Here is a 57257-nt window from a genome sequence, read left to right on the forward strand (position 1 = left end):
AGCGCACGGGCGAGCGTAACGCGTCTTCCTGCGTGTAAGCCATGTTTCCCACCATTGCCGTCCCTGTGCGGCGAGGGGCGCTGCTTCACCTGCGCAATCTCCTGCTGTTGAGGCTTTTCCGTCTGGCATAGTCGGCGCCGTCGGGACAGATACCACAAATCCGGCCGGCATTGGCCACCGATCAATTCGGCCCGTTGACCCGGATCAATGCTCTTCGACGGATCAAGGCGCAGACTACGCGGCGAACCGTTCGACGGCTGGCGCACTTCCAGATGGCGCCGTTGAAGGTTGAAGCAATGCGAACACTCGACGATAGAAACTCCGCTTCGCATGGTTCCGCCGTAGCGGCAACCTTCGCGGAGTTGCGGCGAACGCCGCTTCTCGCGCTCGTCGTCTTCGTACCGATCGTCATTCTGCTGGAGCGGGTATCGCCGCAGGCACATACTTGGCTGTTCCTCCTGTCGGTCGCGGCGATTGTCCCGCTCGCGGCTCTTCTGAGCCGCGCGACGGAATCGGTGGCGGCGAAGACCGGGGATGCGGTCGGAGGCCTGCTCAACGCCACACTCGGAAACCTGACCGAGCTCGTGATCTCGCTCGCGGCGCTTCAGGCCGGGCAATATCTTCTGGTCAAGGCCTCGATCGCGGGCGCGATCGTCACCAATACACTTTTCATGCTGGGCGGCGCCTTTCTCCTTGGCGGACTGAAGCATCACCTGCAGGAATTCAACAGGGTGAACGCACGGTTTCAGGCGAGCCTCCTGTTTCTGGCGACGATCGCCATCCTGGTCCCGTCGCTCATCAGCGAGGTGGACCGTGCGCCGGCAGCCGCTTTTTCCCGCCAACTGAGCCTGGGCCTGGCGATCCTGCTCATCGCCGTCTACGGGCTCGGCATGTTGTTTTCGCTGAAAACCCACAAGGAGCTGTTTGCAAGCGTCGGCCATGCCGAAGAGGAAGAGAAACCGTGGCCGCTTCCGGTCGGAATTGTCGTGCTCGTTATTGTCACGCTCTTCGTCGCGATGGTCAGCGAGATCTTCGTCGGCTCGGTGCAAGTCGCGGCGCAACATCTCGGGATGACGCCGGCTTTCGTAGGCTTCATTGTCGTTGCTCTGGTCGGCGGAGCCGCAGAAATGACGACGGCGTTCTCCGCGGCGCGCGCAAATCGCCTCGACCTCAGCGTCGGCATCGCATTGGGCAGTGCCGCGCAGATAGCGCTCTTCGTTGCCCCCGTCCTCGTGCTCGTCAGCTATTTTGTCGGTCCCGAGCCGATGTCCCTGCAATTCTGGCCGGGGGCTGTGGCAATGATGCTGATCGCAACGATGGCCGCGACGCTTCTGTCCAATGGCGGGCACGCGGCATGGTATGCGGGTGTGATGGCACTGGCAGTTTACGCCGTCTTCGGGCTCACGCTGTTTTTGTTGCCGCCACCGGCGTGAATTACACAGGCCCTTTCATTCACCGTGTGCTCCTGGCCGTGCCTCATTGTCGGCGCGAAAATAGAGGCGCTGGATCACCGCCATCATCAGAGCCGTTGCCCAGCCGAAGATGATCCAGCCATTGACCGCCTCGAAGGTGGCGACCTGACGCCAGTCCTTGCCGAGAACGATGTCGCCATAACCGACAGTGGTAAAGGTGACGGTCGAGAAGTAGAGCGCATCCTCAAGGCTCGGGAGCGCCTGCGAAAAGTAGTAGAAAGCCGCCCACAGACCGACATCGACGATGATCGGGATGATCAGATAGATGACCCAGGCCACGGTGACGAATGTCGGGTAGCGGATCAACACGTCTTCACGCCGCTTTTCCGCCTGCCGGAAGGCGCTGAGGCCAGCGGACATGAAAAACGCCTGGATGGCGACTGTTGCCGCAATGAGGCCGCAGGCGAGAGCAAGCCGAACGATCACCGACACCTCCACCGGATTGCGGGCCGATCGGAAAGCGCTTCTGTCCCCTCCCGTCAGCTTGCGGTTGTCAGTGTAGCAAAGGCCTTGCTGTCGGGGAACATGGGTCAGCGGGCGGTTCAGGTCGGACGATCTATAGCGTAGTCGCGGCGCGGGCCGATTGTTCGTAGGCGCCGGAGAGGAAGCGCAGCACGGCGGCGATCTCCGAAAGGGTCTCCTCCGCGGGACGGGCCCTGGCGGTCGAGGCGACGAGCAGGCGCTCGCGGATCTGGGCGTAACGGGCACAGGCCCCGGCGCCCTTCTCGGTGATGTGGATCGTCTTCTCCTTGCCCTGCCGGCCGGTCGTCACAAGGCCCGCACCCTCGAGCTTGCGGATCGCATAGGTCGCCACATGAGTGTCCTCGATGTCGAGAACGAGGCAGATGTCGGCGAGCCTCTTGCCACGGTCGCGATGGCGGATCGTATGCAGGATCATGATTTCCATCGCCGAGAGGCCGGGAACGCCGGCGGCGGCCATACAACGCACCATCCAGCGCTGGAAGGCATGCGAGGCGAGGATCAGGCCGTACTCCATTTCGGAAAGCCCGGGCGAACCGCCTTCGGCAAGGTGAGCCGACGACACGATCGGGCCGATAGCGGAGACGGGTTCCGGGTGGTCGGGCGGGGCGGCACCAGCCCGCTTTTCGCGCGCCCGCTTCTTGGTCATCGGCACACTCCTGATCTGCTCGACGACAACATTTTATCGACAAATTGTCAATAAAATGCTTTTTGTTGCACTCACCCGGAACGGGTATTCCAGCGAGGAGAGACGACGATGGCTGCCAGGTGGGACTTCTGGGTGGATCGCGGCGGCACCTTTACCGACGTGATCGGCCGCGACCCGGAAGGCCGGCTGCATGCGCTGAAGGTGCTTTCGGAGAATCCCGGCGCCTATCGCGACGCCGCCGTCCACGGCATCCGCCTTCATCTCGGCCTTTCCGCCAGCGAGCCGGTGCCGGCCGGGCTGATCGGCGAAGTGAGGATGGGAACGACCGTCGCCACCAATGCGCTCCTGGAGCGCAAGGGGGAACGGCTGGCGCTCGTCACGACGCGCGGCTTTCGCGATGCGCTGCGGATCGGCTATCAGGAGCGCAAGAAGATCTTCGCGACCGAGATCATCAAGCCGGAAGCGCTCTATTCCGAGGTCGTCGAGCTCGACGAGCGCGTGCTCGCCGACGGGACGGTTGAAAAGGGGCTCAACGAGGCGGTCGCTCGGCGGGAACTGGAAGCGCTGAAGGCGAATGGCTACCGGGCGGTCGCCATCGTCTTCATGCATGCCTACCGCTTTCCCGAGCATGAGGCCGCAGTCGCCCGCATCGCCCGGGAACTCGGCTTCGAGCAGGTGTCGGTCAGCCACGAGGTCTCGCCGCTCGTCAAATATGTCGGCCGCGGCGACACGACCGTGATCGACGCCTATCTCTCGCCGGTGCTTGGCCGCTATGTCGCGCAGGTGTCGGAGGAACTGGATGTCGCCCGGTCCGGCGCCCGGCTGATGTTCATGATGTCGTCCGGCGGGTTGACGGCGGCGGACCTGTTCCAGGGCAAGGACGCAATTCTTTCCGGGCCCGCCGGCGGCGTTGTCGGGCTTGCCAGGACGGGCGAGGCGGCGGGCTTCGGTCGGGTTATCGGCTTCGACATGGGCGGCACCTCGACCGACGTCGCCCATTTCGACGGCGAATACGAACGCGCCTTCGAGACGGAAGTCGCCGGCGTCCGTGTCCGGGCGCCGATGATGCTGATCCACACAGTCGCCGCCGGCGGCGGTTCGGTCCTCCATTTCGACGGCGAGCGCTTCCGCGTCGGGCCGGATTCGGCCGGCGCCAATCCCGGCCCGGCCTGCTACCGCAACGGCGGGCCGCTTGCCGTCACCGATGCCAATGTCATGCTCGGCAAGCTGATGCCGGAATTTTTTCCGGCGCTGTTCGGGCCTCAGCAGAACCTGCCGCTCGATGTCGAAACGGTGCATGCGCGTTTCGCGGCGCTTGCGGCCGAGATCGGTGACGGCCGCAGCCCCGAGGAGGTCGCCGACGGCTTCATCCGCATTGCCGTCGCCAACATGGTCGAGGCGATCAAGAAGATTTCCGTGCAGCGCGGCTATGACGTGACGCGTTATGCGCTGAACTGCTTCGGCGGCGCCGGCGGCCAGCATGCCTGCCTCGTCGCCGACGCGCTCGGCATGACGCGCATTCTGCTGCATCCGATGTCGGGTCTCTTGTCCGCCTACGGTATGGGTCTTGCCGATATCCGCTCGACGCGGCAGAAGGCGCTCGGCGTGGCGCACGACGATGCCGCGCCGCAGGCGCTGGCCGGGCTCGGGGCGGACCTGCAGGCCGAATGCCTGGCGGAACTCGACGCGCAGGCGGTTGGCCGCGACCGCATCCGCACGCATCTTCGCGCCCATGTCCGCTACGCAGGCACTGATACTGTGCTCGCCGTTGAGGCGCCCTTCCCGAAAATTGACGATGCGACGCGGCTCCGCGCCGAATTCGAGACGCTGCACAGGCGCCGCTTCGGCTTCGTCGCCGAGAACAAGCCGCTGGTGATCGATGCCGTCGAGGTCGAGACGGTCGGCGGCGGGGCGGCGCAGATGGAAACGGACGGTCTGGTGACGGCTTCGGGCGAAGCAGCCGTTAGCCGGCGAACCCGCTTCTATTCGCAGGGCGCGTTTCACGACGCACCGGTGGCGCTGCGCGCGGAAATCAAGCCGGGCGAGACGCTGACGGGCCCGGCCGTCGTCGTCGAAGCCAACCAGACGATCGTCATCGAGGACGGCTGGCAGGCGGAGCTGACCGCCAGGGACCATATCGTGCTCACGCGCATCAAGCCGCTGCCTGCGCGCACGGCGATCGGCACCAAGGCCGACCCGGTGATGCTGGAGATCTTCAACAATCTCTTTATGTCGATCGCCGAGCAGATGGGCGTGACGCTGCAGAACACCGCCTATTCGGTGAACATCAAGGAGCGTCTCGATTTTTCCTGCGCCGTCTTCGACAACCGCGGCAACCTCGTCGCCAATGCGCCGCACATGCCGGTGCATCTCGGCTCTATGGATGCGTCCGTCGCCACCGCGATCCGTGAGAACCCGGTCATCCACCCGGGCGACGTGTTCCTGATCAACGCGCCCTATAATGGCGGCACCCATCTGCCGGATCTGACGGTCTGCACGCCAGTCTTCGACGACGCGGGCCGCGCGATCCGCTTCTGGGTGGCAAGCCGCGGCCACCATGCCGATGTCGGCGGTATTTCGCCGGGCTCGATGTCGCCGCTCGCTACCAATATCGAGGAAGAAGGTGTCTATATCGACAATTTCAAGCTGATCGACCGGGGCCGCTTCTCAGAAGCGGAACTGGAAAGGCTACTTACCGGCGCGCGCTATCCGGTGCGCAACATCCTTCAGAACGTCAACGATCTGAAGGCGCAGGTGGCCGCCAACGCGAAAGGCGTGGCGGAGCTCAAGAAGATGATCGCCCAATTCGGCGACGACGTCGTCGAGGCCTATATGGGCCATGTGCAGGACAATGCCGCCGAAAGCGTCCGCCGCGTTCTCGACCAGCTCCGCGACGGTGAATTCTCCTACGAGATGGACCAGGGCTGCCGGATCGTCGCGAAGATCACCATCGATCGGGAAAGGCGCGAGGCGACGGTCGATTTCACCGGCACGTCGGCACAGCGTGCCGACAACTTCAACGCGCCGGAGCCGGTGACGCGGGCGGCGGTGCTCTATGTCTTCCGGGTGCTGGTCGAGGCGGACATCCCGATGAATGCCGGCTGCCTGAGGCCGATCCGCATCGTTATCCCGGAAGGCACGATGCTTTCGCCGCGCTATCCGGCGGCCGTCGTGGCCGGCAATGTCGAGGTCAGCCAGGCGGTGACCAATTGCCTGTTTGGCGCCGTCGAAGCCCAGGCCGCGGCGCAAGGGACGATGAACAACCTGACCTTCGGCAATGCCGACTACCAATATTACGAGACGATCTGCTCCGGCGCGCCGGCGGGGCCAGGCTACAACGGCGCCGACGCGGTCCACACCCACATGACCAATTCGCGCCTCACCGACCCGGAGATCCTCGAGACGCGCTTTCCGGTGGTGCTCGAGGATTTCCATATCCGCAAGGGTTCCGGCGGCCGCGGCAAATGGTCGGCCGGCGACGGCACGCAAAGGACGATCCGAGCCCGCGAGCGGCTGGATTTCGCCATCCTGTCCGGCCACCGCCGCATCCGTCCCTTCGGGCTGAAGGGCGGCGAACCGGGCGAACTCGGCCGCAATCATGTCCGGCGCAATGACGGCCGGATCGAAGAATTCGCCGGCTCTGCGCATACCGTGCTCGAGACGGGCGAGGCCTTCACGGTGGTGACGCCGACCGGTGGCGGTTACGGGAAGGCTTGAAACGGCGGGTTCGGGTAGCAGATGCCACCACCGGCAACGGACCACTTGCGCCAACAGCAGTCGCACGGCGAGACACCGATCAGCGGCCAGGATCGACCTCAGCGGACTTCGGTTAGAAAATCACTCACGGTTTCGGCGATGAAAGTCGTGATCCAAGTCTTTCCAGACGTAGAAGCCATTCCAGACACCGCGCCAAATCGACAATAGTCCGAGCGACTCGGTGTTTATGATCTGAGAAGTTGAACTCTTACCATGTGAGGGATCGCTTCTTTCCACCAAAAGACCGATGAGGGCCCCAACCCACCAGGCGATAATGAAGATAGCCGCAATGTTCCAGTAATACACGACTGCTGCGAGACAAATCATCAAACACGATCTGTAGATATTGAGCTTCAAAATGCGACTCTCTTTAGACGAGTGGCTAACCTATCTAGATATTTGCTCGGATTGACAATTGCGAAAAGGGCCGACACACATAAAAACATACTCGCCATCGAAACACTCGACAGGTCTCCTTCCCACCACGGCAACCTCAGCATCCAAAGGGCCGAGGTCCGCTTCGGGCCGACAGGAGACGGAAAACCCCTCGACCGCGATGCGCCAACAGCGGATGAACCACGAAGTGACTAGGCGCACCGAAACAATACAATCAGGAGATATGGGTGACATGGTTTGCCTGCCGATATAATGGTGCGCAAGCGAACCGACGGATAGAGGGGCCTTCATGTCTCCGCAGATCAAGACCAACGTGCGCGACGACGCCTTTGCGGTGCGGCGCACTGTCTTTATAGACGAGCAGGGCTATGAGAATGAGTTCGACGGCATCGACGACCACCCTTCCTGCGTACACGTGACGCTTTATATCGATGGCGAGCTGGCCGGGTGCTCACGCCTGTTCCCCGAGCTACTGGAGCGCGCACTTGCGCCTGAGAGTCCTCAGTCGCCCACATGCATGTTCGACGAGGGCGTGACGGCAGGGGAGAAGTACCTGCTGGGCCGCGTAGCCGTGATGCCGGCGTTTCGCCGCCGGGGTTTGGCGAGTGTGATCATTGCCGCGAGCGACGAGGCCGCGCGCGAGGCCGGCGCCAAACTGGTGAAGTTGCATGCCCAGGAATATGCGCACGATCTGTACGCCAAGCAGGGCTATACGCAGATCAGCGATGTTGACTGCGAGGACGAGGGCCAGCCGCACCTTTGGATGGCCAAGCGACTGTGATCTCGAGAGCAGCAGATCAGACATTACGTGTCCCCCACTCCTCCGTGTCCACCGTAGGCAACTTCAACAGAGGCGAGCGGGCGCGCAGGTGACGCATAGGGCCGAACGCCGACATTCGACTTAATGAGCGCAAACTCCAAAAGCCTGCGTACTCCAACCAGCACGATCTCGAGCATGCAATGTCGGAATCTCGTTTAGCCAATCGTCTTCAAGACGGACAAGCTATGGAGAACAACAATGGCCATCACCATTACCGCCTTTGAACGCTCGCCCGATCGCGGCAAGGGTCTGGCGCGTGACATGCGCGTTCGCTGGGCGCTCGAGGAAGTGGGCGAACCTTACGAGGTACGGCTGCTTTCGTTCAAGGCGATGAAGGAACCCGCGCATCGCGCGCTTCAGCCTTTCGGGCAGATTCCGACCTATGAAGAAAGCGACCTCGCTTTGTTCGAGTCGGGGGCGATCGTGTTCCATATCGCCGAGCGCCATGCCGGCCTGCTGCCGGATGGCGCGAACGCCCGGGCGCGCGCGATCGCCTGGATGTTCGCCGCGCTCAACACGGTCGAGCCGCCGATCTTCGACCGTGCCCTCGCCACGATCCTCGAGCGCGACGAGCCTTGGTACGAGGGGCGCCTGCGTCTCCTCGAGGACAGCATCCGCAAGCGGCTAGGCGACCTTTCCAGGCACCTTGGCGAGGCCGACTGGCTCGACGGTGGGTTCAGCGCCGGTGACCTCTTGATGGTGACGGTGCTGCTCAGGTTGAAAGGATCGGGAATACTGGAGGAATACCCGAACCTCTCCGCCTATGTCGCCCGCGGCGAGGCGCGGCGCGCATACAAGCGGGCTTTCGCCGCTCAGTTGGCGGTTTTCAACGCATCGTCCGGCTAACAAAGGCCCGCTCTCGTAACGCCCGAGAATCCGCTAGGAAGAGGGCGGGTTGGAGGGACAGGCGGCGGAACGCACTGCCATCGGCAGGCTTTGGGCTTTCGAAGCGTACGGCTCCCGGCAAGGGGTCTGCATGCGCTTCCCTGCAGTTCTTTCGATTGGTCTCGCCATCGCTTTGGCGGGGTGCGCTCAGGTAGCGGAGAAGGCGGAGAAAGCCGCCAACCGCTCTTTCACCAGCTATGCGCTCGGCAAGCCTTATGCCGAATCGCCAATCTCGGCCAATCGCCAATGGCGCGGCTTTCCGGCTCGGATGCGACCTTCGGGCCCCTGATCGGTGAGACGCGGCTTGCGGACGGCATGACGATCTACCGGCATATGGCGCCCAGCGCCGAGACCCAGACGGGCACGAATTTCGCCGGCCTGGTCGGCAGCTCCACGCTTTCGCAGAACAATCGGCTTTCCTACTTCCTGGTCGGCACCGACGGCATCGTCAAGGACTGGGCGACAGGTTCGGTTCAGGGCCGCGCCAGCGACTGCGTGCAATATATCGGCGGCATCATCAACGGCTGCAACGACATGCGGCAGCTGCAGGCCTCGCGTGAGCTCTACGACATGCGGGTGACGACCAAGGCCGGCCAGCCCTTTTCCAGCTGGGGCGAAGCGGCCGCGCCTGTTGTGAACTGATCGCGCCTGCAGACGCCGCGTGATTCCACCCGGCGTCAATATGCGCTAGCTCCGCTCCGCCCAGACCTTCGCCAGTTCGACGATCGTCTTTACCGCCCGTTCCATGTCCTGGCGGCTCACCCATTCGAGCGGCGAGTGGAAGGCGTGGCCGCCGGCGAAGAGGTTGGCGGAAGGCAGGCCCATGAAGGACAGGCGCGATCCGTCCGTGCCGCCGCGGATGCTGCCGCGCACCGGGGTCATGCCGGCGCGGCGGATCGCTTCCAGCGCATGCTCGACGATCTCCGGGTGGCGGTCGAGGATCGTCTTCATGTTGCGATATTGCTCCTTGACCTCGAAGCTATAGCCGGAGCCCGGATAGTCCTCGAGGACGCGCCGGACCAGCTGGTCGAGCATCGCTTCCTTGGCGGCGAGGCCGGCCTCTTCGAAGTCCCGGACGATGAAGCTCAAGGTTGCCCTTTCCATCGAGCCGGTGAGCCCGGTCGGATGGACGAAGCCCTCGCGGCCGGCAGTCGTCTCCGGCGCCATGTCCTTCGGCAGCCCCGCGACGATCGCCGACGCGATCTTGATGGCGTTTTCCATTTTACCCTTGGCGAAGCCCGGATGGATGGCGACGCCGTGGATGGTGATGTCGACGCTGTCGGCCGAAAAGGTCTCGTCCTCGATATGGCCGGCGGTCTCGCCGTCGACCGTATAGGCGAACTCGGCACCGAGTGTTTCAAGGTTGACCTTGTCGACGCCGCGGCCGATCTCCTCGTCGGTCGTGAACAGCAGCTTGATCGTTCCGTGGCGGATGTCCGGATTGTCGATGAGCTGCTGGGCGGCGGTGACGATCTCGGCGAGGCCGGCCTTGTCGTCAGCGCCGAGCAGCGTCGTGCCGTCGGTGGTGATGATGTCATTGCCGATCTGGTCGGCGAGCGTCGGATTGTTGATGACGCGGATCACCTGCTGCGGATCGCCCGGAAGCCTGATATCGCCGCCGGCATAGTTTTGGACGATCTGCGGCTTGACGTTCGTGCCAGTGAAATCCGGCGCCGTATCCATGTGCGAGCAGAAGCAGATCACCGGCACCGCCTTGTCGACGTTGGACGGAATGGTCGCGTAGACATAGCCGTGCTCGTCGAGATGGGCGTCGGCAAGCCCGATCTCCAGCAATTCCTCGACCAGCAGGCGGCCGAGCGTTTTCTGTTTTTCGGTGGAGGGCTGCGCCGGCGACTTCGGGTCCGACTGGGTATCGATGACGACGTAGCGCAGGAAACGGTCGGTGACGGTGTCGGCCATGGCGAGCTCCAGGAATGCATCGATCGCCGATCGCTATAGCCTGCGCGGCCGCCGGGGTGAATTGATTTTCGTCTTGCCGGTGCGTTTGCCGGACCGGTCGACCGGAGGTTACGAGCTTTTGCTGGCGGCCGGGGCACAACGGGGGCATGATCGTCAAGGTAGCGGCGACGCAGGCCGCTCCGCACGACCATGCCAAGATGCAAGAACGGAAAACCCCCTTGAGGAGGATACGGTGAGCGGACACGTCTACAAGAAAGTCGAACTGATCGGAAGTTCCCCGAACTCGATCGACGAAGCCATCGAAACGGCGATTTCGCGGGCTTCTAAAACCATGCGGAACCTCGACTGGTTCGAGGTGGATCAGGTTCGTGGACAGATCGTCAATGGCGAAGTCGCCCACTATCAGGTGGTGATGAAGGTCGGCTTCCGCATCGACGACTGAAGGGCGCGGGAGAGGGAAGTTTGCCGGTGGGCCGTCCATTTCGTTCGGCCCACCGGCGTTCTGACGGTAAGGCTCAAGCGGCCTGCGGGGCGGCGGTAGAACGCCGATCCAGTGCCCCGCTCCAAAGCGTCAGCAGCAAGGCGACGGATACGAGTACGGCACCGACCCAGGGCGTTGCGCCAAGCCCGAGGGCGGAATCGACCACCCGCCCGCCGAGCCAGGCGCCGAGGGCGATGCCGAGGTTGAAGGCGGCGATGTTGAGCGCCGAGGCGACCTCCACGGCGCCGGGGCGGTGCTCCTTGGCCAGCTGGACGACATAGAGCTGCAGCCCCGGAACATTGGCGAAGGAGAGGAAGCCGAGCGCAGCCAGCGTAACGAGCGTCGGCACCGGCGAAGTCGCCGTGAAGGAGAAGGTGAGGAGCACCAAAGCCTGGAGGAGAAAGAGGCCGGCAAGCGCCTTCACCGGATTGGCATTGGCGACCCGACCTCCGGCGATGTTGCCGACGGCGATGGCGACGCCGTAGAGCACCAGGATCAGGCTGACGCTTTCGGCCGAGAAGCCGGTGATCTGCTCAAGGATCGGCGCCAGATAAGTGAAAGCGACGAAGGTGCCGCCATAACCGAGCGCGGTCATGGCGAAGACGATCAGCAGGCGGCCGGAGGAAAGCACGCGGAGCTGATCGACGAGCCTTGCCGGGGCGGTCCTGGAAAGCGTCCTCGGCAACAGCGCCGCCACGGCGAGAAAGGCGATGACGCCGAGCGCCACAACCGCCCAGAAAGTGGTGCGCCAGCCGAAGATCTGACCGATATGGGTGCCGATCGGCACGCCGGTGACGATCGCCACGGTCAACCCCATGAACATCATGGCGATCGCCGAGGCGCGGCGGTTTTCCGCCACGAGATCGGCGGCAATCGTCGAGCCGACCGAGAAGAACACGCCATGCGCGAAGGCCGAAAGCACCCGGGCGGCGAGCAGCATTTCATAGCTCGGCGAAAGTGCGGCGGCCGTATTGCCGGCGATGAACAGCGCCATCAGGCCGAGGAGCAGCGGCTTGCGCTCGATCCGGCCGGTAAGCGCGGTGAGGATGGGTGCGCCGAAGGTGACGCCGAGCGCATAGACGCTGACGATCAGGCCGGCGAGCGGCAGGGTGATTGCGAGGTCGGCCGCGACCGTCGGCAGCAGGCCGACGATGACGAATTCGGTGGTGCCGATCGCGTAGGCCGCGATCGTCAGGGCGAAGATGGCTAAAGGCATGGCAAGTCCGTTTCCGCCTCCGTTCGGAAAGGGAAGGAGGCTTGAAGAGGCGTTGAGGTGATGGTCTTTCGCAGTGCAATATGCAGGCGGCGCGCCGCTCCGATAAGGCGCGGGCCTGTCGAAACGCCTGTGAATGAAATTCATGAATGAAGGTCAGATGGGCTTACGGATCATGGGCCGGCTGGGCTTGGAGCGGAACCCGATCGGATGGAAACGGCGTCAGTCGGGAGCGTTTGACACCCCCCTTTGCCTTGCCGGGCATCTCCCCACAAGGGTGGAGATTGGCAAGTGGCAACGTCCCCCCACCGAGTATCCAATGCATGGGCTTTAAAGGTGCTTTCGGCAACGCACGCTGGCGTGGGGCAGAGCGGCGCTTCGAGCCGATCTCCCCACCTGTGGGGGAGATGCCCGGCAGGGCAGAGGGGGGTACCTCCGACCGCCGCAACGCTTCAGCCGGATCGGGCCTTGCACTAGCCGCGTGCCAGCCACCCCTCGATGCCGCGCGCCGCGGCGCGTCCGGTCGCAAGGCAGGCGGTCAGCAGATAGCCGCCGGTCGGCGCCTCCCAGTCGAGCATCTCGCCGGCGGCGAACAGGCCGGGAAGCGCCTTCAGCATGTAGTGGTCGTCGATCTGATCGAGACCGATGCCGCCCGCCGCGGAAATCGCCTCGGCGATCGGCCGCGGCCGGAGGAGCGGGATGGGCAGGGCCTTGATCGCGGCCGCTAGCCGCGCCGGGTCGGCCTTGGGGGCCTCCGGCATGAGTTCGCGCAAGAGCGCCGCCTTGACGCCTTCGAGCCCGGCGGCCTTTCTGAGGCGATTGGAAAAGCTTGCCTTGCCGTCTTGGCGAGCGAGGTCGCGCGTCAGGCGGTCCAGGCTTCGGCCCGGCGCGAGATCGAGCGTAAGAAAAACCTTACCATCCCGTTCAAGCCGATCGCGGAGAGCCGCCGCGTGGGGGTAGATGAGGCTGCCTTCGACGCCGTGGCGGCTCACCACGAATTCACCCTGAAAGGCGCCGGCCTCGGACGAGGCGATCACGGATTTCAAGGGTTCGCCGGCAAAGCGTTCGAAAAACGCCGCGCTCCAGGCGACGTCGAAGCCGCAATTGGCGGGGCGAAACGGGCGGATGTCCACGCCTCTTTCGCTCAGCCAAGGCACCCAGGCGGCGTCGGAGCCGAGCCGCGGCCAGCTTGCACCGCCGAGCGCCAGCAGGGCCGCGTCCGGCTGGACGATCTTCTGCCCCTCCGGCGTCTCGAGGAGATAACCGTCTTCGGCAAAGCCCAGCCAGCGATGGTGCGTCAGGAGCGTGACACCCTGCGCCTCCAGCCGGCGCAGCCAGGCGCGTAAGAGCGGCGAGGCCTTCATCGCCTTTGGAAAGACGCGGTCCGAGGAGCCGACGAAGGTCTCGGTGCCGAGCCCTGCCGCCCAGGCCCGCACGTCGTCCGGCATGAAGGCGTCGAGGGCCGGGCGCAGTCGATCGGAGGCGGCGCCGAAGCGGGTGGTGAAGCGGCGATAGTCCTCGGCATGGGTGATGTTAAGACCGGACTTGCCGGCGAGCAGGAACTTGCGGGCGGCGGTCGGCATCGCCTCGTAAATCGTCACCGCAAGACCGGCCGCGGATAGCAGCTCGGCCGCAATCAGGCCGGCCGGACCGCCGCCGATGATGGCGACCTCTTTTCGCTCAGCTGGCTTCAAGACTGTGCTTCCGCTGGCGCGGGTCCGGTTGATTCGCGCAGGATCAGTTCGACCGGCCAGAGCTCTTGGATCTCCTCCGCCGCCCGGCCGCCCAGGAGTTGCAGGACGAGATCCGCCGACCGCGCCCCGGCCGCGCGCATCGACGAGCGCGTCGCCGACAGCGACGGAACCATGTTCTCCGCCGTCAGATAGGGAAACACGTCATCATGAGCGATTACCGAGATGTCCTTGCCGACGACGAGGCCGCGCGACCTGACCGCCCGATAGACGCCGAGCGCCGTCATCATCGAGCCGGCGACGAAGGCGGTCGGCCGCGGCGCCTGTTCGAGGAAGGCCCGGGCATAGCGAAAGCCGAGCTCGTCGGTGAAGTGGTCGTGGACGAGGAGCCGGGGATCGAAGGCAATGCCGCGTTCCTGCAGCGCGTCGCGGTAACCCTTGTCTCGATGCAGCGAGAAGGTCCGGCCGTGCCGTCCGTTGATCATCGCGATGCGCCTGTGGCCGAGGTCTATCAGATGCGAGGTGGCGCGACGGATGGCTGTCTCGTTGTCGATGTCGAGCCAGGCGTGCGGCACGTCGGTCTCGGAGCGGCCGTGCACCAGGAACGGGAAGCCGAGCTCGTGCAGCAGGGCAATGCGCTCGTCGTTCGGCTTCGGCGAATGGACGATCACCGCATCGACCCGGCCGCTGGTCGCCAGCCTGCTGTAAAGCGATACTTCGTCGGTGGAGTCGCGATCCGCCGTCGGGCTGACGAGGATATCGATGTCCTCACCGTCGAGCCGCTCGGCCATGCCGCTCATATATTCGGCGAAGTGGAATTCGCCGGTCCGGCCCATGACCACGCCGATTGCGCCGGCGCGACCGGTGACGAGGCGCACCGCGTTGATATTGGGGCGATAGCCGAGCCGCACGGCCTCTTCCGCGACGCGTTTGCGGGTCTTCTCGCTGACTTCCGGATAGCCGCTGAGCGCGCGGCTGACCGTCGTCGGCGAAAGCCCCAGTTGGCGGGCGAACTCCTTGAGCTTCATGCGGCCTATCTATTCCCTTAACCCCGTTGCCTCGATGAGGAATATACGCCTTTGGCACCAGGGACAACCGATCGACGCACCTCGAACTTGCCTCCCCGGTGGCGGGGCAGTCAACCAAATCGTTTTAAATTTCCGCGTAATTGCCCGCCCGATCATTTTCGGGGATGGAACTTTCAAAGAGAAGTTGTAAACAGCGTAAATCCCTGAAACAACAGAGTTAAGCTGCCCTGCATCTGGCGAATATCGCCACATGCAGCGACGTATTGACAATAATCCGGTCTTCTGACAGCTTTTTCCAGCCAAACCGTTTTCGAATTTGCTGAGGAGCTTTCGAGCGGTGGGGGATTTGGAGGAGCCATCGACCATGACACTGCTTCTGAGGACCTTGACTTTCTGCGCCGCACTCGGCGCCGCCGATCTTGCCGCCGCCGCCGAGCTCTCGCTCGCGGCCAACACCACCGGCAAGAACGTGAATTTCATGCGCGAGCAGCTCGACGCCTTCGAGAAGAAGACCGGCCACAAGGTCAGTCTCGTTACGATGCCGCCGTCGAGCAGCGAGCAATTCAGCCAGTACCGGCTGTGGCTGGCCGCCGGGAACAAGGATGTCGACGTCTACCAGACGGACGTCATCTGGGCGCCACAGCTCGCCGACCAGTTCCTCGACCTGACCGAGGCGGCCAAGGACGTGGCCGACGAACACTTCCCCTCGATCATCCAGTCGCAGACCGTCAACGGCAAGCTCGTGGCGCTGCCGATCTTCACCGACGCGCCGGCGCTCTATTACCGCAAGGACCTGCTGGAGAAATACGGCAAGGCGCCGCCGAAGACCTGGGATGAGCTGGCGTCGACCGCCAAGGAGATCCAGGAGAAGGAACGTGCCGCCGGAAAGGCGGATATCTGGGGCTTCGTCTTCCAGGGCAACGCCTATGAGGGGCTGACCTGCAATGCGCTCGAATGGATCAAGTCCTCCGGCGGCGGCCAGATCGTCGAGCCCGACGGGACGATTTCCGTCAACAACGAGAAGGCGGCCGCGGCGATCGAGCGCGCCAAGGAATGGATCGGTACGATTTCGCCTGAGGGCGTGCTTGCCTATCAGGAGGAAGAATCGCGCGGCGTCTGGCAGACCGGCAATGCCGTGTTCATGCGCAACTGGCCCTATGCCTATGCGCTCGGCAATGGCGATGACAGCGCCGTCAAAGGCAAGTTCGAGGTGATGCCGCTGCCGACCGCGACCGATGGCGAAAAACCCTCCTCGACGCTCGGCGGCTGGAACCTCGCGGTGTCGAAATACTCCGATGAGCAGGAAGCAGCGATCGAGCTGGTCAAGTTCCTCTCGTCGAAGGAAGTGCAAAAAGCGCGGGCCCTGCAACTGTCGCAGCTGCCGACGATCGCCGCCCTTTACGACGATGCGGAAGTCGCCGCCGCGCAGCCCTTCATGCCAAACTGGAAGCCGATCTTCCAGAACGCCGTGCCGCGTCCCTCCGCCGTGACCAAGGTCAAGTACAACGAGGTCTCCTCGAAGCTCTGGAGTGCCGTCCATAACACGCTCTCCGGCGACGGCACCGCGGCGGAGAACCTCGAACTGCTGGAAGTCGAGCTGACCGATCTAAAGGGCGACAGCTGGTAAACCTCCCCGGGGCGGGGAGGCACTGTAAAACTCTGTACCTCTCTCCCCGCCTTGCAGCCGTCGCCGGGGATGGCGGCCACTCCGGCCGCCATCCCCCTCAAAAACCTCGAGCGACATGCGCTCACATACGTTCGCGCCACCGCTCTATCTGCCTGTTTTGCCGCATTTGTGCGACGTCAGGTGATTTCACCTGACTGCAAAATGCTGGCGAAAGCCGAACGGCAAAGGGGAGCCAAATCGATGACCGACCTCACTGTTGCGGACCCGCCGGCCGCGCTTGCGCATGCGAAACATATCAATTCGGACCTCAAGGCCCAGCGCGTCCGCTCCGCCTGGGTGTTTCTGGCGCCGACCCTTCTGGTGCTGGCGCTGGTCGCCGGTTGGCCGCTCGTCAGAACCATCTATTTCAGCTTTACCAATGCGTCGCTGACCAACCTTTCCGGCGCCGAGTTCGTCGGCCTGCAGAACTATCTTTCCTGGATCACGCTGAAGAGCGGCCGCACCATCTACAAGGGCCTACTCGCCGATCCGGCCTGGTGGAACGCCGTCTGGAACACGCTCAAATTCACCGTCGTCTCGGTCAGCATCGAGACGGCGCTGGGTCTCGTCGTGGCGCTGGTGCTGAACGCCCATTTCCCCGGCCGCGGCCTGGTCAGGGCGGCGATCCTCATCCCCTGGGCGATCCCGACGATCGTTTCGGCCAAGATGTGGGCCTGGATGCTCAACGACCAGTTCGGCATTCTGAACGAGATCCTGCTCGGGCTCGGGCTGATCAGCCAGAAGATCGCCTGGACCGCCAGCCCCGACACGGCGATGGTCGCCGTGCTGATCGTCGACGTCTGGAAGACAACGCCGTTCATGGCGCTCTTGATCCTTGCCGGCCTGCAGATGGTGCCGGTCGACATCTACGAGGCGGCGAAGATCGACGGGGTTCATCCGTTCCGGGTGTTCTGGCGGGTGACGCTGCCGCTTATCCGACCGGCGCTGATGGTGGCGGTGATCTTCCGCATGCTCGACGCGCTGCGCATTTTCGACCTGATCTACGTGTTGACGCCCAACAATGCGCAGACGAAGACGATGTCGGTGCTCGCCCGCGAGAACCTCTTCGATTTCGACAAATTCGCCTATGGGGCGGCCGCCTCGACGATGCTGTTTTTGATCATCGCCTCGATCACCGTCCTCTACATGTGGTTCGGGCGCGTCAATTTCGATGGAGGGGAACGCTGATGGCCGCCACGCTCGCAAAGCGCACCGCTTTTTACCTGCTCGTCGCCACGATCATCCTGATTGCGGTCTTTCCCTTCTATTACGCGATCCTGACGAGCCTCAAATCCGGCACCGCCCTGTTCCGCGTCGACTACTGGCCGAGCGAACTCTCGCCCGCCAACTACACGAGCGTCGTCTCGAGCGGCAGCTTCCTCCGCAACCTCGGAAACTCGCTGCTGGTGGCAACGCTGGTCGTCGCCATCTCGCTGCTGTTCGCGGTCACCGCCGCCTACGCGCTCGGCCGGGTGCGCTTCCGCGGCCGGTCGCTGCTGCTGTTGACCATTCTGTCGGTGTCGATGTTCCCGCAGATTGCCGTCCTTGCCGGTCTCTTCGAGCTCATCCGCGGAATCGGTATCTTCAACACGCCGCTGGCGCTGATCTTTTCCTATATGATCTTCACGCTGCCCTTCACCGTCTGGGTGCTGACCACCTTCATGCGCGACCTGCCGGTGGAGATCGAGGAGGCGGCGATCGTCGACGGTGCCTCGCCCTGGGTGATCATCACGCGGGTGTTCATGCCGTTGATGTGGCCGGCCTTGGTCACCACCGGCCTGCTCGCCTTCATCGCCGCCTGGAACGAATTCCTGTTCGCGCTGACCTTTACCTCGTCGGACGTGCAACGCACCGTGCCGGTGGCGATCGCGCTGCTTTCGGGCAGCAGCAACTTCGAAATCCCCTGGGGCAACATCATGGCCGCATCGGTGATCGTCACGGTACCCCTCGTGGTGCTGGTGCTGATCTTCCAGCGGCGGATCATTTCCGGCCTGACGGCCGGCGGCGTCAAAGGCTAGCGCGGGATGAGGAAAGTGTGCGCGGTTTTCCGCCCGCATCCCGCGTAATTTAGGGAGAAAGAGATGGCAGAGCTGCAATTGCGCGACATTCGCAAGTCCTTCGGCGCCTATGAGGTGATCAAGGGCGTCAGCATGGACATAAGGGCGGGCGAGTTCATGGTTTTCGTGGGCCCTTCCGGCTGCGGAAAATCGACCCTACTAAGATTGATCGCCGGTCTGGAAGAGATCACCTCCGGCACGCTCGCCTTCGACGGGAACGTCGTCAATCATCTGGTCCCGTCGAAACGCGGCATCGCCATGGTCTTCCAGTCCTATGCGCTCTATCCGCACATGACCGTCTTTGAAAACATGGCCTTCGGGATGCAGCTTGCCGGCAAGGACAAGGAGCAATGCCGCAAGCGGGTCGAAGCGGCAGCGGAAATGCTGCAGCTCTCCCCCTATCTCGAACGCCTGCCGCGCCAGCTCTCGGGCGGTCAGCGGCAGCGCGTCGCGATCGGCCGAGCGATCGTGCGCGATCCGAAGGTTTTCCTGTTCGATGAGCCGCTTTCCAACCTTGATGCGGCGCTGCGCGTCGCGACCCGCATCGAGATCGCCAAGCTTCACCGCAGCATGCATAAGACGACGATGATCTATGTCACCCACGACCAGGTCGAGGCGATGACGCTCGCCGATCGCATCTGCGTGCTTCGCGACGGGCGCGTCGAGCAGATCGGCACGCCGCTCGAGCTTTATGAGAACCCGAATTCGGTTTTCGTCGCCGGCTTCATAGGCTCGCCGAAGATGAACTTCCTCTCGGGACCCTTCGCCGAGCTCTACCAGGCGAATACGATCGGCATTCGGGCCGAGCACCTGGAGATCGCCGGCGAGGACGCGCCATGGGCCGGAACCGTCGTCCACTCCGAAATGCTTGGGTCGGACAGCTATATCTATCTCGACATCGGCGCCGGCGAACCGGTGATCGTGCGAGAGAACGGCACCTCCCGGCATCAGCCCGGGGAGACGGTGCGGATCTCGCCGGATGCCGGACAAATCCACCGTTTCGATGCGGCGGGGCGGTCGATCGGCCGGCAAATCATGCGAGGTGCCGCCTAATTTAGATCGCATCGATTTCGGATCATTTCCAAAAGCCAGACGTTAGACCCGGTAGGGCGAAATCCCAGCCCAACCCCGGTCGACAGATTCAATTCACGCACAGCGGGCACCCGCGGCGGATGCCCCAATCAGCAGGAGAACGAGCTTGTCTATCAACACCATTGTGTGGGGTGAGAACATCCACGAGCAGACGAACGCCGTCGTCAGGGAAATCTATCCGGACGGCATGCACAACACGATTGCCGCAGCGCTGAACAGCGACCCCGCGATCAGGGCGACGACGGCGACGCTGCAGGAGCCGGAGCATGGGCTCAGCGAAGAGCGGCTCGCGGCCGCCGACGTGCTTCTGTGGTGGGGCCACAAGGATCATGGCGCCGTCGACGACAGGACCGTCGAGCGCGTCGCCAAGCGGGTCTGGGAGGGGATGGGGCTGATCGTCCTGCATTCCGGCCATTTCTCCAAGGTCTTCAAGCGGCTGATGGGCACGCCCTGCGCGCTCAAATGGCGCGAGGCGGGCGAGCGCGAACGCGTCTGGGTGGTCAACCCGCGCCATCCGATTGCCGAAGGCCTCGGCGACAATTTCGTCATCGAGCACGAGGAGATGTATGGCGAGCAATTCTCTGTGCCGGAGCCGCTGGAGACGGTGTTCATCTCCTGGTTCGCCGGCGGCGAGGTGTTCCGCTCGGGGCTCACCTGGCGGCGCGGTGCTGGCAATATCTTCTATTTCCGCCCCGGCCATGAGACCTATCCGACCTACCACGATGAGACGGTTCAGCACGTGTTGCGCAATTCGGTGAAATGGGCCTACAACCCGCAAGGCACCTACAAGGCGATCCACGAAGCGCCGAACGTGCCGGTGGAAAAGGCGCTGGAGCCGATCGTCGAGCGCGGCCCGAAGCTGCACCGGGCCGGCGAGGCCGGTTACAGATGAGGAGGCTGCCGATGCGTCTTTTGATAGTTGGAACCGGCGGCATGGCGAACAGCCATGCAAACGCCTTCGCCAAGATAGACGGCGTCGAGATGGTCGGCGCCGTCGATGTCGACCCGAACCGCGCCAAGGCCTTTGCCGAGCAGCACGGCATCGAGCATACCTTCACCTCGCTCGAGGAGGCGATCGCCTGGGGTGAGTTCGATGCCGCGACGAATGTCACGCCCGACAAGGCGCACCATCCGACGACGCTGGCCCTGATTGCCGCCGGCAAGCACGTGCTTTGCGAGAAGCCGCTGGCGGAGAACTACGAGAAGGCCGCGGAAATGGCCGCGGCGGCGGAGCGCTCCGGTCTCGTCGCCATGGTCAATCTCACCTACCGCAACGTGGCGCCGCTGCAGAAGGCGCGCGAACTGGTGCTTTCCGGCGCGATCGGCGAGGTCAGGCATCTGGAGGCCTCCTACTTGCAGAGCTGGCTGGTCTCGAAGGCCTGGGGCGACTGGGCAAGCGAGTCGAAATGGCTGTGGCGGCTCTCGACCAGGCACGGCTCGAACGGCGTGCTCGGCGATGTCGGCATCCACATTCTGGATTTCGCCGGCTACGGCGCCGGGATTTCGGTCGAGCGCGTCTTCGCCCGGCTGAAGGCCTTCGACAAGGCACCCGGCAACCGGATCGGCGAATACGACCTCGATGCCAATGACAGTTTCGCCATGACGGTGGAGTTCGACAGCGGCGCGATGGGCGTCATCCATGCGAGCCGCTGGGCGACCGGCCATTTGAACGAGCTGCGGCTGAGGCTGCATGGCGACAGGGGTGCGCTGGAGGTGATCCACACGCCGGACGGCTCGAGCCTGCGCGCCTGCCTCGGGCCCGACGTCGAAAAGGCCATCTGGCGCGAGGTCGATGCGGGCACCGTGCTGACCAATTATGAGCGGTTCGTCGCCGCGGTTCAGACGGGGCAGATGGCCGAGCCCGGCTTCCGCCATGCCGCCGACCTGCAGAAGGTGCTCGATCTCGCCATTGAAACCGAACGCGAACGGCGGGAACTCGGCGTCGCCGAGATGGAATGGGCCCAGGACGGGCGGCTCGCCGTCGGCGGGTGACAAATCTGCTCCCGCCTTAAGTCATTCCAAAGGCGGGAGACAGGCATCGCGTTCGGCGTTCACAAGGAGCGCGCCCCGAGCAGCAATTTATCGCCGCTCGCTTCATTCAAATGATGACGGCTTCGGTGTGAAGCGAAGCCGTCGCGCTTTAGGCATGCGAGTGGTGACGATAGTCCCAGACCGCCCAGGCGGCGATTGCGGCGACGAGCACGCCGAGGATGACGTGAGTCCACATCGCGTTCACATTCGCCATGAAGCCGAGCAACCAGGGAGAGACGATCAACCACAGGCCGATCACCATATTGGCCCATTCCTCCCATTCAGCGAAGGCCGAAAGGGTCGCGACCGCCAAGGCGCCGAGCACGATCGCGGCGATCCAGGCGTTCCAGGTCGCCGTCGTATCCGATGCGAAGCCGATGACCCAGGGAGAGAGGAACAGGCAGACTGCCAGGACCAGATTGGCCCAATCCTGGCTTCTTCTTCCTGCCATGAGAGTGTTGGGCATGACAACCTCCACGTATGAAGCTTGATCAAAGCGTCACCACTCTCGTGCAACACACGTTCCAGCGCAGGCCGTTTGCACGGTTGCCGTAACGCCTTGAATTGCTGGTGTAATTTTATCCTGAAATCGGGCCGAATTCAAGAAATCCTGCAATAGGCGGTTTTTGCAGGTTATTCCCGTTGTGCATGACCTGCGGGGATCATCAAAAGGCGTCCGCGCGGGAGCTTGCTTTCGGTCCCGGCAGTGCCGCTTTTGGCCTGCCGCGACGGCACGAATGCGGCTTGGCAGGGGTGCTTCATTGCTAGGCAGCGTTTGTCCCGGGCGGCAATCCGTCCTATGACAGTGGCGTCCGAAACAGTTTCCTGCGAGGCCAGCATGGCTCACCGGCCCGTCGCCGCCCACTCCTTCTGGCGCGATCCGGCGCTTCCCTTTCTGGAGGCGCGCCAGGTCGCGGACGGGCGCGACATCTGCTACGGGCTCCACAGCCACCCGACCTTCTCTATCGGTGCGGTCACCAACGGCCGCAGCAGCTACCGCAACGGCCGCCACCGGCACGACGTGGAGGCCGGCGCGGTCGTGCTCATGAACCCGGAAGAGGCGCATGCCTGCAATCCGCTTCGAAACGCCCCCTGGAGCTACCGCATGCTCTATGTGGACTTGGCATGGTTGCGTGAGATGCGAGGGGCGGCCGACTTCATCCCCTATGCCGCCGTGGTGAGTACCGATCCCGATGTTTATCGCAGCCTCGAGCGGTTGTTTGACATGCTGTTCGACACGAGAATCGAGACGCTTGCCAAGGAATGCGCGGCGGCGGCGTTCTTCGGCGAACTCGACGGTCGCCTCGAAAGGATCGAGGCGCCGGCTGCGCCGGCCACGTCCCGCCTCGACCGGGCCGCGGACTTCATCACCGAGCATTGCACGCGCCGCCTGCGGCTCCGAGAGATCGCCGATGTCTCGGGCCTGTCACCGTCCTATCTGGTGCGGGCCTTCCGGGCGCGCTATGGCATGACGCCGCACGCCTACCAGCTCAACCGCCGCATCCAGTTCGGGCAAAGTGAATTGCGTCGCGGCCGGCCGATCGTCGATGTGGCGCTGTCGGCCGGTTTTGCCGACCAGGCCCATTTCCAGCGGGTCTTCAAGCAGCATGTGGCGGCGACGCCGCGGCAGTATGCAAGGCCTGCCCCGTGAAGCCGTCGCACCGGTCACGTGGCCGGTGCTGGCGCCGAAGCCGTGGCGGAGGCCTGTGGTCAGCGCAACGATGTTGACCGGTCCCGGCGAGATCGAGGGGGCGAGCGCGAAGGAGTTCATCAAAAAATAGAGCGCCAGCGACATCGGCCACCTATTTCATCAGCGGCAGGTCGCCGGTCAGCGACCGGACCAGCTTGGCGGGGCCGTGAAGGCAAAGACCGAGATAGCGCAGATCGCCGTGGCATATTTCGCCGATGCCGAGCTCGTAGGCCTCATAGCTCTTGGCGCGCTGCGCCGTTTCGGTGACGCCGATCATGCCAAGCCCGGATGTTTCCTGCGCCGCCGCCCGTATCCTGAGTTCCATCAGGCCGCCGGCATCCGACATCAGCATGGGCATGACGATGGTGGTGATGCCTTGATGACGGTTGCCGTCGGCATCGTGGACGGCATGGCCGATCAGATCCGGCCGCTCCTTGCCGAGCGTCATGGCCAGTATGGCGGCGGTGTTGGCGATCAGGCCTCGCGGCAGGGCCTGGTCGATGACGAATGCGCAGCGTGTCACGGGTCTTCCTCTTGGTTTCAGTTGCCGGGAAGGTAAGCACCGGCCGGCCGGCGTTATTGAAGGAAATTGCCCTGGCGATTTTCTGCGACGGTCGGGCAACGGCGAGGCCAAAGCATCACTCGGTATGCGTTGACTATTCGGCAGACAATGGCAACGGCAAACTGGCTGGAAACTTATAGGAAAGCCCGGCCGCGGGTGGTGGACGGCCCGATTGAGCGGCTACCGAACCTTGCCCGGCAAGGTCTTGACGGAACGTGCGTTTCAGCACAGTGCGGTAGCTATATTCGTAATATCTATTTTTAGGAAATAACGTAATGAAGTGAAAATGCAGAGTTATTCCTGCGGCACCCGCGATTTTTGCACCAAGAACATCAGCATACCCTAAAACATTATCTCGAAAGGTACTGTCCCGTTAGTGACATACAGCTGTTTATTATTGAACGAATATTTTATGGCGTTTGCCACAATTCCAAACCTCTGATAGATGTGCAACGCTTTTGTGACAGACCATGGGAGATGACAGTATGGGGATTCTCGACTTCAATCGTCTTATGCGCACAACACTTCATCGCGCTACGGCTGCACTCCACGATCCAAAAGCGAGCCAATTTTCCGACGCCGTAAAAAAAGCCAAGCAGCCGTCCGTGCCGCAGGGCAATCCTGAAAAGGAGCAGGACGGTCGCGTCGACCACAAGATCAAGAAAGACGAGACGCTTTCCGGCATTGCGCCGCTCTACGAACAGAGTGTTCCCGACATACTGCTGACGAACCCGACCATCCGCAATCCCGACGTGATTGATGAAGGCGGCTCTTTGCGGATATTGAGCGAGGAGCGGCGCACCAGCCTGGAAACCATCGCCGAGCTTCAAGCCGACGCTGACAAGGCGACAAGTCCTGCTGACAAGGATGAAAAAACCAAGGCGCTGAAGCTTGCGGTCCAGACGGATCTGCAGTCGGCCGGCAAGAACGAGGCCTATACGCCCGAGAAGCTCAAGACCTCCCTCGATCAGCGCGAGGCGGATCTCATCGCGCTGGGGCCAAAAACCGACGAATATAAGAAGCTCGTGCAGAGCGAGCGGAAGACGGTCGAAAGCAATCTGAATGCTGTTTTCGAGCCGCTCAGCAAGCTGGTGAACGCAGCGCAGCAGAATCCCGCGGAATGGGGGAAGGTTCAAACCGAACTTACCGACCAGTTCGCAAAACTCGCGAAGGACGCACCCGACGGCGGCGAAGCCGCGATCAACAGCGCTCGCGAGACGCTGAAGACCTTTGGCCCGTCCGACAAGGGCTTTGTCGAGGCGCTTGATGCCAGCGGGCGCGAGATTCTGGTCAATAGACCCGCCAAACGCGTGCAAGACGCGTTCCGCGAAGGCAAGAACGACTTCAAGGGTTTCGACGGAGCCGACGCCATACAGTTCAAGAAAGAGGACGGTGCCGCCCGCGCCGCCAAGGTACTCAACGAGGTGACCAAGAACGTCACCGACGAAACCGCGGTCCTGATTGTTCAGCAGGCAAATCAACCGATCGAGGCGTTCGGAAACAAGGACACAAAAGTGCTGGATGTCATCCAGCAAACGATCGGCCAGCAAACGGCGATTAATTCCGGCGCGCTTCCCGACAGCCTGGCGGGTCGCTACGTCAATCCGGAAACCAACCTCTGGCGGACTCTGGCGCAACACGACCTGTTTGCGAATTACTCCGAAGCTCTCGGCAGGATTTCGAAAGCTCCCGGTGGAGCCAAGCTCATCGATGACAGTGCAAAATCGATCTCCAAGGCCGTAAAGGATACGACGGACAACACCTTTGCGGATTGGGAAGCCAAGCTTCCCGAAAAAGCGAGGACGTTCTCGCTCGAAGACAAGAAGAAGATCGGCAAGGAAATCGGCATCCCCTATCCGCAGATCAAACCTGTCGACCCTGAGGCGGCTGGCGAACCTTTCCGGAAAGCCGTTGCAGGCGGCAATGATCCGACCCTGAGCCTCGCCGTCGTCAGGGAGCTCAACAAATCCGGCAACACCAGCAGCGCGAATGCGGTCTTCGATGCTGTGATCAAGGGCACCGACGACCTGACAAAGAATAGTCAAAATGTCGTGGGCGACTTCGCCAAGGATCATCTCGTCGTCGCCAATGACTGGAAATCGTCGCTCTCTGCCAAACAACTGACCGACGGCATCGACGATTCGATCGCCAACAAGCAGGGCAGCAAAGACAAGATGGATGAACAGGGTGCAAGGATCTTCCGTACCCTGAGCGCGCTTCATGCGGCCGAAGACGGACTGAAAGATCTTAAGGGGCTCGACGGCCTCGACCGCTACAAGAACGCGACCACGGGCCTGGAACAGGACGAGAAAAGTCAGTTCGCGGTGAGCAACAGCGAACAGGCCTGGACGGAAATGGGCAAGGCCTACATCGAGGCAACCGCAAAGCCGGAAACCGAACCGGTTTCCGCGGCACCAACCCTGTACTGGTCTGGCCGGGCGGTCATCGGCATGCACAGAACGGTCGCCGCCTATGAGGCCCTTGGCGGCAATAAGGCCTACAAACCGCCGACGCCGGGCAGCATTGACACGGCTTCGCGCATGAGCCCCGGGCAATTCGACCCGAAGCTGGCACAAAGCTCATCCCTGCTGCTCAACGGGCCGAACGCCGCGACTGATCCGAAAGCGCGCAAGGCGGCTATCGAAAGTCTCAGCAAGGCGTTCGATGGATCCAAGTTCGACCCGCGTGCCGGGATCACGACGGCCTCGGGATTCGGCAAGGGCCTGGCCGGGGTTCAAGGCTTGCTCTATCTCGGAAGTGCCAAGGACAATTTCGCCACACCAGGTCTGCTGACGCAGTCTTTCGGCGTCTGGCTGACGGCGGGGATCGCGCAGGAGGCAGCGCAATTGTCCGCGGGCAGCGTTCGTTCGCTCATCGAACGGGGCACGGTGGCAAAGGGTGGCTTCCTGGACAAGGCGACGCGTTTTGCCGAAGTCAGCGGCACGTCGAAGTGGGGCTGGTTCTCCAAGTATTTCGACCGCGCGGGCGGAGCATTGATGGTCGCCTATACCCTCGACTATGCGGCAAAGGGCAAATGGGCAAACTCGGCCTTTGCGGCGACGACGACCGTCGGGACGTTCCTGTCGCTGATGAAGTCGCCAAAGGCCGGCCTATGGGGCGCTGGACTTGCCGTGGTCGGCATCATCGGCGAGGCTATCTATAACCAGTATAGACGGAGCGAGGCCGCAAATTACTATGAGGGGCCGACCGAAAGGTTTCTCATCAAGGCCGGATTCCCGCAGAACGCGGCGAAGGAACTTTCAAATCACGACGGAGATGGAAACAGCGTCGGCTTGATCATCGAGCCTCTTGCCAAGGAACTGGGGATGACGCCCCAGGCCCTGACCGAAAGTCTGCGGGCAACCAAAGACATGGCTAAGCTGCGAGAATTCGTGGCAGGCGTGCATCAGACCAAGCCGGATGACAAGGGGAATTATCCGATGACGGCTCCGAAGCGGCTCGAACCGTTGGAGATGCCGGATGGCGGAACGGTTCCGCGTGATCCGTCGTTCGGTCGCCCGCGCACGATTCCGGAACTGGCCGAATGGACACGTGAGAATCTCGTTCTGACGAGCTGATGCTGCCTTTGTGCCCGACGCCGCCCGGCCGTTGCGCTCGGGCGGCGTCCGCGCGTCAGGCGATCGGGACGGCGATGCCGAGTTCGGAAAGTGCCACGTCGATCTGCCTGACCGAGGAGGGTGAGCCGTTTCCGGCGCGGATCTCCGCCGCGATACTCGGCACATATATCTCGCCGCTGACATAGCCTTCGTTCAGCCGTTGCGGGTCTGTGTAGTTTGCATCGGAATCTGCGCTTGCGGCGAGTTTCGCCGGATCGCCGCCGAACGCGTCGAGACTATGGTGCAGATTGTCGCGCAGTTTCTCCAGCCCTTCCTTCGGCATGCCGTTCAGCCAGTCGATGAAGCGCCGGCGGTCCGCCGGTTGATCGAGACGAAAGCCCTTCAGTTCCGCGTATCTGGCGAGGATCGGCACCGGGCTGTGGCCATCGCCGCTCTGGTCGATGAGCGCGCCGGTGGCGGTCTCGTTGAGACCGGAATGGGCGAGGAAGCGCTTCGAGGTATCGGTCATGTATTTATTCGAGTCGCGCGTGTCGGCGACGATCATCTGGCCGACCACCGCGGCACCGACGATGACGAGGCCGGCGGGGCCGAACATCGTGCCGGTGCCGAGTGCCGCCATGATCGTTCCGCCCGCCGCGGCAGCCGAAAGGCTGCCCATCAGCGGGTCGCCGGCCTTGAAATAGTCGAAGGCGACCCAGGCGTCGAAGCCGCCGCTCAGCGCTCCGAGAAACTTCACCGCCGGCCGGCTGCTGCTGCCGAAATGCTTGACGGCGGCGGAGTCGGCATTGAGGTGATCCATTCCACCGAGGATCTCGACCGTGCGCTGGCCGAGCCCGACCGCATCGATCACCACCTTGAGATTGTTTCTAAGAGTGGGGTTGGTCTGGGCTGCCGTCGCGGAATTTGCGACGCTCGCTCCCGTCGCTGCAAGGCCGATCAGGCGGAGCATCTGGCCGGGACCTGTGGTGTTCGCAAAGGATCGGACGCCGCTCGAGCTCTTGAGATCGTTGAGGTCGCCATTGAGGGTGGCCATCTTCGCCCGGGACTGCTCGACCGTCTCGCCCGGCTCGGGCAGCGACTTGGCGACCGCATCGATCGCCCGATCCATGTCGGCCTTGGGAATGCCGAGCATCTGCGAGAGCTTGCCGTCTTTTAGCTCCTCCAGGGCGACCTTGGCCTTGGCAAGCGCCCCGGGACCGCCGGACTGCAGATCGGCAAAGGAGGGCAGGACCTTGTGGCGGATGATCTGCGTCGTCGCCTCTTCGGCGAGCTTGCGGCCGCGGTCGGTCAGACGAGCTTGGTAGCCCATCAGGTTCAGCACCGCCGGACTGTCGAGCAGCGCCGGATTCTTCTTCATCGCGATCTCGACGGCCATCGCGGTCTTCTCGTCCGATAGGATCCTGCCGATCTCATCGTCGACGGCCTGTCGCTGCGACGCCAGTTGCGGAGGCAGGTTGCCGAGCGCCGTCAGCTGCTGCAGCAATTTCTCGCCGCTCGCGGCGATGTTGTCTTCCAGGCGCTGTTCGGTCTCCGCCCACTGGGAGCCCTTTTCCTTCCTGTAGTCGTCGATCGCTTTGCTGAGCTGCTCGGGGGTCATGGTGCTGCCGTGGTTGGACACCAGCCACTGCAGCTCCTGCATATGGGCCGAATAGGCGATGACGTCCTGGTTGACGTTGGCCGAGGCATATTGCTTGACGTGCGGAACGATGCTCTGGACGACGAAATCCGGTGAGGCAGGCGCACTTTCGGCGGCAACGGCGAGCGGATAGTCGAGGCGGGAGCCGTTGGCGATCGCCATAGGTATTGAGTTCGGGTGGTATCCGCCGATCTTGGCGAAACGCTCCACGAGCGCATCGGCACCCGGGCTGCCGCCGATGCGGTCGATGATCGTCATCATGTTTGTCTGCCCGTTCATGCCGATCAGCTCGCCGCCGACCTTCTCCTGTTTCCGGGCGTTGGCGGCTTCGATCACCGGAATGGCGGCGGAGACGAGATCGACGGCCAGCCGCGGATCGGCGCCGGCCGTCAGCCGCTCGAGATTGCTCATCGTCGTTGCGGCATTGCCCTGGTCGCTCATGGCCTGTTCCGGCCGATAGTCGGCGAGCGGCTTCGATGCCCAGCTTGCCGCCTTGTCGATCAGGGCCTTCGCGTCTTCGGAGCGCAGCAGGACGTGCTGCACCTCCGGCGTTGCCGAGCCAAAGGCCGAGGAGAGCTCTTCGAACGCCTTGTCCGGTCCGCCGGCGGCATTTGCGGTGTCGATAATGTCGCGTGCCGTGTCTTCGACATCGGCGCCGGCATGCGTTGAGGGGCGCAAGCCGACATTCAGCGCCTTCGCCACGTCTTCGATTGCCATCCGGGCGGGCGCCGCATCCGTCCAGTCGCGGTCGTAGAGGCGCTGCAGCGTCTCGGATCGCTCCTTTTCGGGCAGCGTCTCGACAAAGCTTCTGACGTCCTTGGCGATCTCGCCGGTTGCCGCCGGATGGTCGATCTTCGGATCGTCGGAATACTGGATCCGATTGCCGCGATCATAGATCTCGCCCGCGATCACGGCTTCCGCGTTGGTCTTCAGGCCGCGTTCCTCGATCGCCGCCTTGACGGCATTGCCGGCGGGTCCTGCATCGAGCCAGTCGCTGTTCACAAGCCGCAGCGCTGCCGCCTGTCGCTCCGCCTTCGGCAGGGTGTCGAGATAGGCGCCGACGTCGCGCCGCATGTCCCTGCCTTCGGCGGTATAGTCGATCTTCGAAGGATCGTCGGCATAGGCGAGCTTGTTGCCGCGGCCATAGAGATCGCTAATGAAGGCGGCCTCGCCTTCGGGAATGCCTTTGCCGTCGACGGGCCCCTGCGCGACGAGCTCGGGCGAGGCGAGCGGCACGATGACCACGTCGTTCGGGTCGATCGGCGCCGTGCCCGCGGTCGACTTGATGCGGTTGGTTGCGACGAGATCGTTGAAGCTGACATGGTTCTCTCTGGCGATCTCCCAGAGACTGTCGCCCTTTTCGACGACGATCGCCTTTTCCGTCGCCGGATCGATAGTCTTCGGCCCACCCGCCGCGGCCCGTTCGCGCACGGCCTGGTTGATCTGTTCGACGAAGAACCGTCGCTGCTCTTCGGAAACGGCGGTGGCGCGGTCGCCCCCGGCGTCGTAGCGGCGCTTGCCGTCGATATCGATGCGATAGGACATGGTGGGAACTCCTTGGCTCCATGCGGCGCACGAGGGCGGCACATCCCGCGGTATGGCGCGGGAAGCGAAGAATGGTCTCTGAAATCAAGACGCTGGTCTGTGGCGCGCGAGCGCGCGCAGGCCACTATGGCGGGCCTGCTTAATGGTTTGATGACAGGAACCGGATTTCCTGGGCCGCGAGCGAGGGCTTTAGTTGGATGCCGACCCCAGAAGAGCGCGCAGCATCACCGGCGCTTCTTTCAGGATGGCGAACTCCGCAACCATGTATTGCAGGAGATAGTTCAGATAGAGCACGATCAGGATCGCAAAAAGCAGGTTCTTGATCGCCAGCGACAGGTCGAAGACGTGGAGCTGCGGTGACATGCGCGACAAATAGGCAAGCATCAGGTCGGCGATGAGCAAGGCAAGCACGATCGGCGCAATCAGCAGAACACCGATCTGCATGACTCGGTCGAGAATGGCGAGCAGCGCTTCCACCGCGCCGGAACCAAGGGCCGGCGAGAAGCTGGTGACGGGCCAGATCTCATAGCTTCTGTAATAGGTCTCGGCGAGGAGCGCAAAGCCTCCCGACTTGAAGAACAGAGCGACCATCGCCAGGACGAACAGGGTTCCGGCGATGCTGGTTTCGGTCGCCTGCAGCGGGTCGACGAGCTGCGCCGATGTCGAGCCGCGTTGCAGGTCGACGAGATCGCCGGCGACTTCGGCGGCCCAGAAGGGAATGCCGAGCACTACGCCGATAATGATGCCGAGAATGATTTCCTTCAGGATGAGGCCGGTCACAACCAGGGTCGAGAGGCTCTGGCCCTCCGCGAGCGTCGCCGTGAAGCTCGGTATCAGCGGCAGGGCGATGGCGATTGCGACGCCCGAGCGGATCAGTCCGGTGAGCCCGAGCCGGACGAAGGCCGGGGTGATGACGATCATCCCAAGCGCCCGGGCCATGGCGATCGTGGTGCCGGCAAGCACCGGATAGATGAGGTCGAACAGCGATTGCGTGGCGGAGAGAAAATCCACGCCGCTCTCCTACCGTGTCAAGGCCGGAAAGATGTCGAGCGTGTTGCTGGCGAAATTGGCGACCTGCACGGCGAGCGCCGGTCCGAGCACGACCAGGGCCAGCATGACGGCGACCAGCTTGACCGCCTGCGGCAGCGTCTGGTCCTGGATCTGGGTGAGCGCCTGGATGAGGCCGACGCTGACGCCGATGACGATCGCAATCGCCAGCGCGGGGGCCGAGGCGATCAGCACGGTCAGCATCGCTTTCTGCATCTGGGCGAGGAAGGCGGTTTGATCCATTGATGCTACCCGTAGCTCAGGATCAGGCCGTGCATCAGCCGCGACCAGCCGTTGACGGCGACGAAGAGGAATATCTTGAGCGGGATCGAGATCAGCGTCGGCGAGACCATCATCATCCCCATCGCCATCAGCACTGTCGAGACGATCAGATCGATGACCAGGAACGGCAGGTAGAGCAGGAAGCCGATCTCGAAGGCGCGGGTGAGCTCCGAGCTGACAAAGGCCGGAACGAGGATCAGCAGGCTGTCGGTCTTCACCGAGGCTCTCGCTTCCTCCGACCAGATGCGCTCCGTTGCCTGCAGGAAGAACTGGCGCTCGTTCTCGTCCGTGTAACGGGTGAGGTGCGCCTGCAGCGGCGCCCTGAGCTGGTCGGCCGCGCGCATCATGCTGTCCATCGATTGCACGTCGACCTGCTCGCTCGACAGCGTGCGGTACATTTCCCCGACGAGCGGCGTCGTCACATAGACGGTGAGGATCAGCGCCACGCCATAGAGCACCAAATTGGGCGGCGATTGCTGGATGCCGAGAGCGTTGCGGATCAGAAACAGGACGATCGAGATCTTCAGGAAGCCGGTCATCGTTACCACCGCGAGCGGGATCAGCCCGATCGTCGAGACGATGATGATGATCGGGATGAGATTGGTGGTGGTCTCACCCATCGGTCGAAAGCCGCACCACGCGCACGCCGAGACCTTCGCCGATCCTGATCAATTCGCCCTTTCCGACGAGCCGCCCGTTCGCCAGGATATTCACGGGGCTGGAGAGGCTCGGGCTTGCGTGAAGCACCGTGCCTTCGCCCATCCTGGCGAGCTCCTTCAGCGGAAATTCGGCACGCCCGATCTCGAAGACCAGCTCGACCGGCAGGTCGGCGAGCGGTTCGAGCTCTTCGGACGAAGGCGTTTCCTGCTTTGACATGGCGGAAGATTCCCAACTTGGTTTCAAGACTTGCCAGCCGGTGGCGAAAACGAGGCCGGCTTCGCTGCGGCGGAGCGCGGCGATGAGGTGATTGCCAAGCACCGCGATAGGATCGCAGGCATGGGATTGCTCGCACATGACGACGTCGCCGGGGCGCAGGCTTGCCAATTCGGTGAGGCTCAGCTGCTGCGTTCCGGCGCGGATCTGGACCGGTTGGACGAGATTGCCCGTCACCGCATTCAGCAGGCCGGCACGGGTATCGAAGGCTTCTCCGAGCTTCAACGCCGCCGCGGCGCTCAGGTGCAGTTCCGCCGGGAGCGGCACCTCGCTGCCGTCGATCGTCCAGCAGAGCTTGATCGGAAAGTCCGGGGTCGAGTCCGGCGGGCCGAGGCGAAGCGGTTCTCCGAGACGCTTCTCCAGTGCTTCGAGAGAAGGAGCGAGGGTCACTTCGAGGAGTATGTTGCGTTGCAGTGCCGTGAGGTCCGCGATTCTGCCACGGACCCCGATTGCCGCCGAGATCGCGTCAAGGGCGGCGGCAGGCACCAGCCACCGACCCGGTGAGGTGCCGATCCGGAACGCCAGCTCGACCGGTTCCGCCAGGCTCCCCGTGCTCTCGCCGGGTTCGAAGCCGATTTCGTTCGGCGGCAGCGACAGCCGGAACGGGGCCCTTGTCCCGACCAGCAGGTTGGTGAGGTCCACATGCGCCGCGTTCACTTCCGGCAGCCACGAGGCGTCCTCCGCCGGCGGGCGGAGTTCGGTGGCGCTGATCCTTGGCTGCACGGTCGAGCTCATCCTACCGCTTCCTGCCCGGGTGACGGATCGCCTCTTCGTCCTCGATCTCGGTGGCGAGATCGGAGCGCTTCTTTTCCTTTCGCTGCTTCTCCCCGGCGACGATCAGGATCCGGTCATGCAGCTTCTCTTTGCGCCGATACTCGGCTGCAAGCTCTTCCCTTTTCAGGGCCTCCTGCCTTTCTTGCCGTTTCGCGTCGTGGCTGTGCTCCTCCAGTTCGCGGGCGCGGTGGGAAAGGTCGGATAGCGCGCCGCGATATCGCTCGAGGTCGCGATGATCGACGGGACCTTGAGCGAGATTGGTGTAGAGGGTCTGCTCTTCCCGCCGGCGCTGTTCCTCATGCGCAAGGTTTTCAGCCTTCGCCGCTTCCAGCGCCCGGACGGTTTGGTCATGCCGGTTGTGCTGGCGCTGGGCCTGTTCCGCGGCCCGTCGCATCCGCATCGCCCTCAATTCGACGAGCTGCCGCAAATCGCCTTTCCGGGTCACGCAGCCAACCTCTTCATGTGTTCGATGGTCGCTTCAAGCGACGAAAACTCCTCGCTCGTCTGCCGCAGGAAGGCTTCGATCGCCTCCCGCTTGTCGATCGCATCATCGGTGAGTGAGTCCGCGCCGCGTTCGTACTCACCGACCCGCAGCAAGAGCTCGATCTCCTGATAGCGGGCAAGCAGCGTCCGGATATGGGCCGCATCGTCCCGGTGCGTCCTGCCGGCGACCGTTTCCATCAACCGGCTGCGGCTCTTCAGGATATCGATCGCCGGGAAGAAGTTGCGCTCGGCGAGATCGGAACTCAGCACGATATGGCCGTCGAGAATGGCCTTGGTCTCTTCGGCGACCGGGTCCAGCGCGCCGTCGCCTTCGGTCAGCACCGTGTAAAGTGCGGTAATCGAGCCGCCTTGTCCCGGTCCGGCGCGCTCGAGCAGGCGCGGCAGGGCGGCAAAGAGCGACGGCGGATAGCCACGGCGCGTCGGAGGCTCGCCGGCCGCAAGGCCGATCTCCCGCTGCGCCCGGGCGAAACGGGTGACGCTGTCCATCAAGAGCAGGACGTCGCGTCCCTGATCGCGGAAATACTCGGCGATCGCGGTTGCGGTATAGGCCGCCTTCACCCGTTCGATCGCCGGCCGGTCGGAAGTCGCGACGACGACGACCGAGCGCCGGCGCCCCTCTTCGCCGAGCTGCGCTTCGATGAATTCCCGCACCTCGCGGCCGCGCTCGCCGATCAGCCCGACGACGATGACGTCGGCCTGCGTGCCGCGGACGATGGCGGAAAGCAGCGAGGACTTGCCGACGCCGGGCTCGCCGAAAATGCCGATGCGCTGGCCGCGCGCCACCGTCAGCAAGCCGTCGATGGCCCGGATGCCGAGTTGCAGCGGCTCGGTGATCAGGTCGCGCTGGAGCGGATGCGGCGGCGGCCGATGCGTCGGGTAATAGGTGTCGGTGACGACCGGAGTTCTCCGCCCGTCGGGTAGATCCAGGATTTCGCCCAAGGGGTTGAGCACCCGACCGAGGAGGTCGTCGCAGACGGGGATTTGCAGGGTCCGGCCGGTGGCGATGACCTCAGCGCGTGTCGACATGCCGTCGAGGTCGCCGATCGGCGTCAGCACCGCCTCCTCGTCCTCGAAGCCTACCACCTCCGCCGGTACCGTCGCACCGGACACGGGATCGCGGAGATGGCAGAGTTCGCCAATCCGCACCATCGGCGCGGTCGCGTGGACGATGATGCCGGTGATCCGGCGGACGCGGCCATGCACCGGCCGCGTTTCGCTGCCGAGCGCGCGCTCGCGCAGCCTCCGGACAAGGTCGCCCGGATCGGCCAAGAAATGCTCGTTCATGCGGGTAAATCCGTGCGGCTGGATCGGGCGCCGAGCAGCGCCTCGCGGATCACCGAAAGCTGGGTGTCGAGCCCGGCATCGACCACGGCCACGGCGTTGGCGAGAACGCATTTGCTGCCGTCGAGCCGCGGATCGGCGAGGACGGCGATCTTCAGCGTGCCACTGTCGTTTTCCCGATGCACGAGTTCGGTGACGCGTTCGGCAAGCGCCGGAGCAACGGTGATCGTCACCTCACGCTCATGCTGGAACGACTGCAGCGCCTGCAGCGCCAGCCTCGCGACGAGTTCGGCCTGATCGAAGCGGCCGATCAACTTCTCGACGACTGCCAGGCTGAGCTCGGCAATCTGCCGGTCGAGCCCGGCCATATAGGCATTGACGTCTGCGGTGGTTTTCAGGAGCAGCGCTGCCGCCTGGCGTTCTCCGTCGAGCCGGCCGGCCTCGTAGCCCTCCCTCCTGCTCTCCTCGACGATGGCGCGCACCTCCGCGCGCTGCCGGTCCGCCTCGGCCTTCGCTGCCTCCAGGAAGGCGAAGCCTGCGAGCCAATGCTCTGCTTCCGCCTGCCGGAGAATTTTCCTGGTGGGGCTTGGAGGGAGCTCGTTCATCCGGCCTCCTTCGCCATCGCCTCGATATTCTTGTCCTGCATGAGGCGCCTGACGATCGCCGCACCCCGCTCGGCATCGCTCTCCTGCAGAAATGCTACGTCTTCGTCGGTCTCGTCGCGAAGGCGCAGCCAGGCCGCCAGCGGCTGCGGCAGGGAGGCCTGCCAGCTTGCCCAGCATTTGCGGCCGTCGGTTTCGATCGCCTGCATCAGGTGATCGCGGTCGCTCGGCGGCGCGTGGCCGGCGGCGAGGTCGCGGTTGTGGATGGCGAGCTGAAAGGCGGCGTCGCCGATCCGCGATTTCATCTCGGCGACCTCCCGGCTGCGGATTTCGCCGGCCAGCACATGGCCCCAGAACACAGCGCCGGCCACATGGCTGTAGTGCTCGATCCGTTCGGGCGGCAATGCGAGCAGCTGGAGGTCCCCTTCTGCCGGGCGTGGACAGGAGAATGGCTCGGGAAGGCGATACTTTTCGCCGAGCAGGCGTGCGAGCGGCCGCTGTACCCGGGCGGACTGCTGCAGTCGCGCGGCTGTTTCGAGGGAGATCGCCTCGTCATAGGCATGGACGATATGGCGGGGTTGAACGAGGCGGGCCGGAGCCGTCTGGAAGATTGCCCAAACGTCCCGCGGCACGGCATCCGCCGAACCCTCTGCCGGAAAAGTTTCCTTCATTTCGCCGGCCCGTAGGGTTGCAGCGGATAGACTTTCCGGCGCCGGCTCTGCTTCCGCCACGCCAGATAGCCGAGGCAGCCGACCGCCGCGACGAGGCCACCCAGAAGGCAGCCGAAGATCAATCTTGCCTTGGCGACACTCGCCGGCAGCATCCAGATCCCCAGGAAGGAGGTCAGCTCGGCAGCCCCGGCCGGTTCGCTACCCCGCTGGCTGGCGACCGGCACGACCGAGACCTTCTCGTAGGTGAGGCCCGATATGCTGTTGGCGACCAGGGTCTTGATCCGCGGGATCAGCGGATTGACGTCGAGATCGGCCTCGTGTCGGATGAACACGGAAGCCGAGGCCGGGATGGCGTTGCGCTGCAGCGGGTCGTTGTCGGGCAGGACGACGTGGACGCGGGCCGATAGAACGCCGTCGATTTCGGAAACCGTGCGGGACAGCTCTTCGCTCAGCGCATAGATCATCTGGGCCCGTTCCTGCACCGGCGAGGCGACAAGCCCCTCCTGCTGGAACACCGTGCCGAGCGTCGCAAACTTCTCCTTCGGAAGACCCGCCATGTTGAGCACGGTCACGGCCTGCGAGAACTGATCCTCGTCGACGGTCACCGTCAGCTTGCCGTCCTTCTCAACGACGCGGCCCGCCGCGATGCCCTTCGAGAGCAGCGTGGCGACCATCTCGTTCGCCTCGCGCTCGTCGAGATTGGTATAGAGGTCGACGCTACAGGCCTGCAGCGACAAAGCCACCACCGCGAGCGCCAGTCCGCGCCCAATTGCCGGGAACCGCCGCAAGGTCGTCATTGACCCTTGGTGAGCGTCATCGTCGCGCTGGTGAACTGCGTCGGAGCCCGGACGACCATCTGCGTCTCGATCGCATGGTCGAAAATCCGCCCCAAGGTTTCGACAAGCCGTCCTGCGTCGCTGTCGGGCGTCCGGGCGGCACTGGCTGCGCCGCTCGGCGCGCTCGGAAGGAAGGACGGCGCCGTCAGCGATTTGCCCGGCTCGGCGAGAAGAGTGCTGCCATTGGCAAAATTCCCGGCCCGCTCGACAAAGCCCTTCAGGTTGTCGACGATCGTTCGGCCGAGATCAGCCGGGCTTGCGCCGTGCGGCAGGCTCCCGGCATTGAGCGCCGCGTGCTCGAACAGGCCTTGCGACGTGATGGCGACCGAATCCTGCGGCGCAGGGGAGATGGCGAAGGCATTCTCAACTGGTGGAACAACCGTCATGGCTGCGTCTCCTGTCGCATGTAGGGGTGGACTATTCCTCGTCGGCCAGCGCTTCGTTCAGGACTTCCTGGGCGATCTTCATCATTTCCTGCGCAATCAATTGCCCGCCGCCGCTTGCAACGGCCTGCTGCAGCGCCTCGTCGAACCGGGCCTGAGACGGGTCCGCATTCTGTGTCTGCGTGGCCGCCTGCGCTGCAGTCGTGGCTACCGAACCGGTCATCGTCGATCTCCTCCCGAGGGGGTGCTTGCATTGGAATTGGTGTCGGAGTTTGCGGCGGTCTGGCGATCCCTCTCGACCAGATCCGCCGTCACCTCGTCGCGCTGCCCACCGCGAAAGATCCGCACCCGCGGATCGTCGGTTTGTGTCGCCGGCGGCGGCTGAACGGATGCCGCCACCTGCTTCACCATCGCGATGAAGGGCGGCGGCCCGGAAACGCGAAGCGCCGGCGCATTGGCGGTGGCGCGCACCGAAAAGCGGCCGTCCATGAGATCGAGGCGCTCGATCTCGTCGATGACGGAGCGGCCGTTCGCCCGGCCTATACCGATGATCTCAGTCGAGAACTCGTCGCTGGTATTGATGTGCAGGATCGATCCGTCGAAATACCAGATCAGGCCGTTGGCCTGCGTCAGCCTGTCGAGGAAGCCACCTGCCGTCGCGGCGCGGATTTCGCCGCGCACCTGCCCGCGGATCCTGTCGGAGAGGACTACGGGAATCGACAGATTGCGGCCGAATTCCTTCAGTGCGTCGCGAACATCCTGGTCGATCAGGACATAGCTGTATCGGCTGTCATACCACCGCGGCGCCTCCGCGAAGGCAAGCCCTGTGGTTGCTATTGTAGTGATAGCAAACAGACAGAGCCTCCCCGTGAGCATGACCATCTTCATGGCAAACGTTCCGATTGTCCGCGTCGAGCGGCTGAAAGCTATAACAGTAGATCGGAACGCGCAACTCGGAGTTGGGCAAATTCGATGCCAACGATGAGCGCTAAACAAGCGATGTCTGGAAGGTATTATGAAATAAACTATATCGTCGTGTTATAATACAATGAACAACCGATTTGGCCGCGATTCAATCGTTTAATATCACGAAGAATTACATATTGAAATATTATGTGATGCTCTCGGAAATTGTCATTCCGGAACTTCGACCTTAACCATTGCTGCGCCCGATGGAGGGTAGTCGACTCGATAAGGAAAGCATGCCGGCAGCGTGAGCCGCACTCCCAAGCCGGCCGAATTATCAAGGAGAAGACAATGGCAGTTTCCGGTGTGGGCGGTACGCAAACCTCGGACAATTCGATCCAGAAAATGACGGACGCCTTTGACAAGGCGATTGAGAAGTCCGCCAAGATCACCGAAATCACGACCGAAAAGAAGGTCGCGCTCGACGCCGCAAAGCAGCGTCCGAACGGCTAAGATAGCCCGAAGGGCGGCCTTGGGCCGCCCTTCATCCATTTGCAAGGTTTCTGACTTGGACCGGGCCGTGCTTTGTGCACGGCGTCGGTGTCTCGGCTATCCGCGAGCGAGGTGATGATTCCATGGCATCCAATCTGGTCTTGAGGAATTCGGCCGCGCCATTGACGCTCGATGTCCTTAAGGGCGTTCACAGCGGCGTCTGTCTGCCGCTGGAGAAGGGCGCCTATCTGATCGGCTCCGGGGCCGATTGCGATCTGATGCTCAGCGACCATGACGTGTCCGCGCAACACGTGCGTCTGCAGTTTGCGGGATCCGAGGTGATGATCGAGGCCCTCGGCGCCGATCTCGTGGTGGGCGACACGACCGTGCCCGTCGGGCACGGGCTTCAGGTTCCGGTGCCGGTGACCGTTACGCTCGGCAGCGCCAGCCTCAGCCTTTCCCGGCCGGTGCGGGAAGCAGCCGGTCGAAAGGCGGAAAAGTCCTCGCGGGCAAGCTGGATGCTCGGCGGCGTGGCCGCCTTTTCGCTTCTGACCATAGCGGCGGTGCAGGCGGGGGTCGCGGAGGTCGATCATCGGCCGTCCGTCATGGGTCTCGACAGCAAGACGGTGACGACCGGGACGATCGCTTCCTCGGCTCCCTCGCCGCAGGATGTCTCGGCGGCGCTTGCGGCACGGCTTGGCGAAGCCGGCCTGTCGGACCTGAAGATCGAGGCCGACGGCACACGGCTTTCCGTTTCCGGTGATGTCGATGACGCAGGCCGCAAAAGCTGGGGCGAGGTCCAGGCCTGGTTCGACCGCAGCTACGGCACGAATTATGTCCTGACCAGCCTGGTCGATGAGGCCGCTCCGCAGAGCGCCCCGAAGTTCCACCTGCAGGCCGTTTGGTTCGGCGAGACACCCTATGCGATCAGTGCCGACGGGGCGCGGCTCTACAAGGGGGCTGCCCTCGAGGACGGCTGGTACATCAAGGATATCCGCGACGGCAGCCTGACGGCGGCGCGGCAGGGCGAAGAATTCGTCCTCCGCTTCTAAAGGCCTGACGGGAGGGCAGCAAGATGAGCATCGAGGTCCGCCGTCACGACAATCGCAGCCGCGGCCAGCCGAGTGCGGTGTCGTTGCGACCGGAGGCGGCCGGACGGGCGCAAACGCAGGAGTTCGACGCGCGGCTGCTGCAGTCGATCCGCCAGGCGCGCCAGAAGATGCCGGCCGGCAATGTCCGGACCGGCGCGGCCGAGCGGGCGAGGCTCTCGAACGCCAGCCTGTTCGACCTGTCGCGTTCCCAGGAGATCCTCACCTACATCGTCCGGGAGGTCTTGCCCGGACTGGATCTCGACGAGGATATCGCCAAGCTCACCGCTTCGATGCTGACCGACGAGATTGAAAGCCGACGCGATCTCCAGCACCGGCTCATGCAGGCGCAAAGCAGTTGACGCAGCGAAACGCCGACAGCCTCGAATTCCTTCATGCGCTCGGCTCGCTCTACTGTCGCGCCGGCCACCACGAGCGCGGCATGGTGTTCCTTCTCCTTGCGGCGAAAATGGCGCCGGACGATACCGCCGTGTTGCATTCGCTGGCCGAGGCATTCGCCGAGACCGGCGCCGGCCCGCGCGCGATTGCCGCCATCGATCGGATCGAGGACATTTCCGAAGCCATCGACCTGGCCCTCCTTCAACGGCTGAGGAGCAAGGCACAGTGGTTCAGCGGCGAGAAGCATCGAGCCCGCGAAGCGTTCGAAGCCTATCTTCGGGCGAGGGCGGCGGAATGAGCGCGATCGCCACGGTCAACCAGTTCGCCAGGGCGGCATCCCGGCGGTCGGATATCGTCATCGCTGCCGTGGTGATGCTGGCGATCACCATGATGATCATTCCGATGCCGACCGTGCTCGTCGACGTGCTGATCGGCTTCAACTTCTTCTACAGCCTGCTCATTCTCGTCGGCGCGCTTTATATTTCGAGCCCGGCGCAATTCTCCTCGCTGCCGTCGATCATCCTGCTCGGAACGCTTTTCCGGCTGGCCCTGGCGATCACCACGACGCGGCTGATCCTGACCGATGCGGACGCCGGCCAGATCGTCGCGGCGTTCGGCTCCTTCGTCGTCGGCGGCGACGTGCTGGTCGGGCTCATCGTCTTCCTGATCATCACCGTCGCCCAGTTCGTGGTGATCACCAAAGGCGCCGAGCGCGTTGCCGAGGTGGGCGCGCGCTTCGCCCTCGACGCGATGCCGGGCAAGCAGATGAGCATCGACAACGAGGCGCGCAGCGGCGACATCGACCAGCAGGAGGCACGCCGCAGACGCGACGACCTCGAGCGCGAAAGCCAGTTCTACGGCGCCATGGACGGCGCGATGAAATTCGTCAAGGGCGACGCGGTGGCGGGATTGATCATCATTGCGATCAATCTCATCGGCGGGCTCACCATCGGATCCTTGCAACGCGGGCTGACGGTCGGCGAGGCAGCGCATACCTATTCGCTACTGACGGTCGGCGACGGCCTCATCTCGCAGATACCGGCGCTGATGATGGCGGTGGCGGCAGGGGCGGTGGTGACACGGGTGCCGTCCGGCCGGGGCCCGCAGGACCTGAGCTCCGAAATCCTCGGGCAGCTCGGTGCGAGCGATCGCGCGCTGGCGCTGGCGGCGGCGATCCTCTTCGGCTTCGGGCTGGTTCCGGGCTTTCCGCTCGTCGTCTTCTGGGCGCTCGCCGGCGTGGCCGGACTGCTCGCCTATGCGGCGCGCAGACGACAGGCGGAGGACGAGGTTGCAGGGTATTCGCCGCGCCGACGCGAAACGCCCCGACCGGTTCGGACCGGCGGACGGGTCGTCGATCATATAGCCGGCAATCTGCCGGGTGCCGGCACGCGCACCGGAATGGCAGAAAGGCTCACTCTGGTCATGGGGGAGGGGCTTGGCGAGCATCTGCCGGAGTTGTTGTTCACCGAACGGACGGAAGGCCTCGCCGAGGCGATCCTGGAAGACCTCGGCATTTGCGTTCCGGCGATCGGCCGGCTCACGGATCCGCGCCTCGCTCCGGGCGAGTTTCGCATCGATTTCGAGGGCGTTCCCGTCGTCGACGGTGCGCTTCCGCTCGACCAGCTGATGGTCTGGGAGGAAACCGTCGATCTCGACATCATGGCGATCCCCTATGTGACGCAGCCGGACCTGATGGGGTTGAAGCTCGTCTGGGTCGAGCGTTCCCAGGCGGCAGCCCTCGACGCTGCCGGCGTCGGCTATTGCGAGCCGGCAGACGTGGCGCTGACGCTCATGGAACGCGTATTACGCCGCTATGCGCCCGAATTCATCGATGCGCAGGCTGTACGAGCGCTTCTCGGCCGGCTGGAGGAGCCGTTCGGCGATCTGATCAAGGAGGTTCTGGAGGCGGTATCGGTGCAGAAGCTTGCCGACGTGCTGCGCAGGCTGATCGAGGAAGATGTCCCGATCAGCAATATGCGCATCATTCTCCAGACGGTTGCCGAGCGCGCCTCGCAGATCCAGAACCTGCAGGCGCTGACCGACCATGTGCGGGCGAGCCTCGGGCGGCAGATTTGCTTCCGGCTCGCCGACGGGAACCGGATCGTATCGGCCTATCTTCTGACACGCCCCTTCGAAGACGAGCTCAGGGCGGCGATCGAGCAGAGCAGCGGTCCGGCCGGCACCGTTCCGGAGCGCCTGGCGGCGCCGATCCTCAAGGAGCTCAAGAAGCGGCGGGAGCAGGCGGACGCGCAGTCGCGCACCGCGATCCTGACCTCGATGGACCTTCGCCGGCACGTCCGAAACCTGCTGATGCGCCACGACGTCCCTGTCGCGGTTCTGTCCTACCAGGAGATCGCTGCGGAGTTCAACGTTCAGTGCCTCGGCTATATCGCGCTTCCGGTCTCCGGGGTGCCGGAACTCGAAGGCGACGGTCGCGCATGAGGTCGCCAGCGGAAACCATCGAGGAGAATTCATGTCTTGCTCGCGCGGGGGCGCGGGGCGAGGGGAACGAATAGGGAGTGGAATGCCAGACTTGCAAAGCCTTCGCTTCATCGCGACGGGGAAACTCTTTCTGTTTATTTTGCTGACCGCCCTTGCGGTCCATTGTGCGCTCCGTTCGGCGAGCGCGCAGGTGAAGGTCGATGCCATCAACGGCCAGGTTCTGGAACTGACCGTCGGCGAAGGCACGATCCTCCGCTTCGACGAGCCGGTCGAGTCGGTCTTTCTTGCCGATACGGCGATCGCCGACGTGCGCGTCGTCTCGCCCGGCGTCGTCTATATCTACGCCACGAAGACCGGCGACACCAACCTGATCGCACTGAGCGCCGATCAGATGACGCGCGGTACCGTCCAGGTCCGGGTCAGCGGCAATGCGAGGGCCGCTGAGCAGTCGGCGCTGGCACTGCAGCCGACGACGAGGGTCGATATCAGCCTGTTCGGCGGTCAATATGTCGGCACCGGCCAGACCCGCAATGTCGGCGAGGCGATGGACATGGAAAGCGTCCTGCAGAGCTATTCGACGCCCGACAGGCCGGCGCTCAACAACACGACGATTGCCGGCGCGAACCAGGTCAATATTCGCGTCCGCTTTGCCGAAGTCGCTCGCAACGAGTTGCCGCGCTTCGGTATCGACTGGAGCGTCTTCGTCAACAGCGGGTCCTTTTCCTTCGGCATCGTCCGGACCGGCGGCGCCAGCAATGAGGACGATACCGGCATTGCCATCGGCGCGCGGGGCGACAATGTGAACGTCAACGTCCTGCTCGACGCGCTGCAGGCGAACGGCATCCTGACCATCCTAGCCGAACCCAATATCACCGCCGTCACCGGCCAGACCGCGAGCTTCCTGGCGGGCGGCGAAATTCCCGTGCCGGTGCCGGCCGGCGACGGCCAGATCGGCATCGAGTACAAGCAGTTCGGCGTGTCGCTGCAATTCACGCCGACGCTGCTGCCGAACAACCGCATCGCGCTGCAGGTCCGCCCCGAGGTCAGCAGCGTCTCGCAGGATAGCGTCGTTTCGATCGCCGGATTGGTGGTGCCTTCGCTGCGCATCCGCCGGGCGGACACGACCGTCGAGGTCGGCAGTGGCCAGACCTTTGCGATCGCCGGCCTGTTCCAGCGGCAGGAATCGCAGACGCTGAACAAGACGCCCGTCGTCGGCGACGTGCCGATCCTCGGCGAATTGTTCAAGTCGAAGCGTTTCCAGCGCAACGAGACGGAACTCGTCATCCTGATCACCCCCTATCTGGTGACCCCCACCTCCGAGCGAAGCATGAAAACGCCGCTGGACAGCCCCGCCGGTGCCATTACCTCGCCGCGCAAGAAGGCAAAGCCCGCGGTCAACAAGGGATACGGCTTCTATGTCGAATGATCCTCTTTCGGCAGTGGCGGGGGCCACGACGCTGATCGCCGGCCTCATCGCCCTGGCGGGCTGCAGCGGTTCGCATCCGCAGCCCTATTCTCCCAATTACAGCCATCTCTCGATGCACGGCGCGCCGGCCAAGGGCGGCCTCGTTCGCAAGGGCTACGACACGACCGCCAACGAGGTGCTGGTGCCGGATGCCTGCATCACACCCGATACGGCCGACCAGCCGCTCTATCTGCCGCCCGGCTGCGCCAACAACCTCAATCTGCAGCTCATGGCTGCGGATCAGCGGCACCTGCTTAAAGGGCGCGAAATGGGACCGGCGATGGCAGCTCCCGTGGCGCGGGCGGCGAAGGACTACATCGACGGCTACGGGGACGAAGGCCGCCGACGCGGCACCGCGGCCAATGAGACGGGGGTCGAATGAAAACGTGGTGGAATCCGAATTCCGGACGGTGTCGGCATGCTGTGGGATCGGGGATGGGCATCGTCGTCGCGCTCCTGGCGCTTTCGGCCTGCACCACGGTTCCTGCCGATAAGGAGAAGGACAAGCAGGCAAGTGCCCAGACGAAGCTGTTGAGCGTCGCCGAGAGCATCGAAGCGAAAGGCGAAAGCGCGACGGCGCTGGCGCTTTATGAACGTGCCGCCGTCAATGCGCCGAACGATGCGTCGATGCGGGTCCGGCTCGGCAATGCGCGCCTCAAGGCCGGCGACGCCGAGGCGGCCGAGGAAGCCTTCCGCGCCGCTCTCGAGATCAATCCGAAGGACCCGGATGCGCTGCTCGGGCTGGGCACCGCCCAGCTGCAGAAGGGCGAGGCGGAATCGGCGGCGCGAAGCCTGGCACCGGCGGCCGAGGCGCTGAATTCGGTGGTGGCCTACAATCGGCTGGGAACGGCACTCGTCTTCAGCGGCAATGGAGGGGCGGCCGAGGGAGCCTTTTCGAGGGCGCTCGCGCTGCAGCCGTCCAACCTCGATACCGCGACGAACCTGGCGCTGGCCGAAGCGCTGTCGAACAATCTCACGCAGGCGGTGACGCATATGGCGGGCGTCGTAGGCTCGCCGCTCGCCGAACGGCGGCATTTCGTCAACTACCTGATCGTTCTGACCATGGCCGGCGAAACGGAGAAGGCGCGTTCCGTTGCCGTGCCTGAGATGTCCGCGAGACAGAAAAGCCAGATCCTCGCCAAGGCGGCGAAGCTGCGTTCCATCCCGGACGTCGCCCGGCGCGCCCAGGAGATCGGCCTGCTGGCGGCGTCCAGGAACGACGGCGTCACATGAGCGAAACGAGCGAAGAGAAAACGCTTCCGGCTTCGGAAAAGAAGATTCGGGATGCGCGCCGGAAAGGTCAGGTGCTGCATAGCCCGGACATGGTTTCCGGCATCGTGGTGCTGTTTTCCACCCTGTTTCTCTTCTATGTCACACCGCAACTCCAGCTCAAGATCGACCTGCTTCTGGACGAAGCGTCGCAGATCTACGCGCGCCCCTTCGCCGATGTCTGGTACCGGCTGAGCGCGATTGCCGGGGATGCGCTCTGGACGACGGTGCTGCCCATCCTCGGCATCTCCATCATCGCCATTCTTGCCACCAATGTGGCGATCACCAAGGGCTTCGTCTTTTCGGCCAAGCCGCTCGAGCCGGATTTCAACCGCATCAATCCGGCCTCGGGGTTGAAGCGGATCGCGTCGTTGAAGAGCGTCGTCGATTTCGGCAAGGCGCTGTTCAAGATCCTTGTGCTGTCCTTCGCCTTCGCCGTCGTCTTCCATGCGGGATTGGGAGCGCTGTTCCAGTCGCCGACCTGCGGCTTTGCCTGCCTGCACGCGACGTCGCTCTCCATGCTGAAGACCATCGCGTCGATCGCGATCGCTGCCTTCATCGTCATGGGCGTGGTGGATGTCTTCCTGCAGCGCTGGCTGTTCCTGCGCGAAATGCGCATGACCCGCTCCGAGAGCAAGCGCGAGCACAAGGACACGGAAGGCGACCCGCTGATCCGGCAGGAGCGCCGCAAGCTGGCGCGCCTCTCTGGAACGACGAGGACCGGTCTTGCGAGCGCCGTACTGCTGATCGGCAAGGAGCCGTCGGTGTCGGTCGGGATTCGCTACGTCCGCGGCGAAACGCCCGTGCCGATCGTCGTCTGCCGGGCGCTCGGTCCGGCCGCCTCTTCGATGCGGGCGCAGGCGAGAAGCCGGGGCATTCCCTTTCTCGCCGACGCTGAACTCGCCGCCGAACTCGGCAAGACGCCCATCGGAGCGCCAGTTCCCGACCGGCTCTTCCAGGAAGTGGCGAATGCGCTCGTCGCCAATGGTTTGATTTGAACGCCCGCAACGTCCGAGGAGATTTCACATGTCGGATCTGCCGCCGAGGATTCGCCTGGGGTCGCTGCTTCCTATCCTTCTTTGGGCAGGGGTGGTCACCGATACGATGGCGGAGCAGCCCTCGCCGCCGGTCCTGGACCGCAGGTCTGGAAAAGTCTGGATCGACAGTGGCTATATCGAGTTCCTGATGTCGCCGCCCGCCTACCCGCCGCGGCACGCACGCGGGGCTTTGGTCTCTCCGCATCGCGGGGCGTTCCTGCCGAGGCAGTTGGTGGAATATCATTCGCAGGAAGCGCCCGGCACGATCATCATCGATCCCCGCCGTTACGCGCTTTACTACATCGTCCCGGGTGGCAAGGCTCTTCGATACAGCGTCGGCGTCGGCCGCGAAGGCTATAGCTGGCACGGAACCGAGACGGTGAGCCGCAAGCGTGCCTGGCCGGACTGGCGGCCGCCGGCCGACATGCGCGCCAGGCGGCCGGAGCTTCCGGCCCACATGGCCGGCGGTCCTGACAATCCGCTCGGTGCGCGGGCTATCTATCTCGGCCACACCCTTTACCGCATCCATGGTTCGAACGAGCCGGAAAGCGTCGGCCGGTCCTCGTCTTCGGGATGTTTTCGCATGACGAATGAAGACGTCATCGACCTTTACGGGCGGGTCAAGATCGGCGCCAAGGTGATTGTGCTCTAGCGCCGGCCCGGATCTTCAGCGCGGCCGATGAGCGAAAGTAGGGGGGCGCCGGAGCGAAAGTAGGGAGGCCGCGGCGCGGCGTTTGGGGCTATTCGATGAGCACACGTGCCGAGGATCACGTGCCATCGATCAGTCACGAGCGGGAAGCGGGCGGAGAGCCGCGCATATTTTCCTCGATCCCGCTCAAGTCCAGACATCGCGGGAGGAAAACGTGATACGCCTGTTGCTGCTGGCGCCCTATATCGGGCTGCTCTGGGTTCCCTTCTATAATTTCGAGGAGCCGAAGCTCTTCGGCTTCCCCTTCTTCTACTGGTACCAGCTCGCCTGGGTACCGCTGACCTCGCTCATCACCTATTTCGTCTACAGGAGCGTGCGTCATGACGGCTAATATCGACATGTCGGCGCTCGCCGTGTTCATCTTCTTCTTCGTGCTCGTCACGGCGATGGGCTTCTTCGCCTCGCGCTGGCGCCGGGCGGAATCGCTCGACCATCTCGACGAATGGGGTCTCGGCGGCCGCAAGTTCGGCACCTGGATCACCTGGTTCCTGGTCGGCGGCGACTTCTACACCGCCTATACGGTCATCGCCGTGCCGGCGCTGGTCTATGCGATCGGCGCCTACGGCTTCTTTGCGCTGCCCTATACGATCATCGTCTATCCGCTGGTCTTTGCCGTCATGCCGCTTCTGTGGAAGGCGGCGAAGGAGCGTGGCTACGTGACCGCCGGCGACGTGGTGCGCGGAACCTATGGATCGCGGGCTCTCGAGCTTGCGGTCGCTTCCACCGGCGTGATCGCGACGATGCCTTACATCGCGCTCCAGCTCATCGGCATGGAAGTGGCGATCAAGGCGCTGGGCTTGACCGGCGAGATGCCGATCATCCTCGCCTTCCTGGTGCTGGCGCTCTACACCTATTCGTCCGGTCTTCGGGCGCCGGCGCTGATCGCCTTCGTCAAGGACATCATGATCTATATCGTCGTGCTCGCGGCGATCATCGTCGTGCCTTCGAAGCTCGGCGGCTACAGCGCAGTCTTTTCGGCGGCCGACGCGGCCTTCGAGGCGAAGGGCAAGGGCGGCATCCTGCTCGATCCGACTCAACTTGTCCCTTATGTGACCCTCGCCCTCGGCTCGGCGCTCGCCGCCTTCATGTATCCGCATACGCTGACCGGCATCTTCGCCTCGTCCGGCGCCAACACGATCCGCAAGAACGCGGTGCTCTTACCGGCCTATACGCTGCTGCTCGGCCTGCTCGCCTTGCTCGGCTATATGGGCCACGCTGCCGGCTTGCAGCTTCAGAGCAACAACGACGTCGTCCCGACGCTGTTCAAGACGTTGTTCCCGGGCTGGTTTGCGGGCTTCGCCTTCTCGGCGATCGCCATCGGTGCGCTCGTCCCGGCCGCGGTCATGAGCATCGGTGCGGCGAACCTCTTCACCCGCAACTTCTGGAAGGTCTGGGTCAACCCCGAGGTCACGCCCGCCGGCGAGGCGCAGGTCGCCAAGATTACCTCGATGCTCGTCAAGGTGGGGGCGCTGCTCGCTATCCTGCTGCTGCCGACCCAGTTCGCGCTCGACCTGCAGCTGCTCGGTGGCCTGTGGATCCTGCAGACCCTGCCGGCCCTCGTCTTCGGCCTCTACACCGGCTGGTTCCGGGCTCCGGCGCTGCTCGCCGGCTGGGCGGCCGGCTTCATCGGCGGCTCGGCGCTTGTCTGGTCGGATGGGCTTAAACCCTTGCACGCGCTCGCCTTCGACGGCATCACCGTCTCGGTCTACACCGGACTGCTGGCGCTGGCGCTCAACGTCACGGTCGCCGTGGTCGTCAACCTCGTCATGCCGGCTAAGGAGACAGCCGACGATGACCTCACGGTCGCCGAGGCGGACTCGCGCAGCTAAGTCAAAAAGGGCCGGCCGTAGCAGGCCGGCCCTTTGCGCCGAGCGCGTTGCCATTCGTCGGCCGATATGGCAATGAACCGATAGCGGCCCCGTGTCCGCTGCTACGGCGCCGCGTCCGATGAAATCCGCAAGGTCGCTATAGCACTTTGAAATTGCTGCAGTTGGGCAGCGAGGTGCCATGCCCGGTTGGGTCGTCCTCTCCGTTTCCACAGCCTATGTCGTCATCCTGTTCCTGATCGCCTGGTGGACGGATCGGCAAGGTGGCAGTCGCCGCTCGGCCGTGCCCAGCGAATGGCTGGCGGCCCTCGGCTACGCTCTGACGCTTGCCGTCTACAACACGTCCTGGAGCTTCTACGGGTCGGTCGGCCGGGCGCTGAGCGGCTTCGACTATTTGGCGATCTATATCGGCCCGACCCTGGTGCTCGTCTTCGGGCAGCGGCTGATCGCCAGGATCGTCACGGTCGCCAAGAGCCAGAACATCACCTCGATCGCCGACTTCATCGCCGCGCGTTACGGCAAGAGCCAGATGCTTGCCGCGCTCGTCACCATGGCGGCGCTGCTTGCCGTGCTGCCTTACATAGCCCTGCAGCTGAAGGCGGTCGGCACCAGCTTCGACATCCTGACCGCGCCGGCCGTCGCTCCGGGTGGCCCGCGGCCGATCCGCGGCGACAGCACGTTCGCCGTCGCCGCGTCCATGGCGCTCTTCGCCATCATGTTCGGCGTCAGGCACATCCACGCGAGCGAGCATCACCGCGGCCTGATGGCGGCGATCGCCTTCGAGAGCCTGGTCAAGCTTTCCGCCTTCGTCGTCGTCGCGCTGTTCATCGTCTTCGGCATGTTCGACGGTTTGGGTGACCTCGTCGCCCGCACGCAAGCCGATGCGCGCATGGCGTCCCTGCTGGCGCCGGACTTTTCCGATCCGACCTGGATCTCCAACACCATCATTGCGGCGATCTCCTTCCTCTGCCTGCCGCACATGTTCCATGTCGCGGTGGTCGAGAACCAGTCGCTGTCGCAGGCGCGCGCCGCCGCCTGGCTCTATCCGGCCTATCTCCTCGTCTTCAGCGTGCTGATGGTGCCGATCGCCATTGCCGGGCTTGCGACCTTCGCCGATACGGTGAACCCCGACACCTTCGTCATTTCGCTGCCGCTCGCCGCCGATGCGCCCTTGATGGCGCTCCTCGCCTTTCTCGGCGGCTTCTCGGCGGCGACCGGCATGGTGATCGTCGCCTCGGTGGCGCTGAGCACGATGCTCTGCAACGACGTCATCGTCCCCCTGCTGCTGCGCTCGCGCCTGGTCGGCCGCAGCGGCGCGATCTGGCCGTCGCCTGCGGCGCTGCTTCTGGTGCGGCGGATCTCGGTCGCAGGCATCCTGCTGCTCGCCTATATGATGAACCGGCTGGTCGACCAGGCCTATCCGCTGACCGTGATCGGGCTGCTTTCCTTCGTGGCGATCGCCCAGTTAGGACCGGCTTTCCTGGGCGGCCTGCTGTGGCGGCGCGCCAAGGGCGCAGGGGCGGTGTCCGGCATCGTCGTCGGCTTCGCCCTCTGGATCTACACGCTGCTCGTTCCTTCGATTGCCCCGCTCGTTCCCGCCGTCGACGCCCTCGTCGTCAATGGACCGTTCGGGCTGGCCTGGCTGAAGCCGCAAGCGCTCTTCGGCGTGACCGGCCTCGATCCGATTTCGCACGCGACGCTCTGGAGCCTCGGCGCCAATCTCTTAGTCTTTGCGGCTGTTTCGCTGCTGGCGGATCGCTCGCCGCTCGAGCGGCTCCAGGCGGAGGCCTTCGCCGACGGGGGCGCGGCGCAGCCGCCACCGCTCGCCTCCCTGCCGCTCGTCACGCGGCTCGAGGACCTGAAGACGCTCGCGGCGCGTTTCGTCGGAGCCGAGCGCAGCGCCTCCGCCTTCGACGACTTCGTCGAACAGCGCCGCGCGCGTCAGGATGGGCTCGCCGATATGGAGGCGATGCGCTTCACCGAGAACCTGATCGCCGGGGCGCTCGGTGCGGCCTCGGCCCGCGTGGTGATTGCCGCGGCGCTCGAAAGCCGCTCGTTATCGCGCAAGGCCGCCGTGGTGATGCTCGACGAGGCGTCGCAGGCGCTGCATTTCAACCGGAAGCTCCTGCAAGGGGCGCTCGAAAGCGTGCCGCAGGGCATCTGTGTCTTCGACGCGAACCTCGCCATCGAGGCGTGGAACGCCCGATTCCTGACCCTGCTCGACCTGCCGAGAGACCTGATCCGCGTCGGCCTGCCGCTCGCCGATCTCGTCGACTTCAACCGCGAGCGCGGTGAATACGACGCCGAGGACCTCAAGGCGCTTCTCGTCAACCGCGACCTCGCCACGCAGATTTGGCCCTATGTGTACGAGCGCCAGCGACCGGATGGGATGGTGCTGGAGATCGCCTATGACCGGATGGCCGAGGGCGGCTACATCTCGACCTATACCGACGTGACCGAGCGGCACCGGGCCGCGGCCGGCCTGCGGCGCGCCAACGAGGAGCTGGAGCGGCGCGTCCAGGAGCGTACCCAGGCGCTCGAGCAGGCCAAGGCCGAGGCGGAGCGGGCCAATATGGGCAAGACGCGCTTTCTCGCCGCGGCAAGCCACGATCTGCTACAGCCGCTTAACGCGGCGCGGCTCTATCTGGCGGCGCTTGACGAGAGCCTGAAGCCCGACGAAGCAGGGAAGGGCCTGCTTAACGAGGAGCGGGCGCTTGCGAGAAATGCCGCGGCGGCACTTTCCTCGACGGAGCGTCTGCTCGACGAGCTGCTCGACATCTCGTCCTACGATTCCGGTGCGGTGCGGGCACAGCCGGCCGATTTTTCCGTGGGCTCGTTGCTCGCCCAGCTTGAGCTGGAATTCTCCGCCATGGCGCGCCAGCGCGGGTTGACGCTGAAGATCGTGGCCTCAAGGCTTTCGGCCCGGACCGACCCGCAGCTCCTACGCCGCGTGCTGCAGAACCTGCTCTCGAACGCCATTCGCTACACACCCGAGGGAAAGGTTCTGCTGGGGTGCCGGCGGCGGAAGGATGGCATCAGGATCGAGGTGCGCGACACCGGCATCGGTATCGCGCCGGAGCGGCAGAAGGAGATTTTCGAGGAGTTTCGCCGCCTCGATACGGGCGAGGAGCGGGAGAAGGGGAGCGGCCTCGGCCTCGCGATCGTCGAGCGCATCTGCCGCCTGCTCGATTTTCCGCTGGAGATGCGCTCCCGGCCTGGTTACGGAACCTGCTTCGCCGTCACCGTGCCGCGCGCGGCGGCGGGCGCCGCGGTTGCGGCCGCGGAAAAAACTGCGGCTGCCTCGGCTGCGAGCCAGCGCGCGCTGGCGGTGCTCTGCATCGACAATGACGGGGCGATACGGGATGGCCTCGCCGCCTTGCTGTCGCGCTGGGGACATAGGCCGATTGTCGCGAGTGACGAGAGGACGGCGCTTGCCAATTGCAACGGGCAAGTGCCAGATCTGGCGCTCGTCGACTATCACCTCGACGGCACGACCGGCGTCGAGGTGCTGGGCGAGTTGCGCAAACATTGGGGCCGGGAGGTCAGGGGCCTGGTGATCACTGCGGATCGCGGCGAGGCCGTCGGCGCCGAGGCGAAGGCGCTCGGCTGCGAAGTCATGGCGAAGCCGGTGAAGCCGGCAGCCTTGAGACGCTATCTGGATGCCGTCGCCCTCGAAAAGGGCGCCGGACTACACCGCGGCGCGTCTTAGTAGAAGCGCAGAACTTTGCAGTAGGGGGAGGAAGAACATGAGCACGCGCATCGTCATTGCGGATGACCATCCGATGGTCCAGGCAGCCCTGCGCAGCGCTCTCGTGGCGGTACTGCCGGACCTCGATCTGATCGCTTGCCGCTCGGTGGACGAGGTTCTGGAGGCGCTATCCGGCGATCGGCAGGAGGTGGACCTCGTCCTGCTCGACCTGACTATGCCGGGCACGGACGGGTTTGCCGGCCTGTTCCTGCTGCATGCCCATTACCCGACCCTGCCGGTGGCGATCGTCTCGGCCCGGCAGGACGCGGCGACGATCCGAAAAGCGATCACCTTCGGAGCTTCCGGCTATATCCCGAAGTCGCTGGACCTGCCGGAGATGGCGAGCGCGATCCGCGCGATTCTCGACGGCGAAATCTGGACGCCGCCGCGCCTCGACAGCGAAGCCGCCGATCCGGATGCGGCGATGAGCGCCCGCCTCGCTTCGCTGTCGTCGCAGCAGCTGCGCATCCTGACGAAGGTCATCGAGGGCAAGCTCAACAAGCAGATCGCCGGCGAGATGGACATCGCCGAGCAGACCGTCAAGGTGCATGTCTCGGCGATCCTCAAGAAGCTCGGCGTCGTCAGCCGCACCCAGGCGGCGGTGCTGTGCGAACGGCTGCTGTCGGCGAGCCCCCGTGATGCGGGTTAGGGCGTTCTCGAGGGGACTGGGACAAGACCCCCTCTGGCCTGCGGCCATTTCCCCACTAAGGGGAGAATAGATGCGGCAGGCGTTGCACCTTGACGAATGTCTTCCAGTTGCAAAGCGCTTCGGGTGGAGCGAGAGCCAGCCGCTACAGCCTCGGCAGCCCTTCCGGCCTCAAGTGCTTCTTCGGCGCGGCGATGCGGAAAATGGCGTTGGCGGCGCCATAGCCGCGATAGCCGCGCCGCTAGACGATCTCGAAGAAGAAGCCTTCGCCGTAGGTGGGCTGTAAAAGCTGGAAATACTCGCCGTGCTCGTCGCGGTCGTAGAGGATGTTCGAAGCCCTCAACCGCTCCGTCAAAGCCGGCTCGAAGGCCGCAGCGCGCCTCGTCGTCGTAATGGTCGGGCGAGATCTGCAGCGGGCGGAAGCCGTCGCGATCTCGTCCCATGTCTCTGGAGATTTCAGGCCGAGTTCGCGGAAGAGGGCCTCGCTCGTCCAGAGCCAAATCTCGGCGTGGATACTCGTGGGCGCGAAAAACACCTTGTCCTTGTAGGTGATGCAATCGAGCAGAGTTGTCGGCAGGACGCGGCGCCAATCGTCGGCCTTCGCGACCTCGTCGATGTCGAGCACGATGCCCATTCCGGCAGCTCGCGCGAACCCTCATTGGCATTCCATTGCATGACGGCTGGCGCATAGCTGTCGGCGATGCGATCGCTGACGATTCTGTGCACCGCCACCTTGTTTTCCGCTGGCAGCTCGGCCCATTGGTGGAAGGATGCGATCCATGCCTTGCGCAAGACATCCAGTGCCGCCGCCTCGCTCTGCGAAATCCAGAAATGCACGACATCGACTGCGCCGCGCTAATCGGCGGCTGCAGGTGGCTGGGAGCTTGCCAGCAACAGTGCCGCCGTCAGACAGGCTTGCTTGATTTCAGGTCCTCTCCTCGATCAAAAACAGTCACCGCCGGGCGATCCGCCGCAGCGCAACCGATGCTTTCGAGGCCGGGCGCCGGTCGGCGGCGGCCCGTTGCGGCAGCCGCGCGCCGGCAAGGGCGGCGGGCTGGGGTCTGGCGAAATGGTATCCCTGGCCGACGTCGCAGCCGGCCTCCATCAAGAAGCGCCGTTGTCCTTCCGTCTCGATGCCCTCGGCAACGCAGCGCTTGCCGAGGTTCTGGGCAAGCTGGATCATGGCGCGAATGATCTGTTCGCTGCGGGCGTCCTTGCCTATGCCGTCGACGAAGCTCCGGTCGATCTTCAACTCGTCGAAGGGGAAATCGCGTAAGTGCACGAGCGATGCGAAGCCGGTGCCGAAGTCGTCGAGCGAGATCGACAAACCGTGCTGGCGGAAGCGCGCCACCGTCGCCAGAATCTGGTCGGCCGAGCGATTGAGGAAGACATCCTCGGTGATCTCCACCGCGAAATCCTGCCATTCCAGGCCGTTCTCACGGACCGCAGCGGCGAAGAGCGCGTAGCCTTCCTCGCCGACGAGCAGGACCTCGGGAAGGTTGATCGACACGGGACCGGGAGCGAGCCCGGCGGCCCGCCAGGCCTTGAGGTCGCGGCCGACAGTGGCGACGACGGCGCGGGTCATGCCGCGGATGAGCTGCGTTCCTTCCATCAAGGGCAGGAAGCGGCCCGGCGGCAGCAGCCCCAGCTGCGGATGCTGCCAGCGCACCAGCGCCTCGAAGCCCAGATGTGTGCCGGTCGTGAGGTCGACCTTCGGCTGGTAGTGCACGACGAATTCGTTGCGGTCGGCTGCAAGCACGAGCGCAAGCGAGAGCTGATTCTGCTCGAGCCGCCGGGCCAGCGCCGCTTCGTCGAAGATGACCGTGCTGTTGCGGCCGGCCTTTGCCGTATAGAGAGCCAGGTCGACGATGCGCATCAGTCCGGCCTCGTCCGAGGCGTGATCGGGAACGATGGCCCCGCCGATGCTGGCCGAGACCTGCAGGTTGCGTCCCTCGAAGGCAATGTCTGCGGCGACCGCCTCAATGGCGCGCTCGGCAACAGATTGGAGCGCGGAGGCCTCGCCGATCCCGGGCAGCAGCACGGCGAACTCGTCGCCGCCGAGCCGGGCGATCACGTCACTTGCGCGCAAGGTCTTCTGCAGGGCGCGGGCGACGTGGCGCAGCACCGCATCGCCCGCCGGATGGCCGAGGCCGTCATTAATGCTCTTGAAGCGGTCGAGATCGACGAGCAGCATGGAGAAGCCGGCGCCGGTCCGTCCCAACTCGCCGAATAGATTGCCGAGCGCGGCATTGAAGGACGAACGGTTGTCGAGACCGGTGAGAGCGTCGGTGTGGGCGAGAAGCGTCAGCCGCTTCTCGAAAGCCATTGTCAGGCGATGCTCGTTGCGCAGCTTCTTCAGGAGCGGGCTGAACAGAAAGACGCTCGCCAGAATGACGGTGGCGGCGATCAGCGCCAGCAATCCCGTGCCGATCAGCTTGGCGTTGTCGATGCTGACGCCGCTACGGCCATGGGCGTGGCGGATCAGGTCGGCGAACTGGCGCATCAGCATGCTGTCGGCGGCCACGGCGAAATCGATCGGACCCCAGAAAGAGTAGCGCTGCCGCCGGTCCTCGGTGCTGATATCGGCAATCCGCACCGCCCGTTCGAGAAAGTCCTCGAGCCGGGCGTTGAGATCGTGACGCAATTGCACCGCGATCTCGTCGCCCGGATTGAAACGCTCGAGGAGATTGCCGCCGATGCTTTGATCCAGCGCGTGCAATTCTCCGCTCATCGCGCGGATATCCCCTATGGCGCGATGGATATCGTCGCGCATCGGACTGATGATGTGTTCCGGCAGGTTGGGATCGGCCGAGGCCCGCATCATCGCCCGCGTCTGGTTGGCGAGCTGCTGGAAGCGGATGAACTGGTTGCTGGTCAGGAAGCTGATCTTCTGCTGCAGCGAATGGCGGTCAAGGGCGACCAGCATGGTCAGATAGGTGGCGGCGATCAAGAGCGTCATCACGATGACGGCATTCACGTAGTGCCGGCCGATCGACCGAATGTATGTCTCCACCGATTGCCGAGGCTTGCTCGGCGGTTCCGATCGTCCAGTCATCTCGTCAGCCCGCTCCGCTAGCAACTTGTTCCCCCTCCGCCCTTCCTCGATCAGGTACCGGTCTTTGGCAGTTGTCCGTAGGCAGGCCGTAAGCCTTCGCGCGACAATTCCGCCAGGATGTGGTCAAGCTGGGCAGCGACCGAGAGCAGGCGGTCCCTGGCGCTTTCCATATCGGCCATGCGGAAACGGTCCTCGGGCTTCTTGGTGGGGAAAA

General features: G+C 64.0%; 52 protein-coding genes and 1 pseudogene (2 of these 53 running past the window's edge). 28 read left to right on the plus strand and 25 right to left on the minus strand.

Translation table 11 applies throughout. The annotated features are described in order from the left end of the window. Window positions 1-89 carry the 5' portion of a pseudouridine synthase gene (locus tag ATC00_RS12475; protein WP_064252990.1) on the minus strand. 697 nt of this gene lie to the left of the window's left edge, so 89 of the gene's 786 nt are visible here — the first part of the coding sequence; the start codon lies at window positions 87-89; its stop codon lies beyond the left edge, outside the window. Window positions 90-296: 207 nt separating this feature from the next. Between ATC00_RS12475 and cax the strand changes: the two genes are divergently transcribed. Continuing rightward, window positions 297-1433 carry a calcium/proton exchanger gene (cax, locus tag ATC00_RS12480; RefSeq protein WP_064252991.1) on the plus strand — a complete coding sequence of 379 codons (1137 nt, stop codon included), beginning with the start codon at window positions 297-299 and terminating at the stop codon, window positions 1431-1433. Window positions 1434-1448: 15 nt separating this feature from the next. Here the strand turns inward: cax and ATC00_RS12485 are convergent, their stop codons facing one another. Continuing rightward, entirely contained in the window at window positions 1449-1898 is a 450-nt protein-coding gene (locus ATC00_RS12485) for a potassium channel family protein (protein ID WP_064252992.1), read from the minus strand. A gap of 130 nt (window positions 1899-2028) precedes the next feature. Continuing rightward, a complete protein-coding gene (locus tag ATC00_RS12490; protein ID WP_064252993.1) occupies window positions 2029-2601 on the minus strand; it encodes a winged helix DNA-binding protein in 573 nt (190 codons plus the stop codon). 108 nt (window positions 2602-2709) lie between these two features. On the opposite strand from ATC00_RS12490, the gene ATC00_RS12495 reads away from it, so the two are divergent. From ATC00_RS12495 to ATC00_RS12515, 4 genes are all read left to right on the plus strand, one after another. Next, complete coding sequence (locus tag ATC00_RS12495) at window positions 2710-6318, plus strand: hydantoinase B/oxoprolinase family protein (RefSeq protein ID WP_064252994.1); 3609 nt, start codon at window positions 2710-2712, stop codon at window positions 6316-6318. 724 nt (window positions 6319-7042) lie between these two features. Further along, entirely contained in the window at window positions 7043-7534 is a 492-nt protein-coding gene (locus ATC00_RS12505) for a GNAT family N-acetyltransferase (RefSeq protein ID WP_064252996.1), read from the plus strand. Between the two features lie 237 nt (window positions 7535-7771). Further along, entirely contained in the window at window positions 7772-8419 is a 648-nt protein-coding gene (locus ATC00_RS12510) for a glutathione S-transferase family protein (protein ID WP_064252997.1), read from the plus strand. Window positions 8420-8704: 285 nt separating this feature from the next. After that, entirely contained in the window at window positions 8705-9100 is a 396-nt protein-coding gene (locus tag ATC00_RS12515) for a hypothetical protein (RefSeq protein ID WP_234782284.1), read from the plus strand. Between the two features lie 45 nt (window positions 9101-9145). Here ATC00_RS12515 and pepT read toward each other — a convergent pair whose 3' ends face one another. Continuing rightward, window positions 9146-10378 carry a peptidase T gene (pepT, locus tag ATC00_RS12520; protein WP_064252998.1) on the minus strand — a complete coding sequence of 411 codons (1233 nt, stop codon included), beginning with the start codon at window positions 10376-10378 and terminating at the stop codon, window positions 9146-9148. Window positions 10379-10610: 232 nt separating this feature from the next. Here pepT and ATC00_RS12525 point away from each other — a divergent pair, with 232 nt between their 5' ends. Then, window positions 10611-10820 (plus strand): dodecin, encoded by a 210-nt coding sequence (locus ATC00_RS12525; protein ID WP_037421425.1) that lies wholly within the window; start codon window positions 10611-10613, stop codon window positions 10818-10820. A 73-nt stretch (window positions 10821-10893) separates the two neighbouring features. On the opposite strand, the gene ATC00_RS12530 is transcribed toward ATC00_RS12525, so the two are convergent. The 3 genes from ATC00_RS12530 to ATC00_RS12545 form a co-directional block, all read right to left on the minus strand. Further along, window positions 10894-12075 carry an MFS transporter gene (locus tag ATC00_RS12530; RefSeq protein ID WP_064252999.1) on the minus strand — a complete coding sequence of 394 codons (1182 nt, stop codon included), beginning with the start codon at window positions 12073-12075 and terminating at the stop codon, window positions 10894-10896. Between the two features lie 470 nt (window positions 12076-12545). After that, window positions 12546-13766: a TIGR03862 family flavoprotein gene (locus ATC00_RS12540; RefSeq protein ID WP_064253001.1), complete on the minus strand. Its 1221-nt coding sequence runs from the start codon at window positions 13764-13766 to the stop codon at window positions 12546-12548. Beyond that, window positions 13763-14791, minus strand: coding sequence for a substrate-binding domain-containing protein (locus ATC00_RS12545; RefSeq protein ID WP_064253002.1), 1029 nt, complete (start codon window positions 14789-14791; stop codon window positions 13763-13765). The genes ATC00_RS12540 and ATC00_RS12545 overlap by 4 nt, the downstream gene beginning before the upstream one ends. 364 nt (window positions 14792-15155) lie before the next feature. Between ATC00_RS12545 and ATC00_RS12550 the strand changes: the two genes are divergently transcribed. From ATC00_RS12550 to ATC00_RS12575, 6 genes are all read left to right on the plus strand, one after another. Next, window positions 15156-16418: an ABC transporter substrate-binding protein gene (locus ATC00_RS12550; RefSeq protein WP_064253003.1), complete on the plus strand. Its 1263-nt coding sequence runs from the start codon at window positions 15156-15158 to the stop codon at window positions 16416-16418. Between the two features lie 240 nt (window positions 16419-16658). Then, window positions 16659-17645, plus strand: a complete 987-nt coding sequence (locus ATC00_RS12555; RefSeq protein WP_064253074.1) for a carbohydrate ABC transporter permease — start codon at window positions 16659-16661, stop codon at window positions 17643-17645. Then, the gene (locus ATC00_RS12560) at window positions 17645-18475 is read left to right on the plus strand and encodes a carbohydrate ABC transporter permease (protein WP_064253004.1); all 831 of its coding nucleotides are present in this window, start codon (window positions 17645-17647) and stop codon (window positions 18473-18475) included. Before ATC00_RS12555 ends, ATC00_RS12560 begins: the two co-directional genes overlap by 1 nt. A 63-nt stretch (window positions 18476-18538) precedes the next feature. Further along, the gene (locus tag ATC00_RS12565; protein ID WP_064253005.1) at window positions 18539-19567 is read left to right on the plus strand and encodes an ABC transporter ATP-binding protein; all 1029 of its coding nucleotides are present in this window, start codon (window positions 18539-18541) and stop codon (window positions 19565-19567) included. A gap of 145 nt (window positions 19568-19712) precedes the next feature. Then, window positions 19713-20498: a ThuA domain-containing protein gene (locus ATC00_RS12570; protein ID WP_037381889.1), complete on the plus strand. Its 786-nt coding sequence runs from the start codon at window positions 19713-19715 to the stop codon at window positions 20496-20498. An 11-nt stretch (window positions 20499-20509) separates the two neighbouring features. Next, entirely contained in the window at window positions 20510-21598 is a 1089-nt protein-coding gene (locus ATC00_RS12575) for a Gfo/Idh/MocA family protein (protein WP_064253006.1), read from the plus strand. Between the two features lie 148 nt (window positions 21599-21746). Here ATC00_RS12575 and ATC00_RS12580 read toward each other — a convergent pair whose 3' ends face one another. After that, a complete protein-coding gene (locus ATC00_RS12580; protein WP_037381884.1) occupies window positions 21747-22103 on the minus strand; it encodes an SPW repeat protein in 357 nt (118 codons plus the stop codon). Between the two features lie 372 nt (window positions 22104-22475). On the opposite strand from ATC00_RS12580, the gene ATC00_RS12585 reads away from it, so the two are divergent. Beyond that, window positions 22476-23288: a helix-turn-helix transcriptional regulator gene (locus ATC00_RS12585; protein WP_064253007.1), complete on the plus strand. Its 813-nt coding sequence runs from the start codon at window positions 22476-22478 to the stop codon at window positions 23286-23288. 151 nt (window positions 23289-23439) lie between these two features. Here ATC00_RS12585 and ATC00_RS12590 read toward each other — a convergent pair whose 3' ends face one another. Further along, window positions 23440-23850 (minus strand): DUF2000 domain-containing protein, encoded by a 411-nt coding sequence (locus ATC00_RS12590; protein ID WP_064253008.1) that lies wholly within the window; start codon window positions 23848-23850, stop codon window positions 23440-23442. 644 nt (window positions 23851-24494) lie between these two features. On the opposite strand from ATC00_RS12590, the gene ATC00_RS12595 reads away from it, so the two are divergent. After that, a complete protein-coding gene (locus ATC00_RS12595; protein ID WP_234782285.1) occupies window positions 24495-27467 on the plus strand; it encodes a LysM peptidoglycan-binding domain-containing protein in 2973 nt (990 codons plus the stop codon). A 55-nt stretch (window positions 27468-27522) separates the two neighbouring features. Here ATC00_RS12595 and ATC00_RS12600 read toward each other — a convergent pair whose 3' ends face one another. The 13 genes from ATC00_RS12600 to ATC00_RS12660 form a co-directional block, all read right to left on the minus strand. Next, complete coding sequence (locus ATC00_RS12600) at window positions 27523-30648, minus strand: LysM peptidoglycan-binding domain-containing protein (RefSeq protein WP_064253010.1); 3126 nt, start codon at window positions 30646-30648, stop codon at window positions 27523-27525. A 189-nt stretch (window positions 30649-30837) separates the two neighbouring features. Continuing rightward, entirely contained in the window at window positions 30838-31659 is an 822-nt protein-coding gene (gene sctT, locus ATC00_RS12605) for a type III secretion system export apparatus subunit SctT (protein WP_064253011.1), read from the minus strand. 9 nt (window positions 31660-31668) lie between these two features. Next, a complete protein-coding gene (locus ATC00_RS12610) occupies window positions 31669-31938 on the minus strand; it encodes an EscS/YscS/HrcS family type III secretion system export apparatus protein (RefSeq protein ID WP_037381872.1) in 270 nt (89 codons plus the stop codon). Between the two features lie 5 nt (window positions 31939-31943). Next, complete coding sequence (sctR, locus tag ATC00_RS12615; protein ID WP_037381869.1) at window positions 31944-32597, minus strand: type III secretion system export apparatus subunit SctR; 654 nt, start codon at window positions 32595-32597, stop codon at window positions 31944-31946. After that, complete coding sequence (gene sctQ / locus ATC00_RS12620) at window positions 32590-33645, minus strand: type III secretion system cytoplasmic ring protein SctQ (RefSeq protein WP_064253012.1); 1056 nt, start codon at window positions 33643-33645, stop codon at window positions 32590-32592. The genes sctR and sctQ overlap by 8 nt, the downstream gene beginning before the upstream one ends. Window position 33646: 1 nt before the next feature. Beyond that, window positions 33647-34129 carry a hypothetical protein gene (locus ATC00_RS12625; RefSeq protein WP_064253013.1) on the minus strand — a complete coding sequence of 161 codons (483 nt, stop codon included), beginning with the start codon at window positions 34127-34129 and terminating at the stop codon, window positions 33647-33649. Further along, window positions 34126-35472, minus strand: coding sequence for a FliI/YscN family ATPase (locus ATC00_RS12630; RefSeq protein WP_064253014.1), 1347 nt, complete (start codon window positions 35470-35472; stop codon window positions 34126-34128). The genes ATC00_RS12625 and ATC00_RS12630 overlap by 4 nt, the downstream gene beginning before the upstream one ends. Continuing rightward, window positions 35469-36074 (minus strand): FliH/SctL family protein, encoded by a 606-nt coding sequence (locus tag ATC00_RS12635; protein ID WP_064253015.1) that lies wholly within the window; start codon window positions 36072-36074, stop codon window positions 35469-35471. The genes ATC00_RS12630 and ATC00_RS12635 overlap by 4 nt, the downstream gene beginning before the upstream one ends. Beyond that, complete coding sequence (locus ATC00_RS12640) at window positions 36071-36742, minus strand: hypothetical protein (RefSeq protein WP_064253016.1); 672 nt, start codon at window positions 36740-36742, stop codon at window positions 36071-36073. The genes ATC00_RS12635 and ATC00_RS12640 overlap by 4 nt, the downstream gene beginning before the upstream one ends. After that, window positions 36739-37539, minus strand: a complete 801-nt coding sequence (gene sctJ, locus ATC00_RS12645; RefSeq protein ID WP_064253017.1) for a type III secretion system inner membrane ring lipoprotein SctJ — start codon at window positions 37537-37539, stop codon at window positions 36739-36741. Before sctJ ends, ATC00_RS12640 begins: the two co-directional genes overlap by 4 nt. Next, a complete protein-coding gene (locus ATC00_RS12650) occupies window positions 37536-37964 on the minus strand; it encodes a hypothetical protein (RefSeq protein WP_064253018.1) in 429 nt (142 codons plus the stop codon). The genes sctJ and ATC00_RS12650 overlap by 4 nt, the downstream gene beginning before the upstream one ends. A gap of 31 nt (window positions 37965-37995) precedes the next feature. Continuing rightward, window positions 37996-38184: a hypothetical protein gene (locus ATC00_RS12655; RefSeq protein ID WP_064253019.1), complete on the minus strand. Its 189-nt coding sequence runs from the start codon at window positions 38182-38184 to the stop codon at window positions 37996-37998. Then, window positions 38181-38849, minus strand: coding sequence for a hypothetical protein (locus ATC00_RS12660; RefSeq protein ID WP_064253020.1), 669 nt, complete (start codon window positions 38847-38849; stop codon window positions 38181-38183). Before ATC00_RS12660 ends, ATC00_RS12655 begins: the two co-directional genes overlap by 4 nt. Window positions 38850-39218: 369 nt before the next feature. Between ATC00_RS12660 and ATC00_RS32915 the strand changes: the two genes are divergently transcribed. The 14 genes from ATC00_RS32915 to ATC00_RS12720 all read left to right on the plus strand — a co-directional run bounded on the left by ATC00_RS32915 (window position 39219) and on the right by ATC00_RS12720 (window position 53991). Then, entirely contained in the window at window positions 39219-39380 is a 162-nt protein-coding gene (locus tag ATC00_RS32915) for a hypothetical protein (protein ID WP_162843162.1), read from the plus strand. 122 nt (window positions 39381-39502) lie between these two features. Continuing rightward, window positions 39503-40411: a SctD/MshK family protein gene (locus ATC00_RS12665; protein ID WP_064253021.1), complete on the plus strand. Its 909-nt coding sequence runs from the start codon at window positions 39503-39505 to the stop codon at window positions 40409-40411. 23 nt (window positions 40412-40434) lie between these two features. Further along, on the plus strand, window positions 40435-40809 hold the full coding sequence (locus ATC00_RS12670) for a hypothetical protein (protein WP_037381843.1): 375 nt from the start codon (window positions 40435-40437) through the stop codon (window positions 40807-40809). Beyond that, a complete protein-coding gene (locus ATC00_RS12675; protein WP_064253022.1) occupies window positions 40806-41144 on the plus strand; it encodes a tetratricopeptide repeat protein in 339 nt (112 codons plus the stop codon). The genes ATC00_RS12670 and ATC00_RS12675 overlap by 4 nt, the downstream gene beginning before the upstream one ends. Further along, window positions 41141-43288 (plus strand): type III secretion system export apparatus subunit SctV, encoded by a 2148-nt coding sequence (gene sctV, locus ATC00_RS12680; protein WP_064253023.1) that lies wholly within the window; start codon window positions 41141-41143, stop codon window positions 43286-43288. Before ATC00_RS12675 ends, sctV begins: the two co-directional genes overlap by 4 nt. Before the next feature lie 82 nt (window positions 43289-43370). Continuing rightward, window positions 43371-44714 (plus strand): type II and III secretion system protein family protein, encoded by a 1344-nt coding sequence (locus tag ATC00_RS12685; RefSeq protein ID WP_064253024.1) that lies wholly within the window; start codon window positions 43371-43373, stop codon window positions 44712-44714. Further along, the gene (locus ATC00_RS12690; RefSeq protein WP_064253025.1) at window positions 44704-45135 is read left to right on the plus strand and encodes a hypothetical protein; all 432 of its coding nucleotides are present in this window, start codon (window positions 44704-44706) and stop codon (window positions 45133-45135) included. The genes ATC00_RS12685 and ATC00_RS12690 overlap by 11 nt, the downstream gene beginning before the upstream one ends. 53 nt (window positions 45136-45188) lie before the next feature. Next, window positions 45189-45986, plus strand: coding sequence for a tetratricopeptide repeat protein (locus tag ATC00_RS12695; protein WP_082912264.1), 798 nt, complete (start codon window positions 45189-45191; stop codon window positions 45984-45986). Continuing rightward, window positions 45983-47020: an EscU/YscU/HrcU family type III secretion system export apparatus switch protein gene (locus ATC00_RS12700; RefSeq protein ID WP_064253027.1), complete on the plus strand. Its 1038-nt coding sequence runs from the start codon at window positions 45983-45985 to the stop codon at window positions 47018-47020. Before ATC00_RS12695 ends, ATC00_RS12700 begins: the two co-directional genes overlap by 4 nt. 28 nt (window positions 47021-47048) lie before the next feature. Continuing rightward, window positions 47049-47711 (plus strand): L,D-transpeptidase, encoded by a 663-nt coding sequence (locus tag ATC00_RS12705; protein ID WP_064253028.1) that lies wholly within the window; start codon window positions 47049-47051, stop codon window positions 47709-47711. A gap of 211 nt (window positions 47712-47922) precedes the next feature. Beyond that, entirely contained in the window at window positions 47923-48099 is a 177-nt protein-coding gene (locus ATC00_RS30960) for a DUF3311 domain-containing protein (RefSeq protein WP_037381825.1), read from the plus strand. Further along, window positions 48089-49597 carry a monocarboxylate uptake permease MctP gene (gene mctP, locus ATC00_RS12710; protein ID WP_064253029.1) on the plus strand — a complete coding sequence of 503 codons (1509 nt, stop codon included), beginning with the start codon at window positions 48089-48091 and terminating at the stop codon, window positions 49595-49597. The genes ATC00_RS30960 and mctP overlap by 11 nt, the downstream gene beginning before the upstream one ends. Before the next feature lie 178 nt (window positions 49598-49775). Continuing rightward, complete coding sequence (locus ATC00_RS12715; protein ID WP_064253030.1) at window positions 49776-53303, plus strand: hybrid sensor histidine kinase/response regulator; 3528 nt, start codon at window positions 49776-49778, stop codon at window positions 53301-53303. Between the two features lie 37 nt (window positions 53304-53340). Further along, window positions 53341-53991 (plus strand): response regulator, encoded by a 651-nt coding sequence (locus ATC00_RS12720; protein ID WP_037381818.1) that lies wholly within the window; start codon window positions 53341-53343, stop codon window positions 53989-53991. Between the two features lie 142 nt (window positions 53992-54133). Here the strand turns inward: ATC00_RS12720 and ATC00_RS30965 are convergent. The 3 genes and pseudogenes from ATC00_RS30965 to ATC00_RS12735 all read right to left on the minus strand — a co-directional run. Next, window positions 54134-54413, minus strand: a pseudogene (locus ATC00_RS30965) (3-keto-5-aminohexanoate cleavage protein); the annotation flags it as partial. 527 nt (window positions 54414-54940) lie between these two features. Continuing rightward, window positions 54941-57043 carry a putative bifunctional diguanylate cyclase/phosphodiesterase gene (locus ATC00_RS12730; RefSeq protein ID WP_064253031.1) on the minus strand — a complete coding sequence of 701 codons (2103 nt, stop codon included), beginning with the start codon at window positions 57041-57043 and terminating at the stop codon, window positions 54941-54943. Between the two features lie 50 nt (window positions 57044-57093). Next, a protein-coding gene (locus ATC00_RS12735) for a hypothetical protein (RefSeq protein WP_037381814.1) crosses the window boundary here: on the minus strand, window positions 57094-57257 show its 3' portion. 16 nt of this gene lie beyond the right edge of the window; 164 of the gene's 180 nt are visible here — the last part of the coding sequence; its start codon lies off the right edge, out of view — the gene reads right to left on this strand; the stop codon is at window positions 57094-57096.

The organism is Sinorhizobium americanum, assembly GCF_001651855.1.
Taxonomy (GTDB): Bacteria; Pseudomonadota; Alphaproteobacteria; order Rhizobiales; family Rhizobiaceae; genus Sinorhizobium; species Sinorhizobium americanum.

Coding starts and splice junctions, on each gene's coding strand:
- cax (WP_064252991.1), top strand. CDS start 297: ATGCGAACACTCGACGATAGAAACTCCGCTTCGCATGGTTCCGCCGTA.
- ATC00_RS12490 (WP_064252993.1), bottom strand. CDS start 2,601: ATGACCAAGAAGCGGGCGCGCGAAAAGCGGGCTGGTGCCGCCCCGCCC.
- ATC00_RS12495 (WP_064252994.1), top strand. CDS start 2,710: ATGGCTGCCAGGTGGGACTTCTGGGTGGATCGCGGCGGCACCTTTACC.
- ATC00_RS12505 (WP_064252996.1), top strand. CDS start 7,043: ATGTCTCCGCAGATCAAGACCAACGTGCGCGACGACGCCTTTGCGGTG.
- ATC00_RS12510 (WP_064252997.1), top strand. CDS start 7,772: ATGGCCATCACCATTACCGCCTTTGAACGCTCGCCCGATCGCGGCAAG.
- ATC00_RS12515 (WP_234782284.1), top strand. CDS start 8,705: ATGGCGCGGCTTTCCGGCTCGGATGCGACCTTCGGGCCCCTGATCGGT.
- pepT (WP_064252998.1), bottom strand. CDS start 10,378: ATGGCCGACACCGTCACCGACCGTTTCCTGCGCTACGTCGTCATCGAT.
- ATC00_RS12530 (WP_064252999.1), bottom strand. CDS start 12,075: ATGCCTTTAGCCATCTTCGCCCTGACGATCGCGGCCTACGCGATCGGC.
- ATC00_RS12545 (WP_064253002.1), bottom strand. CDS start 14,791: ATGAAGCTCAAGGAGTTCGCCCGCCAACTGGGGCTTTCGCCGACGACG.
- ATC00_RS12550 (WP_064253003.1), top strand. CDS start 15,156: ATGACACTGCTTCTGAGGACCTTGACTTTCTGCGCCGCACTCGGCGCC.
- ATC00_RS12555 (WP_064253074.1), top strand. CDS start 16,659: ATGACCGACCTCACTGTTGCGGACCCGCCGGCCGCGCTTGCGCATGCG.
- ATC00_RS12560 (WP_064253004.1), top strand. CDS start 17,645: ATGGCCGCCACGCTCGCAAAGCGCACCGCTTTTTACCTGCTCGTCGCC.
- ATC00_RS12565 (WP_064253005.1), top strand. CDS start 18,539: ATGGCAGAGCTGCAATTGCGCGACATTCGCAAGTCCTTCGGCGCCTAT.
- ATC00_RS12575 (WP_064253006.1), top strand. CDS start 20,510: ATGCGTCTTTTGATAGTTGGAACCGGCGGCATGGCGAACAGCCATGCA.
- ATC00_RS12580 (WP_037381884.1), bottom strand. CDS start 22,103: ATGCCCAACACTCTCATGGCAGGAAGAAGAAGCCAGGATTGGGCCAAT.
- ATC00_RS12585 (WP_064253007.1), top strand. CDS start 22,476: ATGGCTCACCGGCCCGTCGCCGCCCACTCCTTCTGGCGCGATCCGGCG.
- ATC00_RS12600 (WP_064253010.1), bottom strand. CDS start 30,648: ATGTCCTATCGCATCGATATCGACGGCAAGCGCCGCTACGACGCCGGG.
- ATC00_RS12610 (WP_037381872.1), bottom strand. CDS start 31,938: ATGGATCAAACCGCCTTCCTCGCCCAGATGCAGAAAGCGATGCTGACC.
- sctR (WP_037381869.1), bottom strand. CDS start 32,597: ATGGGTGAGACCACCACCAATCTCATCCCGATCATCATCATCGTCTCG.
- sctQ (WP_064253012.1), bottom strand. CDS start 33,645: ATGAGCTCGACCGTGCAGCCAAGGATCAGCGCCACCGAACTCCGCCCG.
- ATC00_RS12630 (WP_064253014.1), bottom strand. CDS start 35,472: ATGAACGAGCATTTCTTGGCCGATCCGGGCGACCTTGTCCGGAGGCTG.
- ATC00_RS12635 (WP_064253015.1), bottom strand. CDS start 36,074: ATGAACGAGCTCCCTCCAAGCCCCACCAGGAAAATTCTCCGGCAGGCG.
- ATC00_RS12640 (WP_064253016.1), bottom strand. CDS start 36,742: ATGAAGGAAACTTTTCCGGCAGAGGGTTCGGCGGATGCCGTGCCGCGG.
- sctJ (WP_064253017.1), bottom strand. CDS start 37,539: ATGACGACCTTGCGGCGGTTCCCGGCAATTGGGCGCGGACTGGCGCTC.
- ATC00_RS12650 (WP_064253018.1), bottom strand. CDS start 37,964: ATGACGGTTGTTCCACCAGTTGAGAATGCCTTCGCCATCTCCCCTGCG.
- ATC00_RS12655 (WP_064253019.1), bottom strand. CDS start 38,184: ATGACCGGTTCGGTAGCCACGACTGCAGCGCAGGCGGCCACGCAGACA.
- ATC00_RS12660 (WP_064253020.1), bottom strand. CDS start 38,849: ATGAAGATGGTCATGCTCACGGGGAGGCTCTGTCTGTTTGCTATCACT.
- ATC00_RS32915 (WP_162843162.1), top strand. CDS start 39,219: ATGGCAGTTTCCGGTGTGGGCGGTACGCAAACCTCGGACAATTCGATC.
- ATC00_RS12665 (WP_064253021.1), top strand. CDS start 39,503: ATGGCATCCAATCTGGTCTTGAGGAATTCGGCCGCGCCATTGACGCTC.
- ATC00_RS12670 (WP_037381843.1), top strand. CDS start 40,435: ATGAGCATCGAGGTCCGCCGTCACGACAATCGCAGCCGCGGCCAGCCG.
- sctV (WP_064253023.1), top strand. CDS start 41,141: ATGAGCGCGATCGCCACGGTCAACCAGTTCGCCAGGGCGGCATCCCGG.
- ATC00_RS12685 (WP_064253024.1), top strand. CDS start 43,371: ATGCCAGACTTGCAAAGCCTTCGCTTCATCGCGACGGGGAAACTCTTT.
- ATC00_RS12690 (WP_064253025.1), top strand. CDS start 44,704: ATGTCGAATGATCCTCTTTCGGCAGTGGCGGGGGCCACGACGCTGATC.
- ATC00_RS12695 (WP_082912264.1), top strand. CDS start 45,189: ATGGGCATCGTCGTCGCGCTCCTGGCGCTTTCGGCCTGCACCACGGTT.
- ATC00_RS12700 (WP_064253027.1), top strand. CDS start 45,983: ATGAGCGAAACGAGCGAAGAGAAAACGCTTCCGGCTTCGGAAAAGAAG.
- ATC00_RS12705 (WP_064253028.1), top strand. CDS start 47,049: ATGTCGGATCTGCCGCCGAGGATTCGCCTGGGGTCGCTGCTTCCTATC.
- mctP (WP_064253029.1), top strand. CDS start 48,089: ATGACGGCTAATATCGACATGTCGGCGCTCGCCGTGTTCATCTTCTTC.
- ATC00_RS12715 (WP_064253030.1), top strand. CDS start 49,776: ATGCCCGGTTGGGTCGTCCTCTCCGTTTCCACAGCCTATGTCGTCATC.
- ATC00_RS12720 (WP_037381818.1), top strand. CDS start 53,341: ATGAGCACGCGCATCGTCATTGCGGATGACCATCCGATGGTCCAGGCA.
- ATC00_RS12730 (WP_064253031.1), bottom strand. CDS start 57,043: ATGACTGGACGATCGGAACCGCCGAGCAAGCCTCGGCAATCGGTGGAG.